The sequence below is a fragment of the Streptomyces sp. NPDC001732 genome, assembly GCF_053596315.1.
In genome coordinates, this window is record NZ_JBSFFY010000017.1 from 1 (window position 1) to 57,023 (window position 57,023).

General features: G+C 71.6%; 48 protein-coding genes and 1 pseudogene. 20 read left to right on the plus strand and 29 right to left on the minus strand.

Annotation, left to right across the window (positions count from 1 at the left end):
• Nucleotides 1-143 precede the first annotated feature (143 nt).
• The 3 genes from ACWCXX_RS18580 to ACWCXX_RS18590 form a co-directional block, all read right to left on the minus strand.
• A complete protein-coding gene (locus ACWCXX_RS18580) occupies nt 144-1,688 on the minus strand; it encodes a DUF5719 family protein (protein ID WP_451128455.1) in 1,545 nt (514 codons plus the stop codon).
• A complete protein-coding gene (locus ACWCXX_RS18585; RefSeq protein ID WP_451128457.1) occupies nt 1,685-5,527 on the minus strand; it encodes a glycosyltransferase in 3,843 nt (1,280 codons plus the stop codon). Before ACWCXX_RS18585 ends, ACWCXX_RS18580 begins: the two co-directional genes overlap by 4 nt.
• A 595-nt stretch (nt 5,528-6,122) precedes the next feature.
• Nucleotides 6,123-6,386 carry a WhiB family transcriptional regulator gene (locus ACWCXX_RS18590; RefSeq protein ID WP_003968728.1) on the minus strand — a complete coding sequence of 88 codons (264 nt, stop codon included), beginning with the start codon at nt 6,384-6,386 and terminating at the stop codon, nt 6,123-6,125.
• 708 nt (nt 6,387-7,094) lie between these two features.
• Here ACWCXX_RS18590 and ACWCXX_RS18595 point away from each other — a divergent pair.
• The 3 genes from ACWCXX_RS18595 (at nt 7,095) to ACWCXX_RS18605 (ending at nt 10,059) form a co-directional block, all read left to right on the plus strand.
• Nucleotides 7,095-7,595: a cupin domain-containing protein gene (locus tag ACWCXX_RS18595; RefSeq protein WP_451128459.1), complete on the plus strand. Its 501-nt coding sequence runs from the start codon at nt 7,095-7,097 to the stop codon at nt 7,593-7,595.
• A gap of 116 nt (nt 7,596-7,711) precedes the next feature.
• Entirely contained in the window at nt 7,712-8,668 is a 957-nt protein-coding gene (gene cofD / locus ACWCXX_RS18600; RefSeq protein ID WP_451128461.1) for a 2-phospho-L-lactate transferase, read from the plus strand.
• Nucleotides 8,665-10,059: a coenzyme F420-0:L-glutamate ligase gene (locus ACWCXX_RS18605; protein ID WP_451128463.1), complete on the plus strand. Its 1,395-nt coding sequence runs from the start codon at nt 8,665-8,667 to the stop codon at nt 10,057-10,059. Before cofD ends, ACWCXX_RS18605 begins: the two co-directional genes overlap by 4 nt.
• A 162-nt stretch (nt 10,060-10,221) precedes the next feature.
• On the opposite strand, the gene ACWCXX_RS18610 is transcribed toward ACWCXX_RS18605, so the two are convergent.
• From ACWCXX_RS18610 to ACWCXX_RS18620, 3 genes are all read right to left on the minus strand, one after another.
• Nucleotides 10,222-11,220 (minus strand): DNA-3-methyladenine glycosylase family protein, encoded by a 999-nt coding sequence (locus ACWCXX_RS18610; RefSeq protein WP_451128465.1) that lies wholly within the window; start codon nt 11,218-11,220, stop codon nt 10,222-10,224.
• A 208-nt stretch (nt 11,221-11,428) separates the two neighbouring features.
• The gene (locus tag ACWCXX_RS18615; protein ID WP_451128467.1) at nt 11,429-12,520 is read right to left on the minus strand and encodes a sugar phosphate nucleotidyltransferase; all 1,092 of its coding nucleotides are present in this window, start codon (nt 12,518-12,520) and stop codon (nt 11,429-11,431) included.
• A 163-nt stretch (nt 12,521-12,683) separates the two neighbouring features.
• Nucleotides 12,684-14,294, minus strand: coding sequence for a peptidoglycan recognition protein family protein (locus tag ACWCXX_RS18620; protein ID WP_451128469.1), 1,611 nt, complete (start codon nt 14,292-14,294; stop codon nt 12,684-12,686).
• 137 nt (nt 14,295-14,431) lie between these two features.
• Between ACWCXX_RS18620 and ACWCXX_RS18625 the strand changes: the two genes are divergently transcribed.
• The 4 genes from ACWCXX_RS18625 to ACWCXX_RS18640 all read left to right on the plus strand — a co-directional run bounded on the left by ACWCXX_RS18625 (nt 14,432) and on the right by ACWCXX_RS18640 (nt 20,399).
• Nucleotides 14,432-15,184, plus strand: coding sequence for a TIGR03089 family protein (locus ACWCXX_RS18625; RefSeq protein WP_451128471.1), 753 nt, complete (start codon nt 14,432-14,434; stop codon nt 15,182-15,184).
• 170 nt (nt 15,185-15,354) lie between these two features.
• On the plus strand, nt 15,355-16,629 hold the full coding sequence (locus ACWCXX_RS18630; protein ID WP_451128473.1) for an LCP family glycopolymer transferase: 1,275 nt from the start codon (nt 15,355-15,357) through the stop codon (nt 16,627-16,629).
• 223 nt (nt 16,630-16,852) lie between these two features.
• On the plus strand, nt 16,853-18,679 hold the full coding sequence (locus tag ACWCXX_RS18635; RefSeq protein WP_451128475.1) for an LCP family protein: 1,827 nt from the start codon (nt 16,853-16,855) through the stop codon (nt 18,677-18,679).
• 49 nt (nt 18,680-18,728) lie between these two features.
• Nucleotides 18,729-20,399 carry an LCP family protein gene (locus ACWCXX_RS18640; protein ID WP_451128477.1) on the plus strand — a complete coding sequence of 557 codons (1,671 nt, stop codon included), beginning with the start codon at nt 18,729-18,731 and terminating at the stop codon, nt 20,397-20,399.
• A gap of 74 nt (nt 20,400-20,473) precedes the next feature.
• Here ACWCXX_RS18640 and ACWCXX_RS18645 read toward each other — a convergent pair whose 3' ends face one another.
• Nucleotides 20,474-21,487, minus strand: a complete 1,014-nt coding sequence (locus tag ACWCXX_RS18645) for a glycosyltransferase family 2 protein (protein WP_451128479.1) — start codon at nt 21,485-21,487, stop codon at nt 20,474-20,476.
• 181 nt (nt 21,488-21,668) lie between these two features.
• On the opposite strand from ACWCXX_RS18645, the gene ACWCXX_RS18650 reads away from it, so the two are divergent.
• Nucleotides 21,669-23,129, plus strand: coding sequence for an LCP family protein (locus tag ACWCXX_RS18650; RefSeq protein WP_451128481.1), 1,461 nt, complete (start codon nt 21,669-21,671; stop codon nt 23,127-23,129).
• A gap of 19 nt (nt 23,130-23,148) precedes the next feature.
• On the opposite strand, the gene ACWCXX_RS18655 is transcribed toward ACWCXX_RS18650, so the two are convergent.
• A complete protein-coding gene (locus ACWCXX_RS18655; protein ID WP_392259965.1) occupies nt 23,149-23,697 on the minus strand; it encodes an acyl-CoA thioesterase in 549 nt (182 codons plus the stop codon).
• A gap of 119 nt (nt 23,698-23,816) precedes the next feature.
• On the opposite strand from ACWCXX_RS18655, the gene ACWCXX_RS18660 reads away from it, so the two are divergent.
• Nucleotides 23,817-25,115 carry an LCP family protein gene (locus tag ACWCXX_RS18660; RefSeq protein WP_451128483.1) on the plus strand — a complete coding sequence of 433 codons (1,299 nt, stop codon included), beginning with the start codon at nt 23,817-23,819 and terminating at the stop codon, nt 25,113-25,115.
• Nucleotides 25,116-25,174: 59 nt separating this feature from the next.
• On the opposite strand, the pseudogene ACWCXX_RS18665 reads toward ACWCXX_RS18660, so the two are convergent.
• A pseudogene (locus tag ACWCXX_RS18665) lies at nt 25,175-25,366 on the minus strand (DUF5954 family protein); the annotation flags it as partial.
• Nucleotides 25,367-25,459: 93 nt separating this feature from the next.
• On the opposite strand from ACWCXX_RS18665, the gene ACWCXX_RS18670 reads away from it, so the two are divergent.
• Entirely contained in the window at nt 25,460-26,209 is a 750-nt protein-coding gene (locus ACWCXX_RS18670) for an SMI1/KNR4 family protein (protein WP_451128485.1), read from the plus strand.
• A gap of 37 nt (nt 26,210-26,246) precedes the next feature.
• Here the strand turns inward: ACWCXX_RS18670 and ACWCXX_RS18675 are convergent, their stop codons facing one another.
• Together ACWCXX_RS18675 and ACWCXX_RS18680 are read right to left on the minus strand one after the other, a co-directional pair.
• Nucleotides 26,247-26,456: a DUF397 domain-containing protein gene (locus ACWCXX_RS18675; RefSeq protein ID WP_451128487.1), complete on the minus strand. Its 210-nt coding sequence runs from the start codon at nt 26,454-26,456 to the stop codon at nt 26,247-26,249.
• Nucleotides 26,453-27,331 carry a helix-turn-helix domain-containing protein gene (locus ACWCXX_RS18680; RefSeq protein WP_451128489.1) on the minus strand — a complete coding sequence of 293 codons (879 nt, stop codon included), beginning with the start codon at nt 27,329-27,331 and terminating at the stop codon, nt 26,453-26,455. The genes ACWCXX_RS18675 and ACWCXX_RS18680 overlap by 4 nt, the downstream gene beginning before the upstream one ends.
• Nucleotides 27,332-27,495: 164 nt before the next feature.
• On the opposite strand from ACWCXX_RS18680, the gene ACWCXX_RS18685 reads away from it, so the two are divergent.
• From ACWCXX_RS18685 to ACWCXX_RS18705, 5 genes are all read left to right on the plus strand, one after another.
• Nucleotides 27,496-27,987, plus strand: a complete 492-nt coding sequence (locus ACWCXX_RS18685; RefSeq protein WP_451128491.1) for an ATP-binding protein — start codon at nt 27,496-27,498, stop codon at nt 27,985-27,987.
• Between the two features lie 204 nt (nt 27,988-28,191).
• Nucleotides 28,192-29,094 carry a helix-turn-helix domain-containing protein gene (locus ACWCXX_RS18690; RefSeq protein WP_451128493.1) on the plus strand — a complete coding sequence of 301 codons (903 nt, stop codon included), beginning with the start codon at nt 28,192-28,194 and terminating at the stop codon, nt 29,092-29,094.
• 33 nt (nt 29,095-29,127) lie between these two features.
• Entirely contained in the window at nt 29,128-30,012 is an 885-nt protein-coding gene (locus ACWCXX_RS18695; protein WP_451128495.1) for a hypothetical protein, read from the plus strand.
• 44 nt (nt 30,013-30,056) lie between these two features.
• Complete coding sequence (locus ACWCXX_RS18700; protein WP_451128654.1) at nt 30,057-30,581, plus strand: DUF6879 family protein; 525 nt, start codon at nt 30,057-30,059, stop codon at nt 30,579-30,581.
• A gap of 101 nt (nt 30,582-30,682) precedes the next feature.
• Nucleotides 30,683-30,907: a DUF6879 family protein gene (locus ACWCXX_RS18705; RefSeq protein ID WP_451128497.1), complete on the plus strand. Its 225-nt coding sequence runs from the start codon at nt 30,683-30,685 to the stop codon at nt 30,905-30,907.
• A gap of 205 nt (nt 30,908-31,112) precedes the next feature.
• On the opposite strand, the gene ACWCXX_RS18710 is transcribed toward ACWCXX_RS18705, so the two are convergent.
• Entirely contained in the window at nt 31,113-32,270 is a 1,158-nt protein-coding gene (locus ACWCXX_RS18710; RefSeq protein WP_451128656.1) for an acyl-CoA dehydrogenase, read from the minus strand.
• Between the two features lie 198 nt (nt 32,271-32,468).
• On the opposite strand from ACWCXX_RS18710, the gene ACWCXX_RS18715 reads away from it, so the two are divergent.
• Nucleotides 32,469-33,812 (plus strand): UDP-glucose dehydrogenase family protein, encoded by a 1,344-nt coding sequence (locus ACWCXX_RS18715; RefSeq protein WP_451128658.1) that lies wholly within the window; start codon nt 32,469-32,471, stop codon nt 33,810-33,812.
• A gap of 212 nt (nt 33,813-34,024) precedes the next feature.
• Here the strand turns inward: ACWCXX_RS18715 and ACWCXX_RS18720 are convergent, their stop codons facing one another.
• On the minus strand, nt 34,025-34,534 hold the full coding sequence (locus ACWCXX_RS18720; protein WP_451128499.1) for a CGNR zinc finger domain-containing protein: 510 nt from the start codon (nt 34,532-34,534) through the stop codon (nt 34,025-34,027).
• Between the two features lie 95 nt (nt 34,535-34,629).
• Between ACWCXX_RS18720 and ACWCXX_RS18725 the strand changes: the two genes are divergently transcribed.
• The gene (locus ACWCXX_RS18725) at nt 34,630-34,992 is read left to right on the plus strand and encodes a VOC family protein (RefSeq protein ID WP_451128501.1); all 363 of its coding nucleotides are present in this window, start codon (nt 34,630-34,632) and stop codon (nt 34,990-34,992) included.
• 105 nt (nt 34,993-35,097) lie between these two features.
• Here the strand turns inward: ACWCXX_RS18725 and ACWCXX_RS18730 are convergent, their stop codons facing one another.
• Genes ACWCXX_RS18730 through ACWCXX_RS18740 form a run of 3 tightly spaced genes read right to left on the minus strand, consistent with a single transcriptional unit; the run spans nt 35,098 to nt 37,984 of the window.
• Nucleotides 35,098-36,291, minus strand: a complete 1,194-nt coding sequence (locus ACWCXX_RS18730; RefSeq protein ID WP_451128503.1) for a dipeptidase — start codon at nt 36,289-36,291, stop codon at nt 35,098-35,100.
• A 5-nt stretch (nt 36,292-36,296) separates the two neighbouring features.
• Nucleotides 36,297-36,836 carry a 5-(carboxyamino)imidazole ribonucleotide mutase gene (purE, locus tag ACWCXX_RS18735; RefSeq protein WP_388992639.1) on the minus strand — a complete coding sequence of 180 codons (540 nt, stop codon included), beginning with the start codon at nt 36,834-36,836 and terminating at the stop codon, nt 36,297-36,299.
• Complete coding sequence (locus tag ACWCXX_RS18740; protein WP_451128505.1) at nt 36,833-37,984, minus strand: 5-(carboxyamino)imidazole ribonucleotide synthase; 1,152 nt, start codon at nt 37,982-37,984, stop codon at nt 36,833-36,835. Before ACWCXX_RS18740 ends, purE begins: the two co-directional genes overlap by 4 nt.
• 173 nt (nt 37,985-38,157) lie before the next feature.
• Here ACWCXX_RS18740 and ACWCXX_RS18745 point away from each other — a divergent pair, with 173 nt between their 5' ends.
• Nucleotides 38,158-38,787: a GtrA family protein gene (locus ACWCXX_RS18745; RefSeq protein WP_451128507.1), complete on the plus strand. Its 630-nt coding sequence runs from the start codon at nt 38,158-38,160 to the stop codon at nt 38,785-38,787.
• A 70-nt stretch (nt 38,788-38,857) separates the two neighbouring features.
• Here the strand turns inward: ACWCXX_RS18745 and ACWCXX_RS18750 are convergent, their stop codons facing one another.
• Together ACWCXX_RS18750 and ACWCXX_RS18755 are read right to left on the minus strand one after the other, a co-directional pair.
• Nucleotides 38,858-40,123, minus strand: coding sequence for an ATP-binding protein (locus ACWCXX_RS18750; RefSeq protein WP_451128509.1), 1,266 nt, complete (start codon nt 40,121-40,123; stop codon nt 38,858-38,860).
• 165 nt (nt 40,124-40,288) lie between these two features.
• Entirely contained in the window at nt 40,289-40,966 is a 678-nt protein-coding gene (locus tag ACWCXX_RS18755; RefSeq protein ID WP_148838303.1) for a response regulator transcription factor, read from the minus strand.
• A gap of 493 nt (nt 40,967-41,459) precedes the next feature.
• Here ACWCXX_RS18755 and ACWCXX_RS18760 point away from each other — a divergent pair, with 493 nt between their 5' ends.
• On the plus strand, nt 41,460-42,950 hold the full coding sequence (locus ACWCXX_RS18760; protein WP_451128512.1) for a peptide MFS transporter: 1,491 nt from the start codon (nt 41,460-41,462) through the stop codon (nt 42,948-42,950).
• A 151-nt stretch (nt 42,951-43,101) separates the two neighbouring features.
• Here the strand turns inward: ACWCXX_RS18760 and ACWCXX_RS18765 are convergent, their stop codons facing one another.
• The 6 genes from ACWCXX_RS18765 to ACWCXX_RS18790 all read right to left on the minus strand — a co-directional run bounded on the left by ACWCXX_RS18765 (nt 43,102) and on the right by ACWCXX_RS18790 (nt 49,053).
• Nucleotides 43,102-44,472, minus strand: coding sequence for a hypothetical protein (locus ACWCXX_RS18765; RefSeq protein WP_451128660.1), 1,371 nt, complete (start codon nt 44,470-44,472; stop codon nt 43,102-43,104).
• A 38-nt stretch (nt 44,473-44,510) separates the two neighbouring features.
• Complete coding sequence (locus ACWCXX_RS18770) at nt 44,511-45,695, minus strand: hypothetical protein (RefSeq protein WP_451128514.1); 1,185 nt, start codon at nt 45,693-45,695, stop codon at nt 44,511-44,513.
• Nucleotides 45,692-46,837, minus strand: coding sequence for a COG1470 family protein (locus ACWCXX_RS18775; RefSeq protein WP_451128516.1), 1,146 nt, complete (start codon nt 46,835-46,837; stop codon nt 45,692-45,694). The genes ACWCXX_RS18770 and ACWCXX_RS18775 overlap by 4 nt, the downstream gene beginning before the upstream one ends.
• A 195-nt stretch (nt 46,838-47,032) precedes the next feature.
• Nucleotides 47,033-47,725, minus strand: coding sequence for a peptidase (locus ACWCXX_RS18780; protein ID WP_451128518.1), 693 nt, complete (start codon nt 47,723-47,725; stop codon nt 47,033-47,035).
• Between the two features lie 200 nt (nt 47,726-47,925).
• Nucleotides 47,926-48,447: an ATP-binding protein gene (locus ACWCXX_RS18785; protein WP_451128520.1), complete on the minus strand. Its 522-nt coding sequence runs from the start codon at nt 48,445-48,447 to the stop codon at nt 47,926-47,928.
• Between the two features lie 237 nt (nt 48,448-48,684).
• Nucleotides 48,685-49,053, minus strand: a complete 369-nt coding sequence (locus ACWCXX_RS18790) for an STAS domain-containing protein (protein ID WP_451128522.1) — start codon at nt 49,051-49,053, stop codon at nt 48,685-48,687.
• 286 nt (nt 49,054-49,339) lie between these two features.
• Here ACWCXX_RS18790 and ACWCXX_RS18795 point away from each other — a divergent pair, with 286 nt between their 5' ends.
• Nucleotides 49,340-50,371, plus strand: coding sequence for an RNA polymerase sigma factor SigF (locus tag ACWCXX_RS18795; protein WP_451128662.1), 1,032 nt, complete (start codon nt 49,340-49,342; stop codon nt 50,369-50,371).
• Nucleotides 50,372-50,539: 168 nt separating this feature from the next.
• Here the strand turns inward: ACWCXX_RS18795 and hutI are convergent, their stop codons facing one another.
• The 5 genes from hutI to ACWCXX_RS18820 form a co-directional block, all read right to left on the minus strand.
• Entirely contained in the window at nt 50,540-51,712 is a 1,173-nt protein-coding gene (hutI, locus tag ACWCXX_RS18800; RefSeq protein WP_451128524.1) for an imidazolonepropionase, read from the minus strand.
• An 80-nt stretch (nt 51,713-51,792) separates the two neighbouring features.
• On the minus strand, nt 51,793-53,178 hold the full coding sequence (locus ACWCXX_RS18805) for a formimidoylglutamate deiminase (RefSeq protein WP_451128526.1): 1,386 nt from the start codon (nt 53,176-53,178) through the stop codon (nt 51,793-51,795).
• Nucleotides 53,169-54,461: an allantoate amidohydrolase gene (locus ACWCXX_RS18810; protein ID WP_451128664.1), complete on the minus strand. Its 1,293-nt coding sequence runs from the start codon at nt 54,459-54,461 to the stop codon at nt 53,169-53,171. Before ACWCXX_RS18810 ends, ACWCXX_RS18805 begins: the two co-directional genes overlap by 10 nt.
• Nucleotides 54,462-54,463: 2 nt before the next feature.
• A complete protein-coding gene (hutU, locus tag ACWCXX_RS18815) occupies nt 54,464-56,125 on the minus strand; it encodes a urocanate hydratase (protein ID WP_451128530.1) in 1,662 nt (553 codons plus the stop codon).
• Between the two features lie 168 nt (nt 56,126-56,293).
• The gene (locus ACWCXX_RS18820) at nt 56,294-56,860 is read right to left on the minus strand and encodes a hypothetical protein (RefSeq protein ID WP_451128532.1); all 567 of its coding nucleotides are present in this window, start codon (nt 56,858-56,860) and stop codon (nt 56,294-56,296) included.
• Nucleotides 56,861-57,023: the final 163 nt, after the last annotated feature.

Sequence of the window (57,023 nt, forward strand, 5' to 3'; positions counted from 1 at the left end):
TTCGTTGTGGGCTGTTTTTCCTGTTGCTGTCGGGGGGGGGGGGTCACCGACCTGGGGGGGGGGGGGGCCCCCCCCCCCCCCCACCACCGTTCTCCCACGCGCTCTCCCGGCCCCCGGTCCCGCAGGCCCCTTCCGTGCGGCCCTCAGTCCCGCAGGACGGAGAGGTCCTGGACGGCCTCGGGCACCTCGACCGTTCCCCGGTCGTTCGGCAGGGTCTGCACGGTGAACATCTTGATGCCGTCCTGCGTGACGGTGAGGGTGCGCGCGGCGTGGACCGGGCCGCCCGACTCCGTCTCCACCGTCAGGGCGTAGCCGCCCTTGAGTCCGGACGGCACGGGCGGGACGAACGCGAGCGTCGTACGGCCCTTGACCGTGTACTTCTTGACGATCTTTTCGCCGCCCCCGCTGCCCGCCGACGCGGTGACCTTCACCGTGGCGGCGGCCTCCGGGGCGGTCAGCGAGAGCACCGAGCCCTCGGCCCGGTTGTCGGCCACGGTGGCCCGCGCGCCCACCGGGCCCGTCGCCGGGATGTAGCCGACCTCCTGCTTGTCGCCGGAGCCGCGGACCACGCGCAGTGCGGCGACGACGGGGGTGCCCTTCCCGCCCTTCTCCGGGGTGAGCAGCAGGGAGCCGGCTTCGCCCTTGGTGAGGTCCTTCAGGTCGATGCTCGCGGTCATTCGCGACTTGACGTGGAGGCCGTCGTTGCCGGCCGGGGTGATCGCGCCGGTCTTGCCGAGCAGTTTCACCTCCAGGTCGGCGTCGTCGTCGCCGGGCGCGAAGGCCACGAGGCGCACCGAGGTGGCGTCGTCGGGGATGCCGGGCATCACCAGGGTGCCCGTCGGGTCGGTGGAGGCGGCCAGCCAGTCGCTGCCGGTCTTGTCGTCCGCGGTCCTGACGGCCGCGCCGACGCGTCCGGTGCGGGTGGTGACGTGGACGGTCGCGTCCTCGACGACCTCGCTGGTGAGCGTGGAGATCAGGACCGGGACGCTGGACCGGGCGGGCACCGTGATGCCTTCGCCGACCTCGGACTTGAGGGGGCCCTCGGGGCCGTAGAGCTCGATGTCGGCCACGGCCGCGGTGTCGTCCGGGTTGGTCAGGTGGACGTAGTCCTGGCGGGACTTCGCGGTGCTCGCGGCCGGGAACCAGAAGTCGGTGTCGGGGACGGTGCAGCTGACGCCGAGCAGGCCGCGGGCCTCGCCCGCCTCGACCATGGTGGTCTGCTGGGCGGTCCAGCCGGGGGCCAGGCGGCCGGTGGCGGTGCCGACCAGGGCGGGGGTGTCGGCGCCGGACTTCTCGGCGACGGCCGGTTTGCCGGGCTCCTTGAGGGAGACGAGCGGCTTTCCGGCGTCCGCCTGCTTGTCGTCCTTCTTCTCCTCGTCCTTCTTGTCGCCCTTGCCGTCGTCCGTCTTCCCGTCCGTGATCGCGGACGTCGCGGTCGGTGTCAGTTCGGCCGTGCCGGCCTCGCCCGCGCCGTCGCCCGCCGGGGTGAAGGACGTGTAGGTCGTCTCCGAGAGGTCCGCGAGGCCGGGGGCCGGGCAGAGCAGGGCGGACCGTTCCACCGGCAGTCGCGCGGCGGCCGTCGCCGGGGTCGTGTCCCCGTCGCCGGGCGCGGTGAGCACGGCGAATCCGGTGACGGCGGCGAGGGCGACGGTGCCCGCGATGAGGGACAGGCTGCTGGTGGACTTCACTCGGACTCGCCTCGCGATGCGTTACCGGTCGGCCACGGGTTCTGGCCCGGGGCGGGGTTCTCGTCGGGGTTCTGCGGGCCGTACTGGGCCGGGTGGCCGCCCTGGTCGTAGGGCGCCGGGGGCGGGTACGCGCCGGTCTGCGGCTCGTACTGCTGCTGTTGTTGCTGCTGCTGGGCGTAGCCGTACGGGTCGTAGGCGTTCTGCCGGTACGGGTCGTCGGCGGCGGGTTCCTGGTGCGTGCCGTACCCGCCGTCCTGGTACTGGCCGTCCCGGTACGGGCCGTCCTGCGACTGGCCGTTCCGGTACGGGCTCTCCTGGTACCGGCCCCCGTCGTACCCGTTGTCCGGGTACTGCTGGTAGCCGGTTTCCTGGTACTGCTGCCCGTCCCATTCGCCGTACTGCTGCTGCGGCACCGCCGCGTACTGGCCGTCGCCGTCCTGGTACGGCTGCGGCTGCTGGGCGGGGAGGGGGTCGGGGGTGTGCTCCTCAGCCCGCTGGGCCGGGACGTGCTCCCCCGGCGCTTCCGGCGCCTGCCCGGAGGCGGCGGTCGCGTCCGGTTCGGCCGCAGCTTCCGCCTGGGCGGCCGCGCGCAGCCTGCGGGCCCGGCGTCCCTCGCCCGCGATCGGCTCCGCGGGGACCGTCACGGTCTCCTCGGGCAGATCGTCGTCGATCTCGCGGTGTCGGCCCGGCAGGGCGAGGACCAGCAGGACGAGCGCCAGCCCGCACTGGGCCCAGATCCAGGCGGTGTGGGTGAACGGGATCTCGTAGGTGAGGTCCAGCGTGCCGCCCTCGGCGGGCAGCTCGAAGCCCTGGGCCCAGCCGTCGACGGTCTTGCGGGTCAGCGGCCGGCCGTCGAGCGTGGCCTGCCAGCCGGGGTCGGCGGCGTCCGCGATCCGCAGCACCCGGCCGGAGCCGCCCGCCGGGATCTTGCTGTGCGCCTCGACCGGGAGGGAGCCGACGGGCAGCTGTTCGCCGCCCTCGCCGGGCGGGACGATCATGATCCGGGCGACCTGGCGGTCGACCCGCCACAGTGCGCTGCCGTCCAGCTGGCTCAGCCGGCTGAGGCCCGGGGTCGCGTCGAGGACCCGGCTCATCTGCTTCGGGGCGCCGTCCCGCACCAGTACGTAACGGATCGCGAAGCCGCTGAGCTGGCCGCCCTGGTCGGCGCCGGAGCCCGCGACCAGGTTGGCGACGACCTTGTCGAGGTGGCTGTTGCTGCCGCCCGCCCCGACCAGTTCGGCGTCCCCGAGGCGCGCCCCGGAGCCGCGTACCAGGGTGTACGAGACGGTGGAGGGCGAGGAGCCGCCGAGCACCAGGGTGCGCGGCTGGTCGCGGGTGGCGCTCTCCTCCGCCACGAACGCGGGCACCTGCACCGGGTCGCGGCGCTCCAGCGGGCCCGCGGCGCCGCCGATCATCCAGCTCACGGCGGCCAGGGCCGGGGCGAGGCCCGCGGCGAGGGCGATCAGCACGGCGACGGGCTGCCGCCAGCCGAAGCTGAGCTCGGCGACGCGCACCCGGGCGCCGTCCGCACCGACCAGCGCGGCGGCGATCAGCGCGATGCCGTACACGAGGGTGGCGGGGCCCGCCCAGCCGGAGCCGTTGGCCAGTGCGGCGAAGACCATCGCGACGAGCGCGACCGTCCACGCGGTGCGCACCGCGAACTGCCGCTCCCCGCGCAGCAGCGCGGCCAGGGCGGCGAGCACGATGCCGAACAGCAGCACGCTGCCCGCGGCCTTGGGGCCGCCGGGGCTGATGCCGAGCAGGTCGAGCGCGGAGGCCGTGCCCGTACCGATGTCCAGGCCCGCCTCTTCGAAGAACCGGGAGGGGTTGGCGAGCAGCGAGAGCGACCAGGGCGCGAGCACGAGCAGCGGGGTGCCGATCGCGGCGAGGAAGCGGAGGCCGTAGGCGGCGATGTCGTCGCGGCGCAGGACGAGCACGCCGATGCCGAGGACGACGGCGAGCGGCAAGACGATGGGGGTGAACGCCATCACGAAGGTGATGAGCAGGGTGTATGCCCAGGTGGCGCGCCAGCTGCCCCGCGCACCGCCGGCGGCGCGCAGGCCGTGCGCGGAGACGGCGGCACGGGCGATCAGCGGGAGGAACACGGCCAGTACGGCGGTCCCGAGGCGGCCGGTCGCCAGGGCGCCGGTCGCAGCGGGCAGGAAGGCGTACGCGACGCTCGCCCAGGCCCTCAGCAGCCTGGATTCGAGCAGCGGCCGGGAGGCGAAGTACGCGGTGAGTCCGGCGAGCGGGACGGAGCAGACCAGCAGGAGCGTGAGCGCGAAGCCGGTCGAGCCGAGGAACAGCGCGGACAGGGCCGAGAGCACGGCGAGGTAGGGCGGCGCGGTCTGGGTACCGCCGGTGCCGACCGGGTGCCAGCCGTCCGCGTACTTGCTCCACAGGTCGGAGACGTCGGCGGGGGCGGGCAGCAGCGCGCCGCCCATCAGCGAGCCGCCGCCGAAGAGGCCGCGGCAGGCGACGAACGAGACGAGCAGCAGGACGACGAAGAGCACCGGGCCCGGCTTGCGGCCGATCCGCTTCAGCCGCGCGAACTGCTCGATCTCCAGGAAGTCGGCGTCGTCGCCGCCGGGGCCGGACTCCACGGCGCCGTGCCGGGAGCCCCCGGAGTCGGCGTCGGAGCCGCTGCCGAGGTTGCCGGCGACCTGCTCGACGGTGGCGCGGACGGTGGCGCCGGGCGGCGGGAAGAGGCCGCGCAGTTCGGCCTGGTCGACGGCGCCCTTGCCGCGGGCGCGCCGGGCCGAGAGGATCCGTCCGGGCCGCAGCAGGGTGCCGAAGAGCCCGGCGACCTCGTCGAGGGCCTGGCCGGGCACCTTGCCGACGAGGTAGGCGAGGGTGCGCAGCAGGGTGCCGACGACGAGCCGGAGCAGCACCCAGGGCAGGGCCTTGGCGCGTGCGTTGACCAGCATCGTGTAGACGGCGCCGGCCTTGTCGACGCGGTGCGGGGAAGCGACCGAGCGTCCCGCGCAGTCGATGGGGCGGCGTTCGCGGGCGGACGCCTCGGCGTGCCGGAGGACGGCGTCGGGGGCGACGAGCACCCGGTGTCCCGCGACGTGCGCGCGCCAGCACAGGTCGACGTCGTCACGCATCAGGGGGAGCCTGCGGTCGAACCCGCCGAGCTCCTCCCAGACGTCACGGCGGATCAGCATGCCCGCGGTGGAGACGGAGAGCACGGTGCGGACCTGGTCGTGCTGGCCCTGGTCCTGCTCGCGCCGGTCGAGCCCGGTCCAGCGGCGTCCGCTGTTGGCGATGGAGACGCCGACCTCCAGCAGCTGCCTGCGGTCGTACCAGCCGCGGAGCTTGGGCCCGACGATCGCGGCGTGCGGGTCGGTGTCCACGACGCGCAGCAGCTCGGCGAGGGCGTCGGGGGCGGGGGCGCAGTCGTCGTGGAGCAGCCAGAGCCACTGCACCGGTTCGCCGTGCGGCAGCTCCGGCAGTTCGTACGCGTCGTCGCGCCAGGTCCTGCTGACGGGGTCCCAGCCGCTGGGGCGCTTCAGGTACGGCAGTTCCTCGGGGGTGAGGACACCGGCCGTGCGGACCGCCTCGTCGACGGCGGTGCCGAAGCTCGTACGGCGCGCGAGGTGCAGGACGCGTTCGGCGCCCAGCGCCTCGGTGACCAGTTGCGCGGAGTCGTCGGCGCTGCCGGTGTCGGCGGCGACGACGTTCTGCGCGGGACGTTCCTGCCCGAGCACTCCGGCGAGCGCGTCGGGCAGCCAGCGTGCTCCGTCGTGGGAGACGAGCACGGCGGTGACGACATGCCGGGGGAACTCGGGGGCGGCGGCGGCCGCGTACGGCGCCGCCGATTGGCTGTGCACGGACATCGAGGTACGGGCCCTCCGGCCGGGTCCGGGGGGCGTCCCCCCGGGGGCTGCATCGGTGTACACGCGCGCTCCGTCAGGGCGTTGGCGCGTCTCGGACGGGGCCCCACACTAACGGTACGGATAACCGCGGTGGCGCCGAGCGCTCGAACGGGGCATGACGGGAGGGCTGCGGAGCCCTGTGCCGGCACGGGTTTCGGCACGGGCCCCAGTACCGGTGCCGACGCTGCGGGACGGCGGCGGAGCGGGTACGGCACGGGTACGGCGATGGCCCGTCGCCTGCGGGCAAGGTGCAGGCGGCGGGCCATGGTCGGTCACGGTCCGGGTTTCGGGGCCCGGGGGTCCGGGGTTTCCGGGTTCTCGGGCGTCCGGGAGGTCCGGGGTTTCGGTTGTCGCGGGTGGTGGGTCCGCGGGGTGGGCCGTACACAGCGGCAGGCCGTACACGGTGGAGGGTCATGCGCTGCGGGACGGCCGTGCGCCGTGCCGGGTCGTGCGCCGTGGGAGGGCGGGCCATCCGCCCCGCCTGCCCCGCCCGTCCCGCTCGCCGCGGCGCGGGCCCCGTCTCGTCTTCTGTCTCTTCGTCGCGGGGTTCCGCGGATCAGATGGCGGCCTTTTTCAGGCGGCGTCGCTCACGTTCCGAAAGACCGCCCCAGATCCCGAAGCGTTCGTCGTTGGAAAGGGCGTATTCAAGGCATTCGGACCGGACCTCGCAGGCGAGGCAGACCTTCTTGGCCTCGCGGGTGGATCCGCCCTTTTCGGGAAAGAAGGACTCGGGATCGGTCTGGGCGCACAGTGCGCGCTCCTGCCAGCCGAGTTCCTCGTCCGCGTCCTCGACCAGCAGTTGCTGGAACAGCTCGGTCATGTGCGCCCCTCGTCTGTCTCTTGCGTCCCCGTGATGCAGCCGTTACTGATCGCGGCCGAACGACACGAGTGAAATTACAAGTGTGTAGCTCCGAGCCAGTCAAGCGAAGATCTGCTATCGGCCCCGGTATTCACTCTGCGGAACCAAACATATGCAGAAAGTGTGCAAATCGGCAAAAAACTGACATATGTCGTGGGTCTCATCACGCCTCGCCTCTCACGGGGTGAGACGGGTGGGGCCACCCGCATGTTTCGGATTCGATCACCGAAGCGACCAAGATCACAGTCGGGTCACGGGGCCTCAGGGGCGTTCACGGGCACGGTTGGTGCGCCACATCTCCGCCGCCACAGCCGAATAAACCTTTCTTCACTCCGCCCGACCGGATGGGGTGAAACATTGCCGCCGAACCGGGCACCGGGTTGACAGCGGAGAATCGAGCCGGTCTCCTTGACTGCATGCCAGCGACCGCAGCGATGTACGCCACCCACGTCCGTGGGTTCCGTACCGCTGTCCAGGCCCGCTGTTGCTGTTCCAGCTGTCACAGCTGTTGATGCCCCCAGGGCACCGGCTCTGATCCAGCTCTTCCGCGCGGAGCTTCTCCGCAGATCCGCAGAGCGTTCCGCGGGGCTTCCTCCCGCCCGGCCGCGGCTCTCCGGTCTCCGCGACACCCCGCACACGCACCTCCCATGCCGAGGAACCACCTCATCCATGAACAGCAACAGCGACCTCCAGATCGCCGGCGACATCCTCGAAGTCCAGCACCTCCTCCAGCCGCCCCGCGAGCACCCCACCACCGTGGCCGAGTTCGTCGGGCTCGCCCGCCGCATCGCCGCCGACCGCGCACGGTGGGAGCCGCTCGTCCAGTACGACGCCACCACCCGCTGGTACCACCGGCTGCACACGGGGCCCGGCTACGAGGTCTGGCTGCTCAGCTGGGTGCCCGGCCAGGGCAGCGGACACCACGACCACGGCCCCTCCTCCGGCGTACTGACCGTCCTGGAAGGCCGGCTGAGCGAGCGCACCGAACGCGCCGCCCGGACCCTGGGCCCCGGCGCGCAGCGGGTCTTCGCCCCCGGCTACGTGCACGAAGTGGTCAACGACTCGCTCGAACCGGCCGTCAGCCTGCACGTCTACTACCCCGGCCTGACCGAGATGCCGATGCACGCCGCCCAGTGCTCCCCGGCGACCGCGGACGTCGTACCCGCCTGACAACCCCTCCCGTCGCCCACCACCACCCCCGCAAGGATCAGGCTGCGCCTGACAGTCCCTCCCGTCGCCCACCACCACCCCCGCAAGGATCAGGCTGCGCCTGACAGACTGTCTGCATGCGCATTGTGGTTCTGGCCGGCGGTATCGGCGGTGCTCGTTTTCTGCGTGGCCTCAAGCAGGCCGCGCCCGAAGCGGACATCACGGTGATCGGCAACACCGGTGACGACATCCATCTGTTCGGGCTGAAGGTCTGCCCCGACCTCGACACCGTGATGTACACCCTCGGCGGTGGCATCGACGAGGAGCAGGGCTGGGGGCGTACGGACGAGAGCTTCCATGTCAAGGAGGAGCTCGCGGCGTACGGCGTGGGGCCCGAGTGGTTCGGGCTCGGCGACCGCGACTTCGCCACGCACATCGTCCGCACGCAGATGCTGGGCGCGGGCTACCCGCTGAGCGCCGTCACCGAGGCGCTCTGCGCGCGCTGGAAGCCGGGGGTCCGGCTGCTGCCGATGTCCGACGACCGGGTCGAGACGCACGTCGCGGTCGACATCGACGGCGAACGCCGGGCGATCCACTTCCAGGAGTACTGGGTGAAGCTGCGCGCCTCGGTCGAGGCGCAGGCGGTCGTTCCGGTCGGCGCCGAGCAGGCCAAGCCCGCACCGGGCGTGCTGGAGGCCCTCGCCGAGGCCGACGTGATCCTCTTCCCGCCGTCCAACCCCGTCGTGTCGGTGGGGACGATCCTCGCCGTGCCCGGCATCCGGGAGGCCGTCGCGGAGGCCGGGGTTCCGGTCGTCGGCCTCTCCCCCATCGTCGGGGACGCGCCCGTGCGCGGCATGGCGGACAAGGTGCTCGCCGCGGTGGGCGTCGAGTCGACGGCGTCGGCCGTGGCCCGGCACTACGGTTCCGGGCTGCTCGACGGATGGCTCGTCGACACCGTGGACGCCGGGGTGGTCGACGAGGTGGAGGCCGCGGGCATCCGCTGCCGCGCCGTGCCGCTGATGATGACCGACGTCGACGCCACTGCGGAGATGGCGCGGCAGGCGCTGGCACTGGCCGAGGAGGTACGGGCGTGAGCGCCGAGTCCCCCGACGCCGCTGCTCCTTCTTCCGCCGTCTCCGCTTCTCCCCCCGCGTTCTCTCCTTCCTCCGTTTCCTCTCCTTCTTCCCCGCCGGGCTACCGGGTCTGGGCGCTGCCCGGGATGCCCGAGGTGCGGGCCGGGGACGACCTGGCGAAGCTGATCGCCGCGGCCGAACCGGGGCTGGTCGACGGCGACGTGCTGCTGGTCACCTCGAAGATCGTCTCCAAGGCGGAGGGCCGGATCGTCGAGGCCGCCGACCGGGAGGCCGCGATCGACGCCGAGACGGTACGGGTGGTGGCGCGGCGCGGCACGCTGCGCATCGTGGAGAACCGGCAGGGCCTGGTCATGGCCGCGGCCGGGGTCGACGCCTCGAACACCCCTGCCGGGACGGTGCTGTTGCTGCCCGAGGACCCGGACGCCTCGGCGCGGGCGATCCGGGACGGGCTGCGGGACGGCCTCGGCGTCGAGGTCGGCGTCGTCGTCACGGACACCTTCGGGCGCCCCTGGCGCAGCGGGCTGACCGATGTGGCCATCGGGGCGGCCGGGGTCCTGGTGCTGGACGATCTGCGCGGCGGCACGGACGCGTACGGCAATCCGCTGAGCGCGACCGTGGTGGCCACCGCCGACGAGCTGGCCGCGGCCGGTGACCTGGTCAAGGGCAAGGCCGCGGGGCTGCCGGTCGCGGTGGTCCGGGGGCTCGGCCACGTGGTGGACCCGACGGACTCGGCGGGCGGCGCTCGGGCGATGGTGCGGGGCGCGGCCGACGACATGTTCCGGCTCGGTACGTCGGAGGCGGTGCGGGAAGCGGTGACCCTGCGGCGCACGGTGCGCGAGTTCACCGACGACCCGGTGGACCCGGGGGCGGTGCGGCGGGCCGTGGCCGCCGCCGTGACGGCGCCCGCGCCGCACCACACGACGCCGTGGCGGTTCGTCCTGCTGGAGTCCGAGGAGTCGCGGACCCGGCTGCTCGACGCGATGCGGGACGCGTGGATCGCCGATCTGCGGCGCGACGGCAGGAGCGAGGAGTCGATCGCGAAGCGGGTGCGGCGCGGTGACGTGCTGCGCCGGGCGCCGTACCTGGTGGTGCCGTGCCTGGTGATGGACGGCTCCCACACGTACGGGGACGAGCGGCGGGACACCGCGGAGCGCGAGATGTTCGTGGTCGCCGCGGGAGCGGGCATCCAGAACTTCCTGGTGGCGCTGGCCGGTGAACGGCTGGGGTCGGCGTGGGTGTCCTCGACGATGTTCTGCCGCTCCGTGGTGCGCGAGGTGCTGGACCTGCCGGAGACGTGGGACCCGCTGGGAGCGGTGGCGGTGGGACGCCCACTGGCCGCGCCGGTGGCACGGGCCGGACGGGACGCGGAGGACTTCGTCTCGGTGCGGTGAGGCGGGACGCCCGATCGGTGGGGCGGCGCCCCGTCACAGTACGGCGGACGCCCGGCCGGTACGTACGACAGGCACCCGGCCGGTACGACAAACGCCCGGGTACGTACGAAGGTGCCCGGCCGGTACGACAGGCGCCCGCGCCTCGATCACGCGGTGCGGGCGCTACAGGCGGGCGATGTCGCCGCGGGTTCTGCGCGGGGTGCGGCGGGGCGGGGTGCGGCCCGACAGCAGGATGAGCCGGGTGGCCCGGTGGCGCTGGCCCTCGTACGGGGCCAGGAGCCTCAGCATCTCCTCGTCGTCGGCATCCCGGTTGCCCGCCAGGGCGTGACCGACGATGCCGGGGAGGTGGAGGTCGCCGACCGTGACCGCGTCCGCCGCGCCGTTCGAGCGCTGGAGGGTCTCGGCCGAGGTCCAGGGGCCGATGCCGGGGATCAGCTCCAGGCGGGCCGTGGCCTCGGGGAGTTCCATGCCCGACGCCTCCTCCAGGCGGCGGGCCACGCGTACCGCGCGCAGGATCGTGGCCGAGCGTTTGGCGTCGACGCCCGCGCGGTGCCATTCCCAGGACGGGATCAGGGACCAGGTGCGGGCGTCCGGCATGACGTGCAGCCCGAGGTCGGTGAAGGGGGCGTGGTCCGCGGGGCCGGGCGCCGGGGTGCCGTGCCCCCGGACCAGGAGGCGCCAGGCACGGTAGGCCTCGTCCGTGGTGACCTTCTGCTCCAGGATCGACGGGATCAGCGACTCCATGACCAGGCCGGTGCGCACCAGGCACAGGCCGGGCCGGCTGTGCCGGGTCAGGGCGAGCAGGCGGTGGCGGGGCTGGAAGGCGTCCGGGTCGTCCGTCGCACCCAGCAGGGTCGGGAGCCGGTCCAGCAGCCAGGGCGCGCCGGGTCCCCAGGCAGCCGCCTCGATCCGGCCGTTCCGGGCGGCGAGGCGGAGGGTGCCGGGCCCCGCGGGCGTACGGCTCGCCCGCCAGACCGTGCCGTCCCGGCTCGTCCGGAACGTGGGGTCGGCGGGGCCCCTGCGCAACGGCCCGACGACGAGCCGCAGGTCGAACGGGCCGGGCGGGGTCCACTCCCGCGTCAGCGCGCCGGTCTCCAAAACCGGCGCCGGGTGCGGGACGGCCGTGCGGGGGGCGCTGCGGGGTGCGAATCGTCCTGCCACGGGTGAGGTCCTCGGTCGTCGGGGCTGCCTGTCGAGGGTAAGCGCCGAACCCGCAGCCCGCCGGACGTCCCGGCGTTCCGACGTCCTGGCCTCGCACCGCCCGGCCCGAGCCGCCCCGTCCCTTGCCCGCCCGCACGCCTTGTCCGCTCGTGGCCGCTCGGCGCCCGGGGCCGCTCATGGCCGCCCGCCGAGGTTCGCTTCTCGTCCGCTACTCGTCGGACGAGAAGCGGACCGCCGCGTCCGGGAGGACCGCCCCGCACCAGACGCGTACGCCGTCGCGCAGTTCGTTGTCGGCGCCGACGCGGGCGCCGTCCCCGACGACCGCGCCCGTCAGCACCGTACGGCTGCCGATCCTGGCACCGGCCCCGACCAGCGAGTCGGTGATCACCGCTCCCGGCTCGACGACCGCGTCGGCCAGTATCGCGGAGCCGTCGATGCGGGCCCCGCCGCCGATCCGGGCGCGCTCGCCGATCACCGTGCCACCGCTGATCTTGGCGTCGTCGGCGACGGAGGCCGTCGGCAGCACGAGCCGGTCGCCGCACCGGCCGGGGACCGCCGGGGACGGGGCGCGGCCCAGGACCAGATCGGCGGAGCCTCGCACGAAGGCCTGCGGGGTGCCGAGGTCCAGCCAGTACGTGGAGTCGACCATGCCCTGGAGGTGGGCACCGGAGGCGAGCAGTCCGGGGAAGGTCTCGCGCTCGACGGAGACCGGGCGGCCGGCCGGGATGGTGTCGATGACCGACCGGCGGAAGATGTACGCCCCCGCGTTGATCTGGTCGGTGACGATCTCCTCGGGCGTCTCCGGCTTCTCCAGGAACGCGGTGACCCTGCCGCTGTCGTCCGTGGGCACGAGGCCGAAGGCGCGCGGGTCCTCGACCCGGGTGAGGTGCAGGGAGACGTCCGCGCCGGAGTCCGTGTGCGTGGCGACCAGGGTCCGGATGTCGAGGCCGGTGAGGATGTCGCCGTTGAAGACGAGCACCGGTTCGTCGGGCGCCGCCGCGAGCCGGGACGCGACGTTGCGTATCGCGCCGCCGGTGCCGAGCGGTTCGCGTTCGGTGACGTACTCGATGTGCAGGCCGAGCGACGAGCCGTCGCCGAAGTACGGTTCGAAGACCTCCGCCAGGTACGAGGTCGCGAGCACGATGTGCTCGACTCCGGCGGCCTGCGCCCGCGCCAGTTGGTGGGTGAGGAACGGAACGCCCGCCGCCGGAACCATCGGCTTGGGGGTGTGCACCGTGAGCGGGCGCAGCCGGGTCCCCTTGCCACCGACCAGGAGGATCGCTTCTTTTGCCTCTGTCACGGCACTGACTCTGCTTCCTGCTGGGACCTGGCCTGTTTCGGCTGGCCAGTGTATGCAGACCGGTCCGGCCGACCCTGTCGGCAGTCGCGGCGGCCGTCGGCCGTCGACTGTCGCAGCGGTCCGCGCCGGTTCCGCGCGGTTCCGGTTTGCGGCCCTCCCGTCGTCAGCGGCCCTGCAGGCGGGCGGAGCTGGTCCTGGCCGAGCCGAGCTTCTTGTAGAGACGCGCTCCGGGGCATTCGGTTGTGAAGCCGTCCCGGTGGCCGGAGATGACGTTGAGTCGGACCTTCCTGCCCTTCTTGTACTTGTTGCCGCCGCCCGAGACCAGGGTCACCTTGCCCTTCGGGTCGGCGCCGAACAGGCCGAGCTTCCAGGCGGTGAGTTTCGAGACGGCGGTGACGGCCGCGGCGGGCGGGTTCGACCTGGTGAAGGTGCCGAGCACCGCGATGCCCATGCTGTTGGCGTTGAAGCCGAGCGTGTGCGCCCCCAGGACGGGCTTCGTCACGCCTCCCGCGCGTCCTTCGTAGATGTTTCCGCACTTGTCGACGGCGAAGTTGTAGCCGAAGTCGCGCCAGCCGCTGCTCTTCACGTGGTAGCGGTAGATGCTGCGCAGGACCGAGGGCGCCTGGGCGCACGTGTAGTTGTTGCCCGTGGCGCTGTGGTGGATGAACGCGGCCTTGACGGCACCGGTGTACGCGAAGGTGCGTTCCCTGAGCTTCTCGTCGGCGCCCCAGCCCTTGCGGGTGATGATGCGCGGCCGGGGCCCGATGTACGGGCGGGCGCCCGCCACCGCCTTGCTCTCCGCCCCGACCTCCGCCTCGGCCTCCCCCTCGGCCTGTGCCTCGGCCTGTGCCTCGGTCTCCGCCCTGCTCAGGGCGGGAAGCACGCTCGGCCCGAGGTCCGCGGTACGCCCGTCCGTCCCGGCCTCGGCGCCTGACCCGGCCCCCGCGCCCTCCCCGGCCCCGGCATCCGTCGCGGCCTGCATGCCCGACAGGATCCGGGCACCCGCCTCCGCCCGGATCCCCGCCAGGATCTGCGCCCCCGTCATGGCCTGGGCACCCGGCGCGGTCCGGGCGCCGGCCGCGTCCTCGGCACCCGCCGCGGTCCCGGCGCCCGTTCCCTCCCCGGTGGCCGCCTCCGTGTCCGTCTCCGCCCCGGTGTCGTCGTCCGTCGTGGGAAGCGGGCCCGGGTCCTCGCCCGGGTCGACGAGTTCGAGGCGCAGCCCGCCGGGCAGCGACACCGTGTGCCCGGTCCGGTCCTGCGGGTCCGGCGGGTCCGGCATCACGCGCACCGCGACGCCGTCGGAGTCGCCGACCCAGAGCGGGGCGGTGGAGCCCCGGACGCTGCCCGAGTCGCGCTCGTCGGAGCCCGGGTCCGCGGCGTGCTCCGCGTTGTGCGTCTCCAGGTCCTGCCAGTCCGACCAGCGGTCGGTGCCGGCGGCGCGGGTGCGGACCTGGACGGTGCCGTGGAGCTCGGCGTCCGCGTCGTCCCAGACGACGCCGACCAGGGAGAAGGGGCGGACCTCACGTTCGGCCAGCCCTTGCCCGGGGGCCTCGGCGGACCGGGGGGATTCGCCGGCGGCCCGGCCGGACGGAGCCGACAGGGGCCGCATCGGCAGGGACTGCGTCGAGCCCGGCAGGTCGGCGGAGGCCGCGGACCCGGCGGGGACCGCGGGAACGGTGCGGGTGTCGGGGACGGCGCCCGCGGGCGCGGCCGACGGCAGTGCGAGCACGGCCGCGCAGGTGACACCGATCGAGGATGCAAGGAAGGCACGCATACGAATGATCCTGGACATAATTCTGCAACTCCGGCTACCCGGGCATATCCCCGCAATTGACGGGTCGTCTGCCGAACCGGTGTACCCGGCGCCCTTCCGCCCCGCCGGGTCCGCCGCCGCCGCGTACTCTTGCGCGGATGAACGCCACCGACCGCACCCCTGCCGACCTGCTGCGTTCCGCGCTCGCCGCGGACCCGGCCCGCCCCTTGGTCACTTTCTACGACGACGCCACCGGAGAACGCGTCGAACTGTCGGTGGCCACCTTCGCCAATTGGGTGGCCAAGACCGCCAATCTGCTCCAGGGCGACCTCGCCGCCGGGCCCGGCGACCGGCTCGCGCTCCTGCTGCCCGCGCACTGGCAGTCCGCGGTCTGGCTGCTCGCCTGTTCCTCGGTCGGAGTGGTCGCCGACGTGCAGGGCGACCCTGCCGCCGCCGACCTCGTCGTCAGCGGGCCGGACACCCTGGAGGCCGCGCGCGCCTGCTCCGGCGAACGGATCGCCCTGGCGCTGCGTCCGCTGGGCGGCAGGTTCCCGCAGCCGCCGGAGGGTTTCGCGGACTACGCGGTCGAGGTTCCGGGGCAGGGCGACCGGTTCGCCCCGTTCGCCCCCGTGGACCCGGACGCCCCCGCGCTGGTGGTGGACGGCGTCGGGCTGACGTCGGCGCAACTGGTGGCACGGGCCCGCGAGGACGCGGCCGGGCTCGGCCTGACCGCCGGATCACGGCTGCTCACCGGGGGTGCGTACGACAGCTGGGAGGGGCTGAGCGCGGGGCTGTTCGCGCCGCTGGCCGCCGGGGGCTCCGTGGTCCTGTGCCGGCACCTGGAGCGGCTGGACGCGGACGCCCTGGCGAAGCGCGTCGAGAGCGAACGGGTCACCAACAGGGCGGTGTGACAAGCACCCTGCGGGCCACCCGTCCGGCCCACACCGGGTCGAGCCCTCGGGACTGCGCATCAACTCCGGTACATGATCGGCGTTACGGACCACCCGGAGACACAACCAAGCGTGAGGTTCAGCCGTCTACTCCTGCGACCGGCGGCCCAGCGCGCCGCCGAACGTGAAGGATGGACGCAGACGTGAGCGAAAGCGCCGGACCGCCGGACGACTCCGACGACTCGGTCGCGGGCGGGAGCGGGCCGGGAACCGGGGACGGTTCCGGCGCCACCCCGGCGCCCGCCGGCAGGCATCGGCGCCACTGGCTGCGCTGGGCCGCGCTCGGCGCCTCGTTCGTCGTCCTGGTGGCGGCGGGCGTCGGCTGGTGGCTGTACCGGAAGCTGGACGGCAACATCAGGACGGACGTCTCCGCGGCCGCCGAGCTGAAGGTGTACGAGCGGGAGCGGCCCGCCTCCGTGGTGCGCGACGCGGAGAACATCCTGCTCATCGGCTCCGACAGCCGGGCCGGCGAGAACCGCGAGTACGGCCGCGACGACGGCGGCAGCCAGCGCTCGGACACCACGATCCTGCTGCACCTGGCCGCGGACCGGAAGAGCGCCACCGCGATGTCCCTGCCGCGCGATCTGATGGTGGACATCCCGGCCTGTCACACTTCGGACGGCAAGGCCACGAAGAAACAATTCGCCCAGTTCAACTGGGCCTTCGAGCTCGGCGGCACCGCCTGCACGATCCGCACGGTCGAGAAGCTGACCGGAGTCAGGATCGACCACCACATGGTCGTCGACTTCAACGGCTTCAAGGACATAGTGGACGCCGTGGACGGGGTCGAGGTCTGCCTCAAGAAGCCGGTCGACGACGACGACGCCCATCTGAAGCTCCCCGCCGGACGCCAGACGCTCGACGGCGAGCAGGCACTGGGTTATGTACGGGCCCGCAAGTCGATCGGCAACGGCAGCGACACCGAACGGATGGACCGCCAGCAGCAGTTCCTGGGCGCGCTGGTGAACAAGGTGCAGAGCAACGGCGTCCTGCTCAACCCGACCCGGCTCTACCCGGTGCTGGACGCGGCCACCAAGGCGCTGACCACCGACCCGGGCCTGGACAGCCTCAAGGATCTGTACAACCTGGTGCGCGGCATGCGCGACGTACCGACCGACAAGGTGCAGTTCCTGACCGTGCCCCGGCAGCCGTACGCCGCCGACCGGAATCGGGACGAACTCGTCCAGCCCGACGCGGACCGGCTCTTCAAGCGACTGCGCGAGGACGATCCGGTCGTCGTCGTCCCGGCGGACCGGCTCAAGGACGACGCGGACCGGTTCAAGGGTGACAACGAGAAGAACAACCGGAAAAAGAATGCCGCGGCCGACTCTCCGGAGGCTTCCGGACCGAGTCCCACACCGACCTATTCGGGCAACAACGCGGCGGCGGACCTGTGCAAGCAGTAAAGCAATTCCCAAGCGGAGGCCGGTGATCGGCGTGTAATGGGCAGTATGACCAGTTGTAAGGACCGTGGAATTTGTCACGCTCGTCGCTCGATACCGAACGGGGCCGATAGTGTGACGCGATCCGGTGCTACCGGCCGCCTGGCCGCGCACTTCTGGAGCGAAAGAACGAGCGCCTGATCGGGGGAGGCGCCTGGCGTGGCACCGACGGAGGACTCAAGCGACCGTGGATGCGCAAAGTCGTGGGCGGGCGGACGAAATCGATCCCGCAGACCAGTGGGTACTCAACCCGCAGACCGGTGATTACGAACTGCGACTGAATCATTCCGGAGGGGATTCGGCAAGCTCTTCCCCGACTTCCGCTCCGCGTGTCCCCCACAGCAGAGGACCGGTCCGGGACAGTGGCCCGGAACACGGTGGTGCGCCGTCCCGTGAGGGCCGGGGCGGGCGCCGCGGCGCGGCCGGGGACGGCCACGGGCCGTCCGCGCGCCACGAGGTGCCGGGGCAGCGCGGCCGCCGTTCGGCCAATGGCCGGCGCGGCCGGGAGGATTCCGGGGCCGGCGGGACGGAGACGGCGGGCCGCCGCAGCCGCAAGGCGTCCAAGGCGTCCAAGCCCCGCAGCAAGAAGGTGCTGCTGTGGACGGGCGGCACGATGGCCTTCGTGCTCGTCGGCCTGTCGGCGGCCGGGTACGCGCTGTACCAGCACTTCAACGGCAACCTGAACACGGTGGACGTGGGCGGGTCCGCCAACAAGAACGTCTTCGACACCGACGCCCCGGTCAACATCCTGATCATCGGTACCGACAAGCGCACCGGCAAGGGCAACGAGGGCTACGGCGACAAGAACAGCGTGGGCCACGCCGACACCAACATCCTCTTCCACGTCTCCGAGGACCGCACCAACGCGACGGCGCTGAGCATCCCGCGCGACCTGATCACCGACATCCCGGAGTGCAGGAGCAAGCAGGAGGACGGCTCGGAGAAGACCATCCCGGGCACGTCGAACGTCCGCTTCAACGAGAGTCTCGGCCAGGAGGGCCGCGACCCGGGCTGCACCATGGACACGGTCAAGAAGATCACCGGCCTGAAGGTCGACCACTTCATGATGGTCGACTTCAACGCGGTGAAGGAGCTGTCCACCGCGGTCGGCGGCGTCGAGATCTGTCTGGCCAAACCGGTCAAGGACCCGGACTCGCACCTGAACCTGCCGGCCGGTGAGCACCGCATCCAGGGCGAGGACGCCCTGGCGTTCGTACGGACCCGGCACAGCTTCGGCAACCGCGGCGACCTGGACCGGATCAAGGTCCAGCAGCAGTTCATCGCCTCGATGATGCGGCAGATGCAGTCGGACGACACCCTGACCAGCCCGACCAAGCTGTACAAGCTGGCGGACGCGGCGACCAGGGCACTCACCGTCGACACCGGCATCGGCACGGGAGCGAAGCTGGCGTCGCTGGCCCAGGAACTCGGCAAGGTCAACACCAAGAACATCACCTTCACCACGGTGCCGGTGCTCGACAACCCGGCCGAGAAGGTCAAGGCCACCGTCGTACTGAACGAGGCCAAGGCCGAGCCGCTGTTCGCCATGATGCGCAGCGACACCTCGCTGACCGAGGTGAAGTCGCAGAAGAAGGCCGCGAAGAGCAAGCAGGACGCGCTCCTCAAGGGCCCCAGGGCCGCGGCGGGCGACGTGCGCGTGGACGTGTACAACGGCGGCAAGGTCCCCGGTGCCGCGCAGACGACGGTCGCCTGGCTGCAGAACGAGAAGGGCGTCCTCAAGTCGTCGAACAAGGCCAACGCCCCGGCGAAGGCCGCGAAGACGACCCTGGAGTACGCACCGAACCAGGCGGACCAGGCTCGCGCCCTGGCCGCCATGATGGGCCTGCCCGGCTCGGCCATGAAACAGGGCACCGAGGACGCCGAGGGGCTTCAGGCGATGGTGCTGACGCTCGGCGACGACTTCGAGAGCGCGGGCACACCCATCGTCGGACCCGCGAAGGTTCCGGCGGACATTCAGCAGGCAAACGCCGACAAGGCAGAGTGCGCCAAGTGACACCGGGTCACCGCGCCACACCACGAGTCCGAGCAGCAGGGGGGTCCCGGTGGGACGGAGCAGCACGCCTGGGGAGGGGACGCGACCACGCGTCCGCCACACCGGTCAACTCGACCCGGAGGACGGGCTACACGGGGACGCGCCGGAGCGGGGCGCGGACCCGGGGACCGATGACCGGCGGTCCGCTTCCTCGACGGGCGGACACCGGCGCGGGGGGACGAAACGTCACGGCAAGAAGGGCAAGCGCCGGGTGCTGCGCTGGAGCGCCTCCGTTCTCGCGCTGCTCATAATCGGCGGCGCGGGGGCCGGATACCTCTACTACGAGCACCTCAACAGCAATCTCAAGAAGGCCGATCTGACCCTCGGCGACCGGAAGATGGCCGACCACAAGGCCAACGCCGCCGGGCAGACCCCGCTGAACATCCTGCTCATCGGTTCGGACGCGCGGGACTCCAAGGAGAACCAGAAGCTCGGCGGGGCCAAGGACACCTTCGGCGCGCCGCCGCTGGCCGACGTGCAGATGCTGCTGCACCTCTCCGCCGACCGCAGCAACATGTCGGTGATCAGCATGCCGCGCGACACGATGCTGAAGATCCCGAAGTGCACCGACCCGGAGACCAAGCGCGTCTACCCCGCCACCACCGGTCTCGCGATGACCAACGAGACGCTCGGCCGCGGCGGTCCGGGATGCACCGTGGCCACCTGGTACGAGCTCACCGGCATCACCATCGACCACTTCATGATGATCGACTTCGCCGGTGTGGTCTCGATGGCCGACGCGATCGGCGGCGTCCCGGTCTGCGTCAAGGGCAACGTCTACTCCCACACCAGCACCGGCAAGGGCTCCGGGCTGAAGCTGGAGAAGGGCACCACGAAGATCAAGGGCAAGCAGGCCCTCCAGTGGCTGCGCACCCGCTACGGCTTCGAGGACGGCACCGACCTCGGCCGCACCCACGCCCAGCACATGTACATGAACTCGATGGTCCGTGAGCTGCGCAAGGGAACCAAGCTCACAGACCCGGGCAAGCTGATGGACCTGGCCGAGGCGGCGACCGACGCGCTGACGGTCGACAAGGGCCTCGAAACCGTCAAGAAGCTGTACGACCTCGCGGAGGAGCTCAAGAAGGCTCCCACCAAACGCATCACCATGACGACGATGCCGAACGTCTACGGCACGGGTGCGCTGGAGGGGCGGGTGCTCCCCAAGGACGGCGACGCCGACCAGCTCTTCCAGATGGTCCGCGACGACGTCCCGCTCGACGGCAAGAAGTCCAAGCGCAAGGCCCCGGTCGTCAAGGAGCCCACGTCACCGGTGGGCGAGATCCCGGTCAGCGTCCGCAACGGCACGCGCACCGGCCTCGACTACCCGGTCAAGGGCCGGGCCACGGCGGTCAAGCAGATGCTGGCCGACAAGGGCTTCGCCCAGGCCGTGGTCGACTCCCAGAACACCGAGGCGGCGGCCCGTACCGGGGTGCTCTTCCCCAGCGTGGACATGGAGGGCAACGCCCAGGCCGTGGCCAAGGCGCTCGGCATCCCGATGTCGGCGGTGAAGAAGTCGACCGAGGTCTCGGGCATCACGCTGACCGTGGGGGCCGACTGGCGCGAGAACGGGGACTACCGCGCGGAGGAGGCCGACGAGAAGACGCCGAAGAGCGCCCGCGCGCTCAACGGCGACGACGAGGGTGCCTGCATGGAGGTCCAGCCGGGCTTCGGCTGGTAGCGGACGCCCAAGCACACCGTGGGGCCCTCCGGAGCTTCGGAGGGCCCCACGGTGTTCCCGGGCGGGTGCAGGACCTACGCGGTCACGGCCGGGCGGCGGCTGGCGATGACCTTCTTCGCCAGCGAGCGCGGGCTCGTCAGGAAGCCGTACCCCCAGGACATGTGCATGGTCGCCAGGGCCACCGGGATCTGGGCCCGCGCCTTCAGCGACAGCCCCTTGCCCGCCGGGACGGACCCGGCGACGATCGCGGCGACGTACCCGGCGGGGACGACGAACGCCCACGGGGTGACGGCCGCACCGGCCACGAGGCCCGCGGCGATCGCGCAGACGGCGATGGGCGGCGCCAGGTAGCGCAGGTTGATCGAGCCGGAGTGGTAGCGGGCGACGACGTGCCGCCAGCGGCCGTAGTCCTTGTACTGCTTGGCGAGCGCCCGGACGGAGGGGCGCGGCCGGTACTGCACCTTCAGCTCGGGCGAGAACCAGATCAGGCCGCCGGCCTCGCGGATGCGGTAGTTCAGCTCCCAGTCCTGGGCCCGGATGAACTCCACGTTGTAGCCGTCGGCCTTCTCCAGCGCCTCGCGGCGGAAGACGCCGAGGTACACGGTCTCCGCCGGGCCCGCCTGGCCGCCGGTGTGGAAGGCGGCGTTGCCGACGCCGATCCTCGACGTCATGGCCGCGGCGACGGCGTCCTCCCAGGCGTTCTCGCCCTCGGCGTGCATGATGCCGCCGACGTTCTGCGCGCCGGTCTCCTCCAGGAGGCGGACGGCCGTCGCGATGTAGTTCGGCGAGAGCATGCCGTGGCCGTCGACCCGGACGACGACGGGGTGGCGGGAGGCCTTGATCGCGGCGTTGAGGGCGGCCGGGGTGCGGCCGGTCGGGTTCGGGACGGTGTGCACCCGGGAGTCCTCGCGCACCAGCTCGGCGGCGATCTCGTCGGTGCGGTCCGTGGAGGGGCCCAGTGCGATCACCACCTCCATCTCGCCCGCGTACTCCTGGTCCAGGATGTGCCGGACGGAGTTCCTGAGATGACGTTCCTCGTTGAGCACCGGCATGATCACGGAGACGGCGGGGTGCTGCGCGGCAGACATGGTGGTCCTTGACTGGTCCTCGGGGGCGCCGGGGGTTCACACCCCACCGGGCGGCGTTATTCGGCCGCCACGTTACCGCGAATGGGGGATACGGGCGCGCCCCGCCGGGTCACGCACCGGGCATCCGATCGTATGGACCTACTGTGCGAATGGTTTCCCTCGCACCGCGGAGGTGTTCCCCGTGCCCACGCCGCACCGCTCCCCCCGTACGTCGCGTTCCCGCGCACTTCCGCCGCAGCACCGGTCCAGACGACAGGACGAGCGGCCGCGCTGGGGCATGCGGATGGTGACCGGTTTCTCCGTGCTGGTGCTGGGGGCCGGCGGCATCGGCCACGCGGTGGTGACCGACCTGGAGACCGGGATCGACCGGATCGACCCGTTCAAGGACATGAAGAACCGGCCCCGCGCGGGCAACGGCATGAATCTGCTGCTCGTGGGCACCGACGGCCGCGACCGGATCACTCCGGAGGAGAAGAAGCGGTACCGGCTGGGCGGCGCGCCCTGCCACTGCACCGACACGATCATGCTGGTGCACCTGTCGGCGGACAAGGAACGGGCGAGCGTCGTCTCGCTGCCCCGCGACAGCTACGCCGAGGTCCCCGAGCACCGGGACCGGACCACCGGCAAGCAGCACGCCGCCCACCCGGTGAAGCTGAACGCGGCCTACGCCGAGGGCGGCCCGAGCCTGACCGTGCGGACCGTCGAGCACATGACGGGCGTGAAGATCGACCACTACCTGGAGGTCGACTTCACCAGCTTCATGAAGACGGTGGACACCCTGGGCGGGGTGAAGATCTGCACCACCAGGCCGATGAAGGACCCGTACACCGGTCTCGACCTGGCCGCGGGCACCCACGAGCTGAACGGCGGGCAGGCCCTGCAGTACGTGCGTTCCCGGCACATCGACGGGGCCGCCGACCTGGGCCGGATGCAGCGCCAGCAGAAGTTCCTCGCCTCGCTGATCGAGCGGGCGACCGGCAGCGGAGTGCTGCTGAACCCGGTGAAGTTCCGGGACGTCGTCTCGACGATGCTGGGATCGGTCCGGGCCGACAAGGGCTTCGGCACGGAGCAGATGCTGGAGCTCGGCCAGGCGATGCGCGGCTTCTCCCCCTCCTCGTCCGAGTTCGCCTCCGTCCCGATGGGGGACGTCTCCTACCCGGTCAAGGGGGTCGGCTCGACGGTCAAGTGGGACGAGCGGAAGTCGCAGAAGCTCTTCCAGGCCCTGCGCGAGGACGAGCCGCTCGCCCCGAAGCGTCCCGCGCGGCCGAAGGCCGTGCAGGTCGGCGTCGCCCCGCAGCAGATCCGGGTCCAGGTCTACAACGGGACCTCGAAGGAGGGCCTGGGGAGGAAGATCGACGACGCGCTGCACGCCACCGGCTTCGACACCACGCGCACCCCGCTGAACGCGGACCTGCATGATCTGAAGCGCACCCTGGTCACCTACGACCCGCGCTGGGACCGGTCCGCGAAGTCCCTGGCCGAGGCCCTGCCCGGGGCCGAGCTGCGGGCGGTGGCGGGCCAGGGCGCCACGCTGCGGGTGACGGCGGGCGCGGACTTCGAGGCGGTGCGGAAGGTACGGGCCGAGGAGACGAACAGGGGCGAGTTCGACACGGTCACGGGCGACGAGGTCGCCTGCCCGTGACCGTGCCCCCTCGGGGGGTTCAGTCGTCGATGCCGTCCGCCGCGCGCTTCTCCCGCAGCTCCTTGATCGCGCGGCGCCGGGCGAGGCGGTGGGTGCGGCGGATCTGCGCCTCCTGGTAGCGCCGCTTGTCGCGCTCGGTCTCCGGTATCACCGGCGGTACGGGACGGGGCTTGCCCTCCGCGTCGACCGCCGCGAACACCAGGTAGGCGCTGCCGACCTGCTGGGCGGGGGTGGATTCGTTCCACCGCTCGGCCATGACCCGGACGCCGACCTCCATCGAGGAGCGGCCGGTCCAGTTCACCTGGGCGCGGACGTGAACGAGATCACCCACGCGGACCGGCTCCAGGAAGACCATCTCGTCCATCGAGGCGGTGACGGCGGGACCGCCGGAGTGCCGGCCGGCCACGGCCCCTGCCGCGTCGTCGACCAGTTTCATGATCACGCCACCGTGCACCGTGCCCAGCAGATTGGTGTCGTTGCCGGTCATGATGTGGCTGAGGGTGGTCCTGGAAGCCGCGGTCGGCTTGCCCTGTATGTCGCCCTCCGGGCGCGTGGCCTGATCTGTCATACCGTCCACCTTATGCGGGGCCCCGCGCCCTGCGGCAATGCATCAGCTTGGCAACAGCCCCGCCCCGATTTCCCATACCCCCTGTAAGAGGGACGGCCCCGGCCTGCACACTGGATCGCATGAGCGACTGGCCCGACGGGCGGACCGACGACAACCGCAGCGGAAACCACTACGGGCAGGGCAGCGGCAGCGACCGTCCCGAGAGCGCCCGCGTGATGCGGCACGTCCAGCGGCCCTCGGTGCCGCCGCAGCCGCGCAACGCGCCGCCCCGGCAGCGCCGTCCCGAGCCGCCGCAGTATGCCCCCGCCGGCTCCGGCGGCGACGCGTCGTACGACAGCGGTTACAACACGGGACAGGTCTACGGCGGCAACAACGGCCGTCGGGCCGGCGGCAACGGCGGAGGTGGCCGGAACGACGGCGGCCACGTCCAGGGCCCGCCGCCCGACTGGCGCCGCCGGATCAAGATAGGCTCGCTGACCCTGGTGGTCGTTCTCCTCGCGGTCTCCATCGGCACGTACTTCTGGGCCGATTCCAAGCTCAAGCGCGAGGTGGACCTCTCCAAGGTCATCGAGCGCCCCGAGGGCGGCGACGGCACCAACTACCTGATCGTCGGTTCCGACAGCCGCGAAGGCATGACGGCCGAGGACAAGAAGAAGCTCCACACGGGCTCCGCCGAGGGCAAGCGGACCGACTCGATGATGATCCTGCACGACGGATCGAACGGGCCGACGCTGATCTCCCTGCCCCGTGACTCCAACGTCGAGATCCCCTCGTTCAAGGGCTCCGAGTCCGGCAAGCTCTACCCCGGCCGCGGTCGCTTCACCAAGCTGAACGCCGCGTACGCCATGGACGGCCCCGAACTCCTCGTCCGCACCGTCGAGTTCAACACCGGGCTGCGCATCGACCACTACGTCGAGATCGGCTTCGGCGGCTTCGCCAAGATCGTGGACGCGATCGGCGGCGTGGAGCTGGACATCCCCAAGGCGTTCAAGGACAAGAAGTCCGGCGCCGACTTCCAGGCCGGCAAGCAGACCCTGAACGGCGAGCAGTCGCTGGCCTTCGTCCGCACCCGGTACGCCTTCGCCGAGGCCGACCTGGCCCGCACGAAGAACCAGCAGAAGTTCCTCGCGGCGCTGGCGAGCCAGACGGCGACCCCGTCGACGATCCTCAACCCGTTCAAGCTGTACCCGACGATGGGCGCCGGCCTGGACACCCTGATCGTCGACAAGGACATGTCGCTCTGGTCCCTGAGCCAGATGTTCTTCGCCATGAAGGGCGTCACGGGCGGCGAGGGCACGTCGATGAACATGCCGATCTCCGGCTCCACGGGCGGCAACCTGGTCTGGGACAAGGCCAAGGTGAAGCAGTTGGTGGAGCAGCTGAAGAACGACGAGAAGGTCACCGTCACCGGGAACTGACGGCGGCTCGCAGCAACCGACAAGGGCCCGGACGGCGAACCGTCCGGGCCCTTGTCGGTCAGCATCCGCCCCCGCGGCCGCTCGCCGCGACGCTGCTCGGCAACACCGAAGAGCGGCCCCCGGACCACGATCTTCCCGTACGTCCGGGACGCGGCGAAGGCGTCCGCCTCGGTGACCAGCGACACCGGGTCGTCCCGGTGCCGCACGTTGATGACGAGGTGATCCGACGGTGCCTGTGGGTGATCGCTCACGCACCCAGTGCGTCGACACCACGGGCGGAGGTACGAGGAATACGGGAAGAAGGGCGCCGAACCTTGTCAGTGGCGGCGCCTACAGTCGCCCGCATGACCCAGGAGCCACAGTCCCCGCCCCTCATGCTCGACCTCGACGCACTCGCCGCGGCCGTCGGCGAGCAGCCCGACAGACAGGCGGCATGGCGTTTCATCCACGCCTTCGCCCGCGACTGGAGCCAGCGCCCCCTCACCGGGACCGACGGCCACGCCCCCGCCGATCTCGACGCCGCGCAGGCCCGGCTCGGCCTGCCTCTGCCCGCGGCACTGCGCGAGGCCTATCAACTGCTCGGGCGACGCCCAGATCTGACGGACAATCAGGACAGGTTGCTCGCCCCGCAGGACCTCTACCTGGACGAGGGCCGGGGCGTGCTGGTCTTCCGCGTCGAGAACCAGTCCTGCGCCTACTGGGGCATACGCGTCACGGACCTCGACCAGGACGACCCGCCCGTCGTGGTCCGCGCCGACCTCGTCCGGCCCACCGCCGACGACTGGGCGGCCTGGCTGGGCCGGGTCAGTGTCGCGTTCGCCGAGATCGTCCTTTCCGAGGCCCTGTTCGCCGATGAGGACCTGATGGGATGGGTGACCCCCGACGACGACACCGGCCTGCCCGAGGACATCGCCACCACCTTCCGGCGCCTGCCGATCCCGGCATACCCGATCAGCCAACAGCCGGGCTCATGCTGGTACGCGCACGACGAGATCATCCTCCGCGACGATCACCAGACCGCGTTGTTCCGCGCCCGCACGGAGGCGGCCCGCGACCGCTTCGACGGGGAGGACGAGGAGGACGAGGAGGCCTGACAGGGGTTGTCCTGTCAGGGCCGGCGGCCGAGCGGAATCAGTGCTCGGCCGCGTAGGAGACGAAGCCCGCCCAAGCTTCCTCGCCGAAGGCGAGCCGAGGTCCCGGCAGGTTCTTCGAGTCGCGGACGTGCACCGCGCGGGACGCAGTCGCCACCTCGACGCAGGAGTCCCCTTCGCTGCCGCTGCTGTAACTGCTCTTGAACCACTCCAGTTCGGAAGCGTCCCCGGCAGAGGTCTTGCGGATCATGTCTCTCCCAGCAGTTTTTCGATGAAGGCCAACGACTCCCGTGGCGTGAGAGCCTGAGCCCGGATCATTCCATAGCGCAACTCAAGGATTCTGAGCTGCTTCGGATCGGAGACCGGCCGCCCGGCGAAGGCGCCGCCCGACCGTCCCACCGCGGTGCCGTCCTCGAACTTCAATACTTCGATTCCGCCGTCCATCCCCGCATGGTCCTCGCGATTGGTCGGCATCACCTGAATCTCGACGTTCCGCAACTGCCCGGCCTCCAGAAGTCGTTCGAGCTGTCGGCGCAGCACCATTGTGCCCCCGACGGGGCGGCACAGCGTCACCTCTTCCTGCACGAAGCTGAGCGCGGGAGCAGGTGACCTCTCGAAGACCGAATGCCTGGCCATGCGCGCGGCCAGCACCCTCTCCACTTCGTCCTGTGAGTACGCGGGCCGCCTCATCTCGAACAATGCCCGCGCGTACTCCGATGTCTGCAACAGACCGTGGATGCTGTGGTTGCTGTACAACCCCATCTCAGCCGCCCGCTTCTCCAGCTTCGCCAGATCCCGGATCTTCTTCGGGTACCGGACCTCTGCCACGTCCTGCTTCATCGCGGCGATCTTCCCGTCCGCCCCGAACACCTGGTCCGCCTTGTCCAGGAGTTCCGGCCGGGGGATGCGACGGCCGCCCTCCACCTTGTAGACCATGTCCTCCCCGTACCCGATCGCGGCCCCGAACTCGCCGGCCCGCATCCCCGCGGCCTCCCGCCACGCCTTGATCTGACGGCCCACCGCCGCGACCACGGCTGCCCCCGACTCGTCGTCCGGGTCGACGTCCCAGCCCGGCTCGTCCGCCTCGCAGTCACCGCGCTCCGTACCCGCTTCATCCACGCTCATCCGTGCCCCACTTCCGACGCGCTTGCCGTTCTTGGCTCAACCCCTGATGTCCCCCGCACGTCACCCCGGACAGCCGGGACAGCACTGGACAGGCACGGGACAATCGCCGTACGCAAGGGGCTCGTTGCTGTTCACGGTACGCAGGTACGGCCACGCTGAGTGATGTGAACCAACTCCTCACTCGAACCGAACGTTCCGCCCCCACGCGGCAGTTCACCGTGCTGCTCTCCCCCACCCGGCGAGGCGTCAGGCTCGCCCGTCTCCTCGCCACGGCGCATCTGGGTGATTGGGGGCTGCCCGTGGAGTCGGCCGCGCACATCGTCGCCGAGCTGGCCACCAATGCCGCCGTCCACGGCCGCGTACCCGGGCGGGACTTCCGGCTCGATCTCGCCGTCCACCGCGACGAGCTCCTGCGGATCGAGGTGACCGACACCCGGGGCGAGCAGCTTCCCGTCGCGTCCTCCCCCGCCGCCGACGCGGAATCCGGGCGCGGGCTGCTGATCGTCGAGGCGCTCGCCGACCGCTGGGGCACCGTGCTCGGCCCCGTCCCGCGCAAGACGGTCTGGGCCGAACTCGACCTCGTACCGCAACCGCTCCACCGGGTCGCGGAAACCCACGACCCGGTGAGCCGCGTCCCCGTTTCCCACGACGCATAAAGCTTTTAAGGACCTGGAGAAAACACCCTCCCCAACCAAACCCAACCCCCGTCACTCACTCAGGTGACATGGGGCAACTTAGCTGGATTTCGGGTGGGTTGGTCTGCTTATGCTCGCCGCGACAACTCCAGACATGCGACGGCCCCCGACGAGATTCACAGTCTCAACCGGGGGCCTGACCACCGAGGAAGTAGGAGCTTCCCGATGGGTACCCCGCAGATTACCGCGCCCCCGCGCGGTCCGTCCCCCGTACCCGGAGACACCACACCGTCATCCGGCGTCGTCCACGTCAACTCCCGCCATGCCGCGGGCTTCACCGTCATCGGCAATCACCTCGCCCAGCACCGCGGCCTCTCCCTGACCGCGATCGGCCTCGCCGCCCACATCCAGTCGCTCCCCGCCGGAGCCAGGATCGGCATCAAGCACCTCGCCGAACGCTTCCCCGAGAGCGAGACCCGCATCGCCGCCGCCCTGCGCGAACTCGAAGCCCACGGCTACCTCCACCGCAGCCGCTTACGCCTCGCCAACGGCCGCGTCGTCACCCGCACCGTCTCGTACAACCAGCCCGCCACAACCCCAACTCCTCACCGGTCGCCCCCGGCCACCCCCAAACCCCCCACACCCCCACCGCTACCAGCAACCACCCCCATCGCCCCCTCCGCTCCCGCCCCACGCACAACGCCACCACCGCCTCCGCTCCCCCAGCCACAACACCTCACCCCGGAACTGCTGCGCACGGCCACCGCGCTCCTCGCCGACCTGCGCCGCCACGCACCCCGGCTCGTCCTCTCCGAGCACGACATCCACACCCTCGCCCCCGGCATGGCCACCTGGCTCGAACGCAAGACCCACCCCGACACCATCCGCCACGCCCTCACCACCGACCTCCCCAACCCCCTCAAACACCCGGCCAGACTCCTGCGCCACCGCATCACGACACTCCTCCCGCCACCCCTGCCAGGACCCCAGGACACCGCACCTACCCGCCGCCGCCCCGAGGCCACCGTCCCCCCGCTCCAGAACTGCGACGGCTGCGACCGCGCCTTCCGCTCCCACCACCCCGGACACTGCCGCGACTGCCGCACCCAACTGCTCACGGCCGCCTGACCGGAGCATCACCTATGACCCGAACGGACCTGCATGGTCAGCTCGCCCCACGAGGCAATGCACCGCATCTTCCAGGAGTACCCGGGCCTCTTCTCCCGCGTCTCCGAAGTGCTCGGAATCGACATCCCGCCACCGACCTCGGCCGTCGCCCTGCCCACCGACCTCACCGAGGCCCGCCCCGTCGAACGCCGGGTGGACACCCTCCTGCGCATCGAGACGGAGCACGAGGGGGCCTTCCTCCTCGCCATCGAGGCCCAGGGCAAGAAGGACCCGCGCAAGACCACCAGCTGGCCGTACTACGTCAGCTATCTCCACAACAGGTATGGACTGCCCGTCCTGCTGCTGGTCGTCTGCCAGGACCCCGCCACCGCCGAATGGGCCGCACGCCCCGTCTCCATCGGGATCCGCCAGTGGCAGACACTCACCCTGAGCCCCCTCGTCGCCGGGCCGCACAACATGCCCGTCATCACCGACGTGGCCGAAGCCCGCAAGGACCTCGCGCTCGCCACCCTGGCCGCCATCACACACGCCGACAATCCGGACGTCGGTGCCATACTGAAAACCCTGTCCGCCGCACTGCGGGACGCACCGGAAACCATCGCCAACCCCATCGTCGAACTCACCGCACAGGGCCTGGGTAACCGCCCGGCCGCACAACAGTGGAGGAACCTGGTGGCCGTGGACCTCTCTTTCTACAAGTCCTTCATGTCGGAGGAAATCCGGGACGAAGGCCGGGATGAAGGCCGGGTAAAGGGCCTGGCGGAAAGCGTTCTACTGGTTCTCCAGGCGCGCGGCATCGCCGTCACCGACGAACTCCGCGAGCGGATCGGCACCTGCGGCGATTCCCGGCTCCTGCTCCAATGGCTCAACCGCGCCGCCACGGCCACCACCGCCGACGAAGTCTTCACCGAGGGGTGACCCCTCGCGCCGACGCCCCTCGGACCTGCCCCGGAAGGCCATCTGTGACAACTTCGCCCAAGACTCTCAGCAGCCTCTTCGACTCGTTCGAGCACGAGGCGTTCCGACTGGAAACCCTGGACGACTACAGCAGGTCCGGGAGCGTCGACGCCTACCGGGCGTTCCTGGCCGGGGAGGCCCAGCCGGCCGACTACAACACGGACTGGGTCGAAGAACTCCGCTCGCACACCGATACCGGGAAGCGCGTCTACCGGGTGCACATCCTGTCCCGCCCGCTCACGGACTACCTCAGATTCGAGCTCGGGTGGGGGTACCGGAAAAACATGTCCGGGGGCGAAGAATTCTTCATCCTCGACATCACCGGCAAGAACAATCCCTTGAGGAACGTTCCGGACTTCTGGCTCTTCGATTCCGGGTCCGTGGCAGTGATGAAATACGACGGCAACGGAAAGTACCTGGGCTCGGAAGTTCTGCCGGCTGAACGGACAGCGGAATTCACGCAGCACCGTGACGCGGCACTCGCACACGCGGAACCGTTCACCGATTGGTGGGCCAGACACGGGGCGTGAGCAGATCATGCCTGGAGCCGTGCTGCGGGCACTGCGAATGACATCCGGCAAGGAAGCCGGGGCAGTGGACGATCAGAGGTCACACGGCGGCCGGGCGGACAATGACCCGAGCGAAGGTCGTGCGCCGACCACTCACGCCGTACAGCCGGTACCTGTTCAAGTGGTGCATCCCCGGAAATACCGCTGCCGGGGAGGACTATCAAATAGTTGATCTGACGAACGAGCCGAACCCCGGACTCCCTGAACAAGACTTCTGGATGTTCGACGAATCGGCAGTCATGCATCTGAACTGCCGATCCGACGGACTCAGATCAGCCGCGAACTGATCCAGGACCCAGACATGGGCAAGTATCTCGCGTGGCGGGATCTGGCCCTGGAAAGCGCCGTACCGTTCAGTGCCTATCGAACCTGAGGCGCAAGAACCGTACGCATACCGGGCACGGGGCGTGCCCCGTCGAGTAGCCGGAACGCCGAGAAGCCCCGGCCGCGGGGCCGGGGCTTCTTCGGTCGGTCGGACCGGTGCGCGGAGGGTTACGGCAGGTTCCGCGACATCACGATGCGCTGGACCTGGTTCGTGCCCTCGTAGATCTGGGTGATCTTCGCGTCGCGCATCATCCGCTCCACCGGGTAGTCCCGCGTGTAGCCGTAGCCGCCGAGCAGCTGGACCGCGTCCGTGGTGACCTCCATCGCGACGTCGGAGGCGAAGCACTTGGCCGCGGCGCCGAAGAAGGTGAGGTCGCCGTCGACGCGCTCGGACTTGGCGGCGGCCGAGTAGGTGAGCTGGCGGGCCGCCTCCAGCTTCATGGCCATGTCGGCGAGCATGAACTGGATGCCCTGGAAGTCGGCGATCGGCTTGCCGAACTGCTTGCGCTCCTGGACGTAGCCCTTGGCGTAGTCCAGGGCGCCCTGGGCGATGCCGAGGGCCTGGGCCGCGATGGTGATGCGGGTGTGGTCCAGGGTCTTCATCGCGGTGGCGAAGCCGGTGCCCTCCTCGCCGATCATGCGGTCGGCGGGGATGCGGACGTTGTCGAAGTAGACCTCGCGGGTCGGCGATCCCTTGATGCCGAGCTTCTTCTCCGGGGCACCGAAGGAGACGCCCTCGTCCGACTTCTCGACGACGAACGCCGAGATGCCCTTGGAGCGCTTGGTCGGGTCGGTGACGGCCATGACCGTGTAGTACTCGGAGACGCCCGCGTTGGTGATCCAGCGCTTCACGCCGTTGAGCACCCAGAAGTCGCCGTCGCGCACGGCGCGGGTCTTCATGCCGGCCGCGTCGGAGCCCGCGTCGGGCTCGGAGAGGCAGTACGAGAACATGCCGTCGCCCTTGGCGAGCGGGCCCAGGTACTTCTTCTTCAGGTCCTCGGAGCCGGAGAGGATCACCGGGAGCGAGCCGAGCTTGTTCACGGCCGGGATCAGGGAGGAGGAGGCGCAGACCCGGGCCACCTCCTCGATCACGATGACCGTGGCGAGGGCGTCGGCGCCCGCGCCGCCGTACTGCTCGGGTACGTGCACCGCGTGCAGGTCGGCGGCGGTCAGGGCGTCGAGCGCCTCCTGCGGGAAGCGCGCCTCCTCGTCGACCGCGGCCGCGTGCGGGGCGATCTTCGCCTCGGCGAGCGCACGCACCGTCTCCCGGAGCAGCTCGTGCTCCTCGGCCGGACGATACAGGTCGAAATCGGTCGAACCCGCCAAGACGCTCACTCCCCAGACGCTAACTACCGTTAAGTAACCCAATTTTAGATCCCGGCTCCCACGATGGCCTATGCCATGCGTGCGTGAGCTTCACGACAGGGGTGGGAGAAGCCCGCACAGCCGACCGGAAACCGGGCCTCCAGGAGCACGACTATGCTCGTTCACCGCATGTCTGTCCGCATCTCCCAGGAGCGTTCCATGGCCCTCAGGATCACTGTGATCGGCACCGGCTACCTCGGTGCCACCCACGCCGCGGCCATGACGGAACTGGGTTTCGAAGTGCTCGGCCTCGATGTCGTGCCCGAGAAGATCGAGATGCTGGGCGCCGGCCGGGTCCCGATGTACGAGCCGGGCCTGGAGGAGCTGCTGCGCAAGCACGTCGAGGGCATCGAGGGCTCCACGGGGCGCCTGCGGTTCACCTCCTCGTGGGAAGAGGTGGCGGCCTTCGGCGACGTGCACTTCGTCTGCGTGAACACTCCGCAGAAGCACGGCGAGTACGCCTGCGACATGAGCTACGTGGACAGCGCGTTCGAGTCGCTGGCCCCGCATCTGACCCGGCCGGCGCTGGTCGTCGGGAAGTCGACCGTCCCGGTGGGCTCGGCGGCCCGGCTCGCGGCGCGGCTGGCGGAGCTGGCACCGGCCGGCGCCGACGCGGAGCTGGCCTGGAACCCGGAGTTCCTGCGCGAGGGCTTCGCCGTGCGGGACACCCTGCACCCGGACCGGATCGTCGTCGGTGTGGCGAGCGAGCGGTCCGAGAAGCTGCTGCGCGAGGTGTACGCGACGCCGGTCGCCGAGGGGTCGCCGTTCGTGGTGACGGACTTCCCGACCGCCGAGCTGGTGAAGACCGCGGCCAATTCGTTCCTGGCGACGAAGATCTCGTTCATCAACGCCATGGCCGAGGTCTGCGAGGCCTCCGACGGCGACGTGGTGAAGCTGGCCGAGGCGATCGGGCACGACGAGCGGATCGGGTCGAAGTTCCTGCGGGCCGGGATCGGGTTCGGCGGCGGCTGTCTGCCGAAGGACATCCGGGCCTTCATGGCACGCGCCGGTGAGCTGGGCGCCGATCAGGCGCTGACCTTCCTCCGCGAGGTCGACTCGATCAACATGCGGCGCCGCGGTCACATGGTGGAGCTGGCCCGGGAGGCCGTGGGCGGCGGTTCCTTCCTCGGCAAGCGGGTGGCGGTGCTGGGCGCGACGTTCAAGCCGGACTCGGACGACGTACGGGACTCGCCCGCGCTGAACGTGGCCGGGCAGATACATCTCCAGGGCGGCCAGGTCACGGTCTTCGACCCGAAGGGCATGGACAACGCCCGGCGGCTCTTCCCGACCCTCGGCTACGCGGAGTCGGCGCTGGAGGCGGTGCGCGGCGCGGACGTGGTGCTGCACCTGACGGAGTGGCGTGAGTTCCGCGAGCTGGACCCGGCGGAGCTCGGCGCGGTCGTGTCCCAGCGGATCGTCCTGGACGGCCGCAACGCGCTCGACGGCGAACTGTGGCGCGGCGCCGGCTGGACGTACCGGGCCATGGGCCGCCCGAAGGCCTGACCCCGACCGGGCCGGGTCTGGTGCCGGGGCGGTGCGGTCCCGGGCCGTCTCGGTCGGGTCCGGCCCGCCCCGGCCCGGCTCGGCTCAGTGCCGTCCGGTCCCGGCCCGGTCCAGGCCGCTCACGGCCCGATTGATCCGGTCAGAAGTTCCTAAGGGCTGTCCCGTAATCCCTGGCGGGCGTGCGACGACAGCCAGGGATTACGGGACAGCCCTTAGCCGCGCCTCGCGCGGTAAGTGCGCATCTTGGCGCGGGCGCCGCACACCGACATGGAGCACCAGCGGCGGCGTCCCGCCGGACTGCGGTCGTAGTACGCCCACTGGCAGTCCTCCGCCTCGCAGGCCTTGAGCCGGGCCCAGGTGCCGTCGGCCGCCGCGGCGGCGATGGCTGCCGCGACCCGCGCGGTCAGCCCGGCCGGTTCGGTGGCGGGGCGCAGGGCCGCGGCGCCCGCCGCGTCCACGGTGACGCGCAGGGGCGCCTCGGCGAGCAGCCGGTCCAGCAGGGGCGCGGCTGCGTCCGGGGGGCGGTGGCCCGCGTGGGCGAGGCAGACGGTGCGCAGCGCCTCGCGCAGTTCCCGGGAGTCCTGGACGTCCCGCTCGGCGATGCCGAAGGCGGCGCGCCCCTCCTCCGTGTCGAGGCTGTCCGCGCCGGTCTCGACGTCCAGTGTGTTGACCAGCGCCTCGATCAGCGCGAGCCCACCGGGCGCGGATTCCTTCTCACTCATGGTTGCGACGTTACCCGTCATGCGGCAGCATGCAGTAACGGTTACCGGTTGAGCCGATGTAACGGTAACCATGTCGTTCTGAGGAGGAACACGTCATGGCTCTCGCCACACTGGGTGCCGTCGTCCTGGACTGCGTCGACCCCGTCGCGCTCGCGAATTTCTACGCCGGGCTGCTCGGCGGGAAGGTCGAGCGCGGCGGCGACGACTGGGTGGAGCTGACCGGGGCCGGGGGCGCGGTCGTCGCGTTCCAGGCCGCGCCCGGTCACGTACCGCCGCAGTGGCCGGCCCCGGACGGTTCGCAGCAGCTCCATCTGGACCTGACCGTGCCGGACCTGGACGCGGCGGAGAAGGAGGTGCTCGCGCTGGGCGCCACCGTGCTGGACGCGGCGGACCGGGAGCGGACCTTCCGGGTGTACGCGGACCCCGCCGGGCACCCGTTCTGTCTGTGCTCGAACTGAGGCCCGAAGCTTGAACCGAGGCCGAACCCGGCCGGGAAAAAGGCGTGTGGGGCGCCCCCTCCGGGAGGGGCGCCCCACACGCCTTTCGCTGACGGCAGTTGCGGCTCAGTCGGCCGGGCCGTCCAACTGCTCGATCGTGGCGTGCGACGGGCCGCGGCGGGTGCGCAGCTCGCGCGCCACGTCCTCGGCGTCGCGCAGCACCCGTACCGCGTTCCGCCAGGTGAGCTTGGCGAGGTCGGCGGCGGACCAGCCGCGGCCGAGGAGCTCCGCGACCAGGTTCGGGTAGCCGGAGACGTCTTGGAGGCCGTCCGGGAGGAAGGCCGTGCCGTCGTAGTCTCCGCCGATGCCGATGTGGTCGATGCCGGCGACCTCGCGCATGTGGTCGAGGTGGTCGGCGATCGTCGCCACGGTGGCGACCGGGCGCGGGTGGGCCGCCTCGAAGTCGGCGTGGATCTTCATGGCCCGCGCGGTGGTGTCGAGGTGGTGCAGGCCGTGGGCGCGCATGTTCTCGTCCGCGGCCAGGGTCCAGGCGACGGCCTCCGGGAGGACGAACTTCGGCACGAAGGTCGCCATGGCGATGCCCCCGTTGGCGGGGAGCCTGCCGAGGACGTCGTCGGGGACGTTGCGCGGGTGGTCGCAGACCGCGCGCGACGAGGAGTGCGAGAAGATCACCGGCGCGGTGGAGGTGTCCAGTGCGTCGCGCATCGTGGTGGCCGCCACGTGGGAGAGGTCGACCAGCATGCCGGTGCGGTTCATCTCCCGTACGACCTCGTGGCCGAAGGGCGAGAGGCCGCCGACGCCCGGGTCGTCGGTCGCCGAATCCGCCCACGCGATGTTGTCGTTGTGGGTGAGCGTCATGTACCGGACGCCCAGCGCGTGCAGGGCGCGCAGGGTGCCCAGCGAGTTGTTGATGGAGTGGCCGCCCTCGGCGCCCATCAGGGAGGCGATGCGACCCTCGGCGCGGGCCGTCTCCATGTCGTCGGCGGTGAGCGCGCGCCGCAGGTCGGCGGGGTACCGGTCCAGCAGCTCGGCGACCACGTCGATCTGTTCGAGGGTGGCGGCGACCGCTTCGTCGCCCGCCATGTCGGACCGCACGTAGACGGACCAGAACTGCGCGCCGACGCCGCCCGCGCGCAGCCGGGGGATGTCGGTGTGCAGGTGGGCGGACTGGTCGGTGGCGATGTCACGGGCGTCGAGGTCGTAGCCGACCTGTTCGCGCAGCGCCCACGGCAGGTCGTTGTGGCCGTCGACGACCGGGTACTCGGCGAGGAGTTCCCTCGCCCGCTCCAACCGCTCCACGGCCCCTACTTCCCGAAGCCGAAGGAGTCGGAGCCCTGGACCTTGCTGCGGAGCCGCTTGCCCTTCTCCGTCGCCTGGTCGTTCAGCTCCTGCTGGAACTCCCGCATCCGGGCCAACAGCTCGCCGTCGTGGGCGGCGAGGATGCGGGCGGCGAGCAGGCCCGCGTTGCGCGCGCCGCCGACCGAGACGGTCGCGACCGGCACCCCGGCGGGCATCTGCACGATGGAGAGCAGGCTGTCCATGCCGTCCAGGTACTTCAGCGGGACCGGTACGCCGATGACCGGCAGCGGGGTCACCGAGGCGAGCATGCCGGGGAGGTGGGCGGCGCCGCCCGCACCCGCGACGATCGCCTTCAGACCGCGCTCCGCCGCCTGCTCGCCGTACGCGATCATCTCGTGCGGCATGCGGTGGGCGGAGACGACGTCGACCTCGTAGGGGATCTCGAACTCGTCGAGGGCCTTGGCCGCGGCCTCCATGACGGGCCAGTCGGAGTCCGAGCCCATGACGATGCCGACGAGGGGCGCGGCGGTGGCGGGGGAGGTCATTCGGTGATCGTTCCTCGCAGGTAGTCGGCCGCGTGCCGGGCGCGCTCCCGCACGTCCGCCAGGTCGTCGCCGTAGGTGTTGACGTGTCCGACCTTGCGGCCGGGCTTCACGTCCTTGCCGTACATGTGGATCTTGAGCTGCGGGTCGCGGGCCATGCAGTGCAGGTACGCCTGGTACATGTCCGGGTAGTCGCCGCCGAGGACATTGGACATGACCGTCCAGGCGGCGCGCGGGCGGGGGTCGCCGAGCGGCAGGTCGAGCACGGCCCGGACGTGGTTGGCGAACTGGGAGGTGATCGCGCCGTCCTGGGTCCAGTGCCCGGAGTTGTGCGGGCGCATCGCCAGTTCGTTGACCAGGATGCCGGGCTTTCCGTCGGGTCCCCGCGTCTCGAAGAGCTCGACGGCGAGGTGGCCGACGACGCCGAGTTCGGCGGCGATGCGCAGGGCGAGCTGCTGGGCCTCGCCGGCCAGGGCCTCGTCCAGCTCGGGGGCGGGGGCGACGACCGTGTCGCAGACGCCGTCGACCTGGATCGACTCGACGACCGGGTAGGCGACGGCCTGGCCGTGCGGCGAGCGGACGATGTTGGCCGCCAGCTCCCGTACGAAGTCGACCTTCTCCTCCGCGAGGACCGCGACACCGGCCCGGAAGGGGTCGGCGGCGTCCGCCTCGGAGCGGACCACCCAGACGCCCTTGCCGTCGTAGCCGCCGCGGACCGTCTTGAGGACGACGGGGAAGCCGCCGGTCTCCTCGGCGAAGGCCGCGACGTCGGCCGGGTCCTTCACGATGCGGTGCCGGGGGCAGGGCGCGCCGATCTCGCTGAGCTTCGCGCGCATCACCCCCTTGTCCTGGGCGTGCACCAGCGCGTCGGGTCCCGGGCGCACGGGGATGCCGTCCGCCTCCAGGGCCCGCAGGTGCTCGGTCGGTACGTGCTCGTGATCGAAGGTGATCACGTCGCAGCCGTGCGCGAAGGCGCGCAGCGTGTCCAGGTCGCGATAGTCGCCGACGACGACTTCGCTCACCACCTGGGCCGCCGAGTCCTGGGGGGTGTCACTGAGGAGCTTGAACTTGATGCCGAGGGGGATGCCCGCCTCGTGGGTCATACGGGCGAGCTGACCGCCGCCGACCATGCCGACTACCGGGAACGTCACTCCTCCAGGGTATCCGCCGCCCCGGCGGCCCTCCGACGACGCCCTCCGGCCGCCCGGCCCGCCCGGTCGCGTCACAGCATCGCCACACCGCGCCCGGCGTCCGGAGCGGGGCGCGGGCGGGCTGGTTAGCATGACCGGGTTGACGTAACCGACAGACGGGCTGAGCGATCACCATGAGCGAACGGGGCGCACTGCGGGCCAGGCTGGATCTGCTGGCCCGGGAGATCGCCAAGTTCGGCGTGGTCGGCGCGGTCGGTCTGGTGGTCAACATCGGGGTGTCCAACCTGCTCTGGCGGTACACGGACATCCCGACGGTCCGGGCCGGTCTGCTGGCGACCGTGATCGCCGTCTTCGGCAATTACCTCGGCTTCCGCTACTGGACCTACCGGGACCGCGACAAGAACGGGCGCACCCGGGAGCTGACGCTGTTCCTGCTGTTCAGCGCGGTGGGTGCGGTGATCGAGTCCGGGGTGCTGTACGTGGCGACGTACGGGTTCGGCTGGGACAGCCCGGTCCAGAGCAATGTCTTCAAGATCCTCGGGATCGGCATCGCGACGATGTTCCGCTTCTGGTCCTACCGGACGTGGGTCTTCAAGGCGCTGCCCGAGGCGAGGCCCCGGCCCGACGGGGCGTCCCCGGCCGGTTCCGAGGCCGGCTCCTCGGCGGACCGCCTGTCCGACGCCGACGCCGACGCCGATGGCGAAACCGCGCCGGGCGGGGCCGTGCAGGTCGCCGAGGGCTTTCTGAAGCAGCGCCGCACGGAGCGCATGCCGCGGGTCGGGGCGGATTCGGTACGCCGGTAGTCGGTAGCCGGTACGGGGCGGTGGCGGCCGGTACCGGCCATGGTCGCGGAACCCGTACAGGGCGTGCCGGTCACCGCACCGGGCGTTCCGGTTCCTGTCGTTTCCGGGCCACCCGGCTGAGGAACAGGGCGAAGACCGGCGGCTGCTGCTGGAGCAGTTCGAGACGGCCGCCGTCCGCCTCCGCGAGGTCCCGGGCGACGGCGAGGCCGATGCCGGTGGAGTTGCGGCCGCTGATCGCCCGCTCGAAGATCCGGGCGCCGAGATCGGCGGGAACGCCGGGGCCCTCGTCCGTGACCTCGATGACCGCCTGGTTGCCGGTGACCCGGGTGCGCAGCGCGACCGTGCCGCCGCCGTGCATCAGCGAGTTCTCGATCAGCGCGGCCAGCACCTGGGCGACCGCGCCCGGGGTGCCGATGGCCCGCAGCCCCTGCTTGCCGGAGCAGACGATGGCGCGGCCCGCGCTCCGGTAGGCCGGGCGCCACTCCTCGATCTGCTGCTTGACGACCTCGTCGAGGTCGAAGACGACGGCGGAGCCGGTGCGCGGGTCGCGGGCGTTGGTCAACAGCCGCTCCACCACGTCGGTGAGCCGCTCGACCTGGGTGAGCGCGATGTTCGCCTCCTCCTTCACCGTGTCCGGGTCGTCGGTGACCGAGATTTCCTCGATCCGCATGGAGAGCGCGGTCAGCGGCGTACGGAGCTGGTGCGAGGCGTCGGCGGCCAGTCGGCGTTCCGCGGTCAGCATCCGGGCGATCCGTTCGGCGGAGGCGTCCAGGACGTCGGCGACCCGGTCCAGCTCCGGGACCCCGTACCGCTTGTGGCGGGGCCTCGGGTCGCCCGAGCCCAGGCGTTCGGCGGTCTCGGCGAGGTCGGTCAGCGGCAGGGTCAGCCTGTTGGCCTGGCGCACCGCCAGGAGCACGGCGGAGACGATGGCCAGCAGGGCCACCGCGCCGATGATCATCAGGGTGCGGCCGACCTCGCGGGTGACCGCGGAGCTGGACTCCTCGACGGTGACCCGCTCGCCGTGCTCCCCCTCGGCCGTGCCGCGGATCACACTGCCGGTGGGGCGCTCGCCGACCTCGACCGCGGGCCGGCCGGGCACCTTGACCAGTGCGTAGCGCTTGCTGCCGATCTGCTGGGCGAGCAGGCCGGGGGGGAGCCGCTCGTCCTCCGCGAGCCGGCTCTCGACGACGCTGATGAGGCGCAGCGCCTCCGAGTCGACGCTCTCCTGGGCGCTGTTGCTGATGGTGCGGGTCTCGACGATGACGAGGGAGACGCCGAAGACGGCGATCACCACGAGCACCACGGCGAGTGTGGAATTGATCAGTCTGCGGCGCATGGTTGCTTCTGTGGGTCGGCCGGCCCCGAAAGGTCGGCTGGTCGGGTCCGGTCCTCCGGCTCGCGCCGTGGCACCGGCTCTTCCTCTGTCCCCCCGGACGCAGTGGCGTCAGCTCCCCTCAAAGACGCCTGCTCTCCTCGGAGGCGTCAGCTCCTCTCGGAGGCGTCAGCTCTTCTCGAAGCGGAAGCCGACGCCCCGCACGGTCGCGATGTACCGCGGGTTGGCGGCGTCGTCGCCGAGCTTCTTGCGGAGCCAGGAGATGTGCATGTCGAGGGTCTTGGTCGACGACCACCAGGTGGTGTCCCAGACCTCGCGCATCAGCTGGTCGCGGGTGACGACCCGGCCCGCGTCGCGCACCAGGACCCGGAGCAGGTCGAACTCCTTCGCGGTGAGCTGGAGTTCCTCGTCGCCCATCCAGGCCCGGTGCGACTCGACGTCGATCCTGACGCCGTGCGTCGCGGGCTGCGGGGCGGGTTCGGTGGCGCCGCGGCGCAGCAGGGCCCGGACGCGGGCGAGGAGTTCGGCCAGGCGGAAGGGCTTGGTGACGTAGTCGTCGGCACCCGCGTCCAGGCCGACGACGGTGTCCACCTCGTCGGCGCGGGCGGTCAGCACCAGGATCGGGACGGTGTGGCCTTCGGCACGGAGTCTGCGGGCCACTTCGAGCCCGTCCATCCCGGGCAGGCCCAGGTCGAGCACGACCAGATCGATCGAGCCCTGGAGGCCGGCGTCGAGCGCGGTCGGACCGTCCTCGCGGACCTCGACCTCGTAACCCTCCCGACGCAGTGCGCGGGCCAGCGGCTCCGAGATGGACGCGTCGTCCTCGGCGAGCAGTACACGGGTCATGCAGTGATGGTAGTCCGCGCGGGGCGGATGCCGGGAGGTGGTCCAAAAGCCCTGCGGGTCTGCGGAATAAGGGGAGAGAAACCTTCGAATGCGCGGGCACGGTTCCACCGAAACCTGTGATCCATCTCTCAAGTCCGTTCATTTCCGGCACTGTCATGTCGTATGGTTGCTCGACGCCTGTTGCACCACTCAAGGACCCTTGGGCAGCTTTTAGCGCCGAGGGTCTCTTTTGTTTGTCGGCTGGTACCCGCCAGTCGCGAATGTCAGTGAATGACCTGTGGCCGGGCCCGGAACGCGAAGCTGCGCACCGGGCGTGGATCCCGGCACGGTCGGCCCCCGTCGCCTCCGCCGGCTCCTCGACGAGTACGGCGGTCGGGACGACATCTCCCCCGGGGCGTCGGGGGGCGGGGCGTGTCCGTGCCGGTGTCGGCCTCCCCCCACCGGGCGCACCACGCTCACAAGGCGTCGCGTCCCGAGCACACAAGGATCGACCATGGCGTCCAGCCTGACGAAGGACCCGGCCAGTACTTCTGGATCCGAGAAGACCTTCTTCGGCCACCCCCGCGGCCTGGCCACTCTCTTCATGACCGAGATGTGGGAGCGCTTCAGCTTCTACGGCATGCGGGCCCTGCTCCCGCTCTATCTGGTCTCCGGCTCCGGCCTGCACATGAACGCGGCCACGGCCACCTCGATCTACTCCATCTACCTGGCGATGGTGTACCTGCTCGCCATGCCCGGCGGATGGTTCGGCGACCGGGTCTGGGGTCCTCGCAGGACGGTCACCGTCTCGGCCTCGGTCATCATGCTGGGCCACCTGACGCTCGCGCTGCCCGGTTCCGGCACCTTCTTCGCCGGTCTGGCGCTCGTCGCGCTCGGTTCGGGTCTGCTGAAGGCCAACATCTCGACGATGGTCGGCCACCTCTACGACGGTCCGGAGGACCCGCGCCGCGACGGTGGCTTCACCGTCTTCTACATGGGCATCAACCTCGGTGCCTTCGCCGCGCCGCTGGTCATCGGCACCGTCGGCGAGAAGGTGAACTGGCACCTCGGCTTCGCCCTCGCGGCGGTCGGCATGGCGCTGGGCCTGGCCCAGTTCCTCATCGGCACCCGGCACCTCAGCGAGCGCAGCAGTGTCGTCCCGAAGCCGCTGTCGGCCGAGGAGCGTCGCTCCACCCTGCGCAAGGGCCTGATCTGGCTGATCGTCGCCGCCGTCTTCTACGGCGTGCTCGTCGCCACCGGCGTCTACACGCTGAACTGGGCGCTCGTCCCGATCACCGTCGCCGGTCTGATCATCCCGATCGCGGTGCTGACCCGGATCAAGCGCGACCGCGACCTGTCGAAGACCGAGCAGTCGAAGATGTCCGGCTACATCTGGTTCTTCGTCGCCGCCGCCGTGTTCTGGATGATCTACGACCAGGGCGGCTCCACCCTGTCGTTGTTCGGTGAGTCCTCCACCACCAACAGCCTGCTGGGCCTGAACTTCCCGACCTCCTGGTACCAGACGATCAACCCGGTCTTCATCATGGCGCTGGCCCCGGTCGTCGCCTGGATCTGGCTGGCGCTGAACCGGCGCGGCAAGGAGCCGAGCACGGTCGTCAAGTTCGGCTCGGGCCTCTTCCTCGTCGGTGTCTCCTTCTTCGTCTTCATGCTGCCGCTGACCATCGCGTCGGACGGCGACAAGGTCAGCCCGATGTGGCTGGTGTCGATCTACTTCCTGCAGACCGTCGGTGAGCTCTGCCTCTCCCCGGTCGGCCTGTCGGTCACCACGAAGATGGCTCCGGCGAAGTACGGCAGCCAGATGATGGGTGTCTGGTTCCTCGCCGTCACCGCGGGCGACTGCACCACCAGCCTGCTGTCGCTGGCGGGTCTCGACCTGAACAGGACGGGGATCGTGGCCCTGGAGGCGGCCCTCGCGGTCGTCGCGGCGTTCGCGATCTGGATGTACCGCAAGAAGGTCACCCAGCTCATGGGCGACGTGCGCTGATGCGCTGATGTCCTGACCCCGCGTCGTACGCCCGTGCCCGCGCCCTCCGGTTCTCCGGAGGGCGCGGGCACGGTGCGTTCCGGGGCCGCCGCGCCGTCGGTACGGTGCGGCGGCCCCGGGGCTTCCGTACGAGTACGGGTACGGGTACGGCTCAGGCGGTGCCGCGCAGCCTGCGCCAGGGGGTGAAGGTGAACACGGCACCGCCGAGCAGGATCGCCGTACCCGCGACCAGACCGAGGGCGCGCAGGGTGCCGTGGTCCCCGGCCCCGGTGTCGGCCAGTCCGCCACCGGAGGTCGCGGAGCCGGACGCGGAGCCGGTGGCCCCGGCGGAGCCCGAGGTGGCGGAGCCGGACGCGCCGCCCTCCTGGGCGGTGGTGTCGAGCTCCAGCGACGGGCTCACCGCGCCCTTGATCTTGCAGGGGATGCTGATCTTCGAGGCACCCAGGGTGACGTCGATCGTCAGGGTGCCGGGGCTGAGCGTGGACTTGCCGGACGCGCCCGGCTTGTAGGTGCCGGTCATGTCGGGCAGGTCGACGGGCTTGCCCTGCTCCAGCGGTTCGGTGTTGGCGGGTCCGGTGACCTTCACCGAGCCCTTGTCGGCGCCGCCCAGGGTGACGTCCATGGACGGTTTGAGCGCACCGGCCGGCAGGGCGGCCGGGCTGTCCATCACGCCCTTGGCCGTCTTGACCGTGAGCGCGTAGCTGCCGCCGCTCTTCTTGGCGTCGATCGTCACCTTGGAGGCGATGTCGGCCGGGCCGGGGGACGTGCAGGTGAAGTGGGCGGAGACCTCCTTGCCCGGGAAGTCGGTCTGCCCGTCGCCCCCGCCGGAGCCGGACGTGGTGCCGGACGTGGTGGAGCCGGAGGCCGAGGTGGTGCCGCCGGAGCCGGTGGTCCCGGAGGTCGTACCGCCCGCGGTGGTGGAACCGGTGGTGGAACCGGAGCTGGTGCCGCCCGTCGTACCACTCGTCGTGCCGCTGGTGGTGCCGGAGCTGGTGCCGCCCGTGGTCGTCGAGCCGCCGCCCTCGGTGACCTTGATGGTCGCGCCCGGCTGCACGGCCGCCTTCGGGCTGCACTTGGTGTCCGTGGAGATCGGCTTGGAGACGTTGATGTCGTACGCGTCCGGCGTCAGCGTGATCTCACCGGCCTTCTCCAGCTTCAGCGTGCCCTTCATGTCGGACAGCACCATGTCGCTGTTCTTCGGGATCGGCGGGTTCTGCCGCGGTCCTTCCATCCGCAGGGTGCCCGTGGCCGCGCCGCCCACCTTGATCGTGCCGGTCGGCTTGACCGTGTCCTTGTCCAGGTCGAGCATGTCGGGGTTCTTGGAAGCGGCCCGGACCGTCTTCCACACCACCTCGACGGTGTCCCCGACCTTGGCCTCGGCGGGCGCGGTCAGCTGCACCACGGTGGTGCCCTGCACGGGCGGCAGCCCGGAGATGGGCGGGGGTATGCACTCGGTGCTGTACGAGATGTCGGCGGCCTCGGCCGGGGTCGCGGCCAGCAGCAGGCCCGCCCCGCCGAGCATCATCGCGACTCCCGCCGCGACCGTCCTCCGTTGCGTACTCACGTCTGTCCCTTCGTCGTCGGTCTGTTCCCTGACGGTGCGGAATCCGGGGTGAACCACGGCAGCGCGGCCGTGGTGGCGGCCGGGTCGTCGGCGGACCCGGCCGGGGGGCTCGTGGTGGCACCCGGCGTGCGGCGCTTCGTGGTCGCGGCGGCCGGACGCGGGCGGCGGCGCCCGGCGCGGGCCGGGGTGCGGGCCGGGACGTGCGGGGAGCGGGGCCGTACCTTGTCGACGACCGCCATGCCGATGCGGAACACGGCGGCGGGCACGACCAGGCACAGCAGCACCCAGAAGAGCGTGACCCCCCAGGGGCGGCCCACCCCCCACGGCTGCTCGACCAGCACCTTGCCGCCGTACCTGAGCGAGATCTGGTAGTCGCCGTGGGCGCCCGCGGCCAGCTCCACCGGCAGCTCGATCCGTGCCTTGCGGCCGGAGGCGACGGTGCCGCGCCACTGCCGTTCCTCCCACTGCGGCGCGAAGAGGCCGTGCGCGGTGCCGATCTCGAAGACCGGATCCCGTACCGGGGCGGAGCCGAGGTTGCCCACGGTGAGGACCAGACGCCGGGCGGGCGGGGCCCCGAACCAGGTGAGGATTCCGCTGTCGCCCTCCAGCCGCGCGGTGGCGAGCACCGCGAGCCTGCCGCCTGTGCCCTCCTTCGGCAGCGGGGCGGTCGGATGGCCCGCGACGACGAACACGGCGTCTGCATCGGCCCGTTCGCCGGTGACGGTGGCGACGTGCACCACGCAGGGACAGGGCACGGGCGGTTCGGCGACCGGCAGCTTCTTGCGGAACCCGCCCCCGGCATCGGTGGTGACGGCCCGGCCGTCGGCGTTGGCGCAGGAGTTGGTGCCGCCGACCACCCCGCGGTCCGGCGTGGACCGGCCGCAGATCAGCATCATCAGCAACGCGTTCGGGCGCCAGCCGCGGCCCTTCACAGTGATCTCGCCGCCCTTGCCCGCCTGCCGTGCGGAGAGGGTGACCACGGGCTTCGCGTCCGCCGCCCTCGTGACCAGGGGCTTCGCGTCCGCCGCCCTCGTGACCACGGCCGCCGTCCTCGCTTCGGCCCCGGTCGCGGGGAGCAGCAGGAGGGCGGGCAGCAGAACGGGCAGCAGTACGACGAGCAGCGCCGCGGTCCGTCGCCGACCGCCCCTTCGGAGTGCCGCCGACCCGGCCTGTCCAGTCACGATTCCACTCCCGTCTTCACCGAATGCCTTGTCCCGGAGTGCTGTTGGTCCTGCGGGGCCCGCCCGGACCGGTCGTCATCCGTCGCCCGCTCCTCCCCCGTCGCCCGGCCCTCCCCCGTCGCCCGCTCCTCATTCGCCGTCCGTTCCTCATTCGCCGTCCGTTCCTCGTCCGCCGTCCGGCCGCGTGGATGCCGATGCCGGTACGCGTACGCGCCGGTGGCGACGGCGGCCAGGAGGAGCAGTGCGCCGCCGGTCAGCGGCGCCCACGGCACGAAGGCCGCGCGGGCGGTCGCCTCGCCGTGCGCGCCGCCCGCCGCGGTGACGCGCAGCCGGACGGTCGCCGAGTCCAGCGCGGGGGTGTCCCGCCACGGCTCGGTGAGCTCAAGGCGGCGGCCGGGCGGCAGCCGCATCGGCAGGGCGCGCGCCTCGCGCCGCAGCAACGTCCCGAACAGCCCGTCGGCCCGGACGGCGACTTTCGGGGCGAGGACCGTGTTGCCCCGGTTGACCAGCGTGTAGTGGATGGCCCGGCCGGACACGGTGACGTCCTCGACGGTGAGCGCGGCCACGGCCGGCCCGCCGATCCGCAGCCGGACGCGCACCTCCACCGAGCGGTCGCCGCCGCGTACGACGATCGCGCCGGAGCGGTCGCCCGGCACCGCCCCGGCCGGCACCGTGACGGTGAACGGCACGTCGGCGCGGGTGCGGGCGGGCACGGTCACCTCCGGGGCGGCGGTGCGCAGCCAGGCCCCGAAACCGGTGCCGCCGCCGGCGGGGCGCTTCCCGTTGCCGCCGCCCGTACGAAGGTCGTCGGCCCTCGCGCCGGGCGTGGCTCTCGGGCCCGGCTCGGATGCGCCCGTCGCATCGGGCCCGTCCGTGCCGCGCAGTCGCACGGTGACCGGGGACGGGCCGGGGTTGGTGACGGAGAGCCGGTCCTGCAGGACGCTGCCGGGCGGCCCCTCCAGGTAGAAGTACGGTCTGCCGCCCTCCCCTCCAGAGCCGCTCCCGGCGGGCCGCGCCGTCCACGACGCGTCGCCCGCGGGTGACGGCGCCCGGGGAGCGGCGGCCATCGCCGGGGTCGTGACGAGGACGCACAGCAGTACGGCGAGGGCGAGTCGGACGGCGTGACCGGTCGGCGGCGGCATGGGCGGCTCCCTGCTCCCTGGTGCGTGACGGCGGCGGCTGGGTCGTGGGCCGGGCACAGGCGTACCGGTCGCGTGCCGAGCACGGACGTACCGGTCGCGGCTGCCCGGACGCGGGTGTACTGGTTGCGTCCGCCCGGACGCGGGCGTATCGGTTGCGTCCGCCCGGACTGCGGTGCCGGGCCGGCGGGACGGCCCTCAGCGGCCCACCGCCCCCTGTCCCCGCCTGGTCAGCCACAGCACCCCGGCTGCGCCGGTCAGCAGCACCGTGCCGCCGAGCGTGCCGAGCGCCACGGCCGAGTCGAGCGGACCGGTCTTCGGCAACTGGCCGCCGGACGGGTCGTCGTTCCCGCCTCCGCCGGCCGCCGTGCCGCTCCCGCCCCCGGCGGCCGTCACGTCGAGCCGGAGCGAGGGGCCGGGGTTGTTGGCGGGGGTGCAGGTGGTGGTCGTGCCCAGGGCCTTGATGGTGAGCACACCGGCGGTGAAGTCGACCTTGCCGCTCTTCTTCGGCGTGTACGTGCCCGACAGGTCGCTGATCTTGATGGGGGTGTTGGCGGGTATGGCCGCGGAGTTCGGCGGGCCGGAGACCTGGACCCGGCCCGGATCGGCACCGCCCACCTCGATCACCGCGCTGGGATTCATCGCGCCCTTGCCCAGTTCGACGGGGCTGGACGAGACGCCCTTCTGGAAGGACATCGTGAGCCGGTAACCGCTGCCGCTCCTGACGCTCTTGATGTCGATGGGCGACACGGCGCTCTTGTCGCCGATCGGGGTTTTGCACTTGTAGTCGACGTCCACGACCGTGGCGTGGGCGGCGGGGGCGGCCATCAGCACCACCGTGCCCGCCAGCGCGGACGCCAGCGCAATAGCTGTTCGCTTCTGGTAGGACACCTCTGAGTTCCCCTCATGCCGGAAGTCGCCGGAAGTCACCGAAAGTCGCCCGGAGTCGCGGCACGCCGTCCCGTACCGGCGCAAGTTACTGACGACACATCAGATCGGCGCTCAAGGTACGCCCGGCACCTTGAGGAGGGAAGACAAAGAGCGCGCCGATCCGGCGCGCTCCTGGGGGTGCGGGAAGTACGGGTGGCGCTCTACGCGGGGGCGGCCAGCTCCGCCCAGACCGTTTTCCCGGCCCGGCCGGGCACCCGGAGGACGCCCCAGTCCAGACAGAGCCGCTGGACGATGAACATGCCGTGACCGCCGGGCCGGCCCGCCCGGTGCGGGGTGCGCGGCGCGGGCTGTCCCGCGCCCGAGTCGACGACCTCCACCCGCAGTACCTTCGCCGCGCAGGCGATGCGCATCTCCTCGGGACCGTCCGCGTGCAGGCAGGCGTTGGTGACCAGTTCGGAGACGACCAGCAGGACGTCCTCGGCGGCGGCCCGGCCGTCGGCGCTCGTCGCGGGGAGCCAGCCCCATTCGTGAAGCGCCTGGCGGGCGAAGTCGCGGGCCGTCGGCACGATGCCGCTGACGCCGCGCAACGCCAGGGTGCGCCACTGCCGCTCGGCCGATTCGGAGGAGGCGGCACCGGCGCCCGCGTCCGGGTGTGCGTCCACGCCGACGTCCTCCGGCTCGCGGCCGAGGTCGCCCGGCGGATGCTGCCGGGTGGTGCTCATCAGCGTTTCACCTCACCGATTCACCATGTCGCCATCGAAACAATGTGACAGTCGCAGTCGCAGGTACAGATACAGGTACGGATGTGGAGCGCGCGGGTCACCCGTGGCGCCGCCGGATGTCTTCTGCCCGGCCGAATCGTGACAACACCCACTTCGTCCACGCGGATCACGTGACACGGGCAACAGATCGTGACACGGGCGACGGATGGGACACCCGGGTCGCGACGCGTGTCGCGGTCACACGTCCAGGGCCGCTTCGAGGGAGTCGTGGACGGTGAAGACCGCCTCGGCCCCGGTGATTTCGAAGACCCTCGCCACCACTGGCAGCATTCCGGCCAAATGGACCCCTCCCCCGGCCGCTTCCGCCTTGAGGCGGGCACCGAGCAGCACATTGAGCCCGGTGGAATCACAGAATTCGAGGCGCGAGCAGTCGACCACCAGGCGCACCCGCCCCTGCTCGACCGCGTGCTCCAGGGGTTCTCGCAACAGGTCCGCCGTGTGGTGATCCAGCTCACCCACCGGCGTCACGACCTCGCTGCGTCCCTCGGTCCGGGCCTCGACCTGAAGTCGCCCCCGGTTCGCACTGCCGACCGTCCCGCGGTCCATGCCCGTCCCTCTTCGTCGTTCGTCACTGGCTGCGCCTTTGCATGCGCAGATCCGTATGTGCTGCCTCTGACGTTCTTGAAACAGTACGCGCTCTGTGCGCCACGCGATACCCGAAGACCTCAACAAACCGGACATATAGCATCAATTGGCGCTTGTAACTGCCTGTCCGGAGCGGGTAAGGGTAGGGGGACCCCAAAAAAAACACGGCCGGCTTCGGAGGCGCCGCTTCACCGCAGGAACACGTATGGGCATCGGCAGCCATATGCCGAGAACGATGGAGGAGACCATGTCACCCCGGCTCGACGGACCGCGTACCCCCGACGCGACGTCAGCAGGTCCTCAGGGACTGACCCCCTCAGACTTCCCCGCCGCGAACGCCGAAGACGGCACGCGCAACAGCAACAACATCAGCACCACCGGCACCGCCGTCGACACCACCGGCACCGCCACCGGCAGCTCCGGTCGTCCCGACGACACCGGCAGCCGCACCGTCGCCGACGACCACGGCGACGGCCTCGAAGGACTTCCCGAGATCCCGCCCTACGACGAAGTGGGGCCGCTGGACGCCAGGGCACTGTCGAAGACGCTCTTCGCCCGGCTCGCATCCCTCGAAGAGGGCACCCACGAATACTCGTACGTCCGCAACACGCTCGTCGAACTGAACCTGGCCCTGGTCAAGTTCGCCGCCGCCCGGTTCCGCTCCCGCAGCGAGCCGATGGAGGACATCATCCAGGTCGGCACGATCGGCCTGATCAAGGCGATCGACCGGTTCGAGCTCAGCCGGGGCGTGGAGTTCCCCACGTTCGCGATGCCGACCATCATCGGCGAGATAAAGCGCTTCTTCCGCGACACCAGCTGGTCCGTGCGCGTCCCGCGCCGTCTGCAGGAGCTGCGGCTCGACCTGGCCAAGGCGGGCGACGAGCTCGCCCAGCAACTGGACCGCTCGCCCACCGTGGGCGAGCTCGCCGACCGCCTCGGCATCACCGACGACGAGGTCGTCGAGGGCATGGCCGCCAGCAACGCGTACACCGCGAGTTCGCTGGACGCCAAGCCCGAGGAGGACGAGCACGAGGGCGCGCTGGCGGACCGCATCGGCTACGAGGACCACGGACTCGAAGGCATCGAGTACGTCGAGTCCCTGAAACCGCTGATCGCCTCGCTGCCACGGCGCGACCGGACGATCCTCTCGCTCCGGTTCGTCGCCAACATGACGCAGTCGGAGATCGGCGAGGAGCTGGGCATCTCCCAGATGCACGTGTCACGCCTGCTCACCCGCACATTGGTCAAGCTCCGCAAGGGGCTGACGCTGGAGGAGTGAGCGGGCGCGTCGCTCCTCCCCCGCGACGCCGCGTCCGCACGGCTCTCCGGGCCCTCGTGGAAGGACCCGCCCCGGCAATTCGTTTTGCCGGGGCGGGTCCTTCCACGTGTCCGGGCCTCCGGCGGCCGGATGCCTCGGCGATCGGGCCTCCGGTGGCCGGGGCCGCTCTCAGACGACGCGCTCGCCCCGCCGCCAGACCGCGTGGACCAGCGGAACTCCCGGCCGGTAGGCGAGGTGGACATGGCTGGGCGCGTCGAGGAGAACCAGGTCGGCGCGTGCCCCGGGGCCGATGCGGCCGATGTCCGTGCGCCGCAGGGCCGCCGCGCCGCCCGCGGTGGCGGACCAGAGGGCCTCGTCCGGCGTCATCCCCATGTCGCGTACGGCGAGGGCGATGCAGAAGGGCATCGAGGACGTGAACGACGAGCCCGGATTGCAGTCCGTCGAGAGCGCGACGGTGGCGCCCGCGTCGAGGATGCGACGGGCGTCGGGCCAGGCGGCGCGGGTGGAGAACTCGGCGCCGGGGAGCAGGGTGGCGACGGTGTTCCCCTGGGCCAGGGCGTCGACGTCGGCGTCGGTGAGGTGGGTGCAGTGGTCGGCGGACGCGGCGTCGAGTTCGACGGCGAGCTGGACGCCGGGGCCGTGGCCGAGCTGGTTGGCGTGGACGCGGGGGTGCAGGCCCCTGGCCCGGCCCGCCGTGAGGACGGCACGGGCCTGGTCGCCGTCGAAGGCGCCGCGCTCGCAGAACACGTCGACCCAACGGGCGTACGGGGCACAGGCGTCGAGCATCGCCCCGGTGACGAGATCGACGTAGCCGGCCGGGTCGTCGGCGTAGTCCGGGGAGACGATGTGGGCGCCGAGGTAGGTGACCTCCTCGGTGTGCCGGGCGGCGATGCGCAGGGCGCGCGCCTCGTCCTCGACGGTGAGGCCGTAGCCGGACTTGGTCTCGACGGTGGTGGTGCCCTGGCGCAGCGCCTCGGCGAGGTAGCGGGCGACGTTGGCGGAGAGTTCGTCGTCGGTGGCGGCGCGGGTGGCGGCGACCGTGGTCCTGATGCCGCCCGCGCTGTAGGCGCGGCCGGACATCCGGGCGTTGAACTCCTCGGTGCGGTCGCCCGCGAACACGAGGTGGGAGTGGGAGTCGACGAAGCCGGGGATCGCCGCCCGGCCGCCCGCGTCGACGGCGTTGTCAGTGGCGGGTGCTTTGCTTGATTCACCGGCCCAGACGACCCGGTCGCCCTCGATGACGACGGCCGCGTCCCGGACCAGGCCCAGGGGGGAATCCGCTCGGAGGGAGGGGTCGTTGGTGACCAGGCTCGCGATGTTGGTGATGGCGGTCGTCGTCATCGGGTGGTTGCTCTCCTTGCGGGGGGCGGATGTCGGGGTCCGGCGGGTGGCCGCCCGATCGGAGGCCGCCCGCCGGGCTCTCAGCTGTGCAGGGCCGCGATGGCCGAGGCGAGCGCCGCGGGGACGTCTTCGACGAGCGTGTGCCGCCCGTCGCGGACGATGTGCCGGCCCGCCACGACCGTGTGCCGCACATCGGCCGCGGAGGCGGCGAATACGACCGCTTCGGCGGCGAGCCGGGGTGCCGGTCCCGCTGTTCTGACGGAGTCCAGGGCGACGGTCGCCAGGTCGGCGGGGGCGCCGGGTTCGATGATGCCCGCCTCGGGCCGGCCGAGCGCGGCGTGGCCGTCGACGGTCGCGGCGCGCAGCAGGGCCGCCGCCGTCCAGTGGCCCCGGGTCCGGGTGCGCAGGCGCTCGTCGAGCTCCATCGCGCGCGCCTCTTCGAAGAGGTCGATCACGGCGTGGCTGTCGCTGCCCAGGGAGAGCGGCGAGCCCGCTTCCTGGAGGGCGACGGCCGGGCCGATTCCGTCGGCGAGGTCGCGTTCCGTGGTGGGGCACATGCAGGTGCCGGTCGACGAGGAGCCGAGCAGTGCGATGTCCTCGCCGGTGAGGTGGGTGTTGTGGATGCCGGTGGTGCGGGGGCCGAGGACGCCGTGGTCGGCGAGGAGCCGGGTGGGCGTGCGCCCGTGGGCGACGAGGCAGGCGTCGTTCTCGGCGGTCTGCTCGGAGAGGTGGACGTGGAGCGGGGCCTGCCGCTCCTCGGCCCAGGCGGCCACGGTGGCGAGCTGCTCGGCGGGCACGGCGCGCACGGAGTGGACGGCCGCGCCGATCAGGGCGTGGTCGCCGCCCTTGAGGAGCGAGGCGCGTTCGGCCCAGGCGTCCGCGGTGGTGTCGGAGAAGCGCAGCTGGTGCCGGCCGGGCGGCTGGTACCGGCCGGCGCGCTCGCCGAATCCGGCGGAGAGGTAGGCGGTGTCCAGCAGGGTGATCCGGATGCCCGCCTCGCCCGCCGCCGCGATCAGGGCCTCGCCCATGGCGTTCGGGTTGTCGTACGGGGTGCCGCCCGGCGCGTGGTGCAGATAGTGGAATTCGCCGACCGCGGTGATGCCGGCCAGCGCCATTTCGGCGTACACGGCACGGGCGAGGTCGTAGTACGAGTCGGGGGTGAGCCGGGAGGCGACCTGGTACATGGTCTCGCGCCAGGTCCAGAAGGTGCCGGAGCCGACCTGGACGGTGGAGCGCAGGGCCCGGTGGAAGGCGTGCGAGTGGGTGTTGGCGAGCCCGGGGACGGTGAGCCCGCGCAGCACGGTGGCGCCCGGCGGCGGAGTGGCGACGCCGGTGCGGACGCCCACGATCAGCCCCTCGGAGACGTCCAGGGCGACGCCCGGCTCGACATGGGTGCCGAGCCAGGCGTGGGACAACCAGTACGTCACGGTGACGGGCCGGCCCGTCGGTTCCGTTGTCAGCTGCACGCGAGACCTTCCAGTACGTCGGCGAGTGCGACCACTCCGGCCACGCAGTCGTCCTCGGCCGCGTGTTCGGCCGGCGAGTGCGAGACGCCGGTGGGGTTCCGTACGAACAGCATGGCGGTGGGGACCGAAGCGGACAAAATACCCGCGTCGTGTCCGGCGCCGGTTCCGAGGACGGGGACCGCCCGGCCGTCACCGCTGCGGCCCTTGAGGATCCTGCCGAGTTCGTCGCGCAGGGCGTGCTCGAACTCGACGACGGGCGTGAAGGACTCCCGTACGACGTCGAGGTCGATCCCGGCCCGCTCGGCGTGTTCCCTGGCGGCCCGCTCGATGCCGGTGACCACCGTGTCGAGGGCGTCCTGGTCGGCGGCGCGGGAGTCGAGCCAGCCCCGGACGAGGGAGGGGATGGCGTTGACACCGTTCGGTTCGACGGAGACCTTGCCGAACGTGGCGACGGCACCGGCGAGTTCCGCCTCGCGGCGGGCGGCCAGCACGGTCTCGGCGTACGTGAGCATGGGGTCGCGCCGGTCGGCGAGACGGGTGGTGCCCGCGTGGTTGGCCTCGCCGCGGAAGTCGAACCTCCAGCGCCCGTGCGGCCAGATCGCGGAGGCGATGCCGACCGGGTCGCCGGTGAGGTCGAGGGCACGTCCCTGCTCGACGTGGAGTTCGACGAACGCCCCGATGCGGGCGAGCCGTTCGGGGTCCGGGCCGATGGTGTCGGGGTCGTGTCCGGCCGCTTCCATGGCCTGCGGCAGGGTGATGCCGTCGCCGTCGCGGAGCCGGTGGGCCGCCTCCACGGTCAGCTGTCCGGCGGCGAGCCGGGAGCCCACGCAGGCGAGGCCGAACCGGGCCCCTTCCTCGTCGCCGAAGTTGCTGATGGCCAGCGGCCGGGTGAACTCCACTCCCCTGCGGCGGAGTTCGTCGAGCGCGGCGAAGGAGGAGACCACCCCGAGCGGTCCGTCGAAGGCGCCGCCGTCGGGCACGGAGTCGAGGTGCGATCCGGCGACGACGGCGTCCCCGGCCAGGGGGTCGCCGAGCCAGGCCCACTGGTTGCCGTTCCGGTCCTCCTCGTAGGCGAGCCCGCGCGTCTCGGCCTGCGCCCGGAACCAGGCGCGGCAGTCGGCGTCGGCCCCGGTCCAGGCGTAGCGGCGGTAGCCGCCGCTGTCCCGGTTCCGGCCGACCGGCAGCAGTTCCCGCCACATGTCCTGGAACGACGGCGCACCGGCCCCGGGCCGGGGGCCGGCACCCGTGCCGGCCCCGGTGCCCGTGCCGCTGCCGGGCGGCAGGCTCACTGGCCGTCCTCCTTCATCGGCACCCGCACGCCCTTGTCGACGGCCACCGACTCCGCGATGTCGTACCCGGCGTCGACGTGCCGGATGACGCCCATGCCCGGGTCGTTGGTGAGGACCCGGCGGATCTTCTCGCCCGCGAGCTTCGTGCCGTCGGCGACGGTCACCTGTCCGGCGTGGATGGATCGGCCCATGCCGACGCCGCCGCCGTGGTGGAGGGAGACCCAGGAGGCCCCGGACGCCACGTTGACCATGGCGTTCAGCAGCGGCCAGTCGGCGATCGCGTCGGACCCGTCGAGCATGGCCTCGGTCTCCCGGTACGGGGAGGCCACGGAGCCGCAGTCCAGGTGGTCGCGTCCGATGGCCAGCGGGGCGGCCAGTTCGCCGCTCGCCACCATGTCGTTGAAGCGCTCGCCGGCCCGGTCGCGTTCGCCGTAGCCGAGCCAGCAGATCCGGGCGGGCAGGCCCTGGAAGTGGACGCGTTCGCCGGCCATCCTGATCCAGCGGTGCAGCGACTCGTTCTCCGGGAAGAGGTCGAGGATCGCCTTGTCGGTCTTGTGGATGTCGGACGCCTCGCCGGACAGCGCGGCCCAGCGGAACGGGCCCTTGCCCTCGCAGAACAGCGGCCGGATGTAGGCGGGCACGAAGCCGGGGAAGTCGAAGGCCCGGTCGTAGCCCGCGAGGCGGGCCTCGCCGCGGATCGAGTTGCCGTAGTCGAAGACCTCGGCCCCGGCGTCCATGAAGCCGACCATCGCCTCGACGTGCCTGGCCATCGACTCCCGCGCGCGCTGGGTGAAGTCGGCGGGCTTCTCGGCGGCGTACGAGGCCATGTCGTCGAAGTCGACCCCGAGCGGGAGGTACGACAGCGGGTCGTGCGCGCTGGTCTGGTCGGTGACGATGTCGATCGGGGCGCCCTCGGCGAGCATCCGCGGCAGCAGCTCCGCTGCGTTGCCCAGCAGGCCGATGGAGAGCGGCCTGCGGGCGTCCCGGGCCTCGACGGCGAGCTGGAGCGCGTGCTCCAGGGAGTCGGCGCGCACATCCAGGTAGCGGTGCTCGATCCGGCGCTCGATGGCGCGCGGGTCGCAGTCGATGCAGATCGCGACGCCGTCGTTCATGGTCACGGCGAGCGGCTGGGCGCCGCCCATGCCGCCGAGTCCGGCGGTCAGGGTGATCGTCCCGGCCAGCGTCCCGTTGAACTTCTTCGCGGCGACGGCGGCGAACGTCTCGTACGTGCCCTGGAGGATGCCCTGGGTGCCGATGTAGATCCACGAACCGGCGGTCATCTGGCCGTACATGGTGAGCCCGAGCGCCTCCAGGCGGCGGAACTCCTCCCAGTTCGCCCAGTCGCCCACCAGGTTGGAGTTGGCGATCAGTACCCGCGGCGCCCACTCGTGCGTCTGCATGACGCCGACCGGGCGCCCGGACTGCACGAGCATCGTCTCGTCCTGCTTGAGCGTCCGCAGGGTGCGCACCATCGCGTCGAAGGAGCGCCAGTCGCGGGCCGCCTTCCCGGTGCCGCCGTAGACGACGAGCTTGTCGGGGTGTTCGGCGACCTCGGGGTCGAGGTTGTTCTGCAGCATGCGCAGGGCGGCTTCCTGCTGCCATCCCAGGGCGCTCAGTTCCGTACCGCGCGGTGCCCGTACGGGGCGGGGTCCTGACATGGCGGTGCCTCCTCGCTTCTGTAAGTCTCCTATTCACATCCTGAAGGTCTGAATACTCGTAGTCAACAGCCCCGCGCCGGTACCGCCCGGAGCCCGTGTCCGAGACCCGCCCCCGGACCGCCCCGGGCCCGCCCTCGGACCGGGAACGACGGGGCTCGGCTCCGGGGCTCAGCTCCGGCGCGGTGCCCCGCCGAACGCGGCGTCCCCCGCCATCGGTCCGGTGGTCCGGTACTCCTCGACCTGTCTGCCCGCGGGCCGGCCGCGCTCCGCCCGGTCGGTCCGCACCCAGTACAGGACGTCGTCCCGCTGCTCGCGACGGCCGATCCGGACGGCCTTGATCCAGAGCCCGGCCCCGGCCCCGGCCAGCACCAGCCCGCCGGCTCCGGGCAGCAGGAACGCGCAGGCGACGGCGGCCAGGAATGCCCCGAGCAGCCACCACCGGTGCCCGCGCCGCCAGTTGCGTACGGTCACGGCCCGGTCCTGGAGGAAGTCGGACCGTGCGGCACGGGTGGCGCCCCCGGCCAGCTCCGCGTACCGACGGCCGCGCACCAGCGCCACCACGGCGGCGGTGATCAGGAACAGCGCCGCCCCGGCCAGCAGCCCGATCCGGCGCCCGGTGACCCCCGGCACCAGTGTGCCGATCGCCGCCGCGAGCAGCCCGGACCACCACAGCGGTGCGGCTCCGGCCCGTACGATCACGGCCACTCTCGCCAACGACTGCGCTCCGCGCCCCACGTCCGTACCTCGTCTCTCCACGGCGTCCCCCGACCTCCTGTCGGGCTTGTCGGGGCCGGAGGGTAGTGGCCGCAGATGAGCGGTGTCTGAGAAACGCCGGAGCGGCCGACGCGGAATGCCGGGGTGCCCGACCCGGAAGACGACGGAGCGGCGAACAACGGCG

Bases quoted from the DNA above. Each gene is read 5' to 3' on its own strand.
- ACWCXX_RS18585 (WP_451128457.1), bottom strand. From the start codon at position 5,527: ATGTCCGTGCACAGCCAATCGGCGGCGCCGTACGCGGCCGCCGCCGCC.
- ACWCXX_RS18590 (WP_003968728.1), bottom strand. From the start codon at position 6,386: ATGACCGAGCTGTTCCAGCAACTGCTGGTCGAGGACGCGGACGAGGAA.
- ACWCXX_RS18595 (WP_451128459.1), top strand. From the start codon at position 7,095: ATGAACAGCAACAGCGACCTCCAGATCGCCGGCGACATCCTCGAAGTC.
- cofD (WP_451128461.1), top strand. From the start codon at position 7,712: ATGCGCATTGTGGTTCTGGCCGGCGGTATCGGCGGTGCTCGTTTTCTG.
- ACWCXX_RS18620 (WP_451128469.1), bottom strand. From the start codon at position 14,294: ATGCGTGCCTTCCTTGCATCCTCGATCGGTGTCACCTGCGCGGCCGTG.
- ACWCXX_RS18625 (WP_451128471.1), top strand. From the start codon at position 14,432: ATGAACGCCACCGACCGCACCCCTGCCGACCTGCTGCGTTCCGCGCTC.
- ACWCXX_RS18630 (WP_451128473.1), top strand. From the start codon at position 15,355: ATGGACGCAGACGTGAGCGAAAGCGCCGGACCGCCGGACGACTCCGAC.
- ACWCXX_RS18645 (WP_451128479.1), bottom strand. From the start codon at position 21,487: ATGTCTGCCGCGCAGCACCCCGCCGTCTCCGTGATCATGCCGGTGCTC.
- ACWCXX_RS18655 (WP_392259965.1), bottom strand. From the start codon at position 23,697: ATGACAGATCAGGCCACGCGCCCGGAGGGCGACATACAGGGCAAGCCG.
- ACWCXX_RS18660 (WP_451128483.1), top strand. From the start codon at position 23,817: ATGAGCGACTGGCCCGACGGGCGGACCGACGACAACCGCAGCGGAAAC.
- ACWCXX_RS18670 (WP_451128485.1), top strand. From the start codon at position 25,460: ATGACCCAGGAGCCACAGTCCCCGCCCCTCATGCTCGACCTCGACGCA.
- ACWCXX_RS18675 (WP_451128487.1), bottom strand. From the start codon at position 26,456: ATGATCCGCAAGACCTCTGCCGGGGACGCTTCCGAACTGGAGTGGTTC.
- ACWCXX_RS18680 (WP_451128489.1), bottom strand. From the start codon at position 27,331: ATGAGCGTGGATGAAGCGGGTACGGAGCGCGGTGACTGCGAGGCGGAC.
- ACWCXX_RS18690 (WP_451128493.1), top strand. From the start codon at position 28,192: ATGGGTACCCCGCAGATTACCGCGCCCCCGCGCGGTCCGTCCCCCGTA.
- ACWCXX_RS18695 (WP_451128495.1), top strand. From the start codon at position 29,128: ATGGTCAGCTCGCCCCACGAGGCAATGCACCGCATCTTCCAGGAGTAC.
- ACWCXX_RS18705 (WP_451128497.1), top strand. From the start codon at position 30,683: ATGACCCGAGCGAAGGTCGTGCGCCGACCACTCACGCCGTACAGCCGG.
- ACWCXX_RS18715 (WP_451128658.1), top strand. From the start codon at position 32,469: ATGGCCCTCAGGATCACTGTGATCGGCACCGGCTACCTCGGTGCCACC.
- ACWCXX_RS18720 (WP_451128499.1), bottom strand. From the start codon at position 34,534: ATGAGTGAGAAGGAATCCGCGCCCGGTGGGCTCGCGCTGATCGAGGCG.
- ACWCXX_RS18725 (WP_451128501.1), top strand. From the start codon at position 34,630: ATGGCTCTCGCCACACTGGGTGCCGTCGTCCTGGACTGCGTCGACCCC.
- purE (WP_388992639.1), bottom strand. From the start codon at position 36,836: ATGACCTCCCCCGCCACCGCCGCGCCCCTCGTCGGCATCGTCATGGGC.
- ACWCXX_RS18745 (WP_451128507.1), top strand. From the start codon at position 38,158: ATGAGCGAACGGGGCGCACTGCGGGCCAGGCTGGATCTGCTGGCCCGG.
- ACWCXX_RS18750 (WP_451128509.1), bottom strand. From the start codon at position 40,123: ATGCGCCGCAGACTGATCAATTCCACACTCGCCGTGGTGCTCGTGGTG.
- ACWCXX_RS18755 (WP_148838303.1), bottom strand. From the start codon at position 40,966: ATGACCCGTGTACTGCTCGCCGAGGACGACGCGTCCATCTCGGAGCCG.
- ACWCXX_RS18760 (WP_451128512.1), top strand. From the start codon at position 41,460: ATGGCGTCCAGCCTGACGAAGGACCCGGCCAGTACTTCTGGATCCGAG.
- ACWCXX_RS18765 (WP_451128660.1), bottom strand. From the start codon at position 44,472: ATGCTCGGCGGGGCGGGCCTGCTGCTGGCCGCGACCCCGGCCGAGGCC.
- ACWCXX_RS18775 (WP_451128516.1), bottom strand. From the start codon at position 46,837: ATGCCGCCGCCGACCGGTCACGCCGTCCGACTCGCCCTCGCCGTACTG.
- ACWCXX_RS18785 (WP_451128520.1), bottom strand. From the start codon at position 48,447: ATGAGCACCACCCGGCAGCATCCGCCGGGCGACCTCGGCCGCGAGCCG.
- ACWCXX_RS18790 (WP_451128522.1), bottom strand. From the start codon at position 49,053: ATGGACCGCGGGACGGTCGGCAGTGCGAACCGGGGGCGACTTCAGGTC.
- ACWCXX_RS18795 (WP_451128662.1), top strand. From the start codon at position 49,340: ATGTCACCCCGGCTCGACGGACCGCGTACCCCCGACGCGACGTCAGCA.
- hutI (WP_451128524.1), bottom strand. From the start codon at position 51,712: ATGACGACGACCGCCATCACCAACATCGCGAGCCTGGTCACCAACGAC.
- hutU (WP_451128530.1), bottom strand. From the start codon at position 56,125: ATGTCAGGACCCCGCCCCGTACGGGCACCGCGCGGTACGGAACTGAGC.